The sequence below is a fragment of the Novosphingobium fluoreni genome (assembly GCF_014196615.1).
Lineage (GTDB): Bacteria > Pseudomonadota > Alphaproteobacteria > Sphingomonadales > Sphingomonadaceae > Novosphingobium > Novosphingobium fluoreni.
The window spans coordinates 90,292-147,962 of sequence record NZ_JACIDY010000009.1 but is presented as its reverse complement, the minus strand read 5'-3'; the positions used below and the strand labels follow the sequence as shown (position 1 = coordinate 147,962).

The following is a 57,671-nucleotide window of genomic DNA, read 5'->3' as shown; positions in this document are numbered from 1 at the left end:
GAACCGCTCGGTCATTACCCTGTTCCTGGCGACGCTCGGCCTCAGTTACATCTTCGAAGGCCTGTCTCAGATCGCCTGGGGCACGCAGGTCCACGCCCTGGATCTCGGCATCTCGGACGATCCAGTGTCCGTCGCGGGTCTATCGCTCAGCAGCTTCGACATCGCCGCGACCGCCATCGCCGGTAGCCTGGTCGTGATCCTGGCGCTGGTCACAGGCAAGACGAATCTTGGCCTGTCGCTGCGCGCGGTCGCCGCCGATCCGCTGGCGGCGCTCTCGATCGGCCTCCGGCTCGAGCGCGTGACCGTGATCGCCTGGAGCCTCGCCGGGTTCGTCGCGCTGGTCGCCGGACTGATCTGGGGCGCGCGGTCAGGCGTGCAGTTCTCGCTCTCGCTTATTGTGCTGAAAGCCCTTCCCGTCCTCATCATCGGCGGTTTTACCTCAATCGGCGGCGTGATCGTCGCGGGCGTGTTGGTCGGTGCGGGCGAGAACCTGGCGGCGATCTATCTCGGCCCTACCATCGGCAACGGCGTGGAGGGCTGGTTCGCCTATGGCCTCGCGCTCGTCTTCCTGATGGCGCGCCCGACTGGCCTGTTCGGCCAGCGCACCTGGGCGAGGATTTGAGCCATGGCCAGCCTGCCCGCGCCCATTTCCGTCGCGCCATCCGAGCCCCCACGCGCCGGCGCCATTGTGCTGCCAGTGGCGATCGTCGCGGCCGCAATTGTGCCCTTCGCCATCGGTTCGGACTACCTGTTCGGCGCGGTGCTGGTGCCGATCCTGATCCTGTCGCTCGCCGGGCTCGGACTCAACGTCCTGACAGGCTATGCCGGTCAGCTCTCGCTGGGTTCGGCGGCGTTCATGGCGATCGGCGCCTTCGCCACATACAACATCCACTTGCGGGTGCCTGGCTTCTCACTGCTACCCGCGATCGTGGCCGGAGGGTTCGTTGCCGCCGCGTTTGGCGTCCTGTTCGGACTTCCTAGCCTGCGCGTCAAAGGATTCTACCTGATCGCGTCGACCCTCGCCGCGCAGTTCTTCGTGCCCTGGCTCCTGTCGCAATACGGCTGGTTTACCAACGGCAGCGCATCGGGCGTGATCACCGCGCCCCCGCTGACGCTGGCCGGGTTCGACCTCGACAATCCCGCCGGCCGCTATGCCTATACCCTGGGCATCGTGGCGGTGCTGACGGTGCTCGTGCGCAACCTGATCGACAGCCCAACGGGGCGCGCCTGGATGGCGGTGCGCGACATGGACCTTGCTGCCGCCGCGCTGGGGATCCCGCTCGGCCGCGCCAAACTGCTCGCCTTCGCGGTCAGTTCGTTCCTGCTCGGGATTGCCGGATCGCTATGGGCCTTCACCTATCTTGGCACCGTGGAGCCAGCCGGCTTCGATCTCGACCGCTCGTTTCAGATCTTGTTCGTAATCATCCTGGGCGGCCTGGGCAGTATTCGCGGCAATTTCCTGGGCGCCGCCTTCGTCGTCCTGCTGCCCGTCGCGCTAAGCGTGATCGGCGGCGCGATCGTCGGCTCAACCCTTGACCCCGCGTTACTCGAAAACGCGCAGAAGATCGTCTTCGGCGCACTCATCATTTTCTTCCTCGTCGCAGAGCCCGATGGTCTGACAAAGTTGTTGGGCCACGCACTCCGTACCCGCTCGAGCTGGATCGGCCTGACGAAACCACGCCAGTTGGAGCAGCCGTGAATGTTTAGCAATTCACCCAAGTCATTCCTGAGCCTTTCCGCCGCCGCAACGCTCGTCCTGTTGGCAGGATGCCAAAAGGAAGCCTCATCGGCCCAGCAAGGCGGTGTCACTGCCGCGCCGGGCAAGTCCCAGTACTTCCCGTTGCAGAGCTACCGCGTTGGGCCTTATGCTGCTGGTGGCAGCGGCTTCTTCGGTGGCTTCATCGATTACATGCAGCTGATCAACGCGCAGGGCGGCGTCAACGGCGTGCCCTTGAGCTGGGCAGAGTGTGAGACTGAATACGACGTCGAAAAAGGCGTCGAATGCTACGAACGGCTCAAGAAAAGCGCAGACGGTTCGCCCACGGCAGCCACCAACCCGCTGTCGGTCGGCATAGCCTATGCAACGCTGGACCGATCGACCACCGACAAGATCCCGCTGATCACCATCAACCACGGCCGGACAGATTCGACCGACGGCAGCGTGTTTCCGTATGTATTCCCGCTCCAGCTGAACCCCTACAGCGAAGTTTCGGCAATCTTCAACTGGATCGGCGCGAAAGCCGGCGGCCTGGACAAGTTGCGCGGCAAGCACATCGTCGTGCTTTATCACGGTTCGCCCTACGGCAAGGAGACCAACGGCGTGATCGACACGCTGGCGGCGCGCTATGGCGTCTCAGTCGACAAGATCGAAGTGCCGCATCCGGGTAACGAGCAGCAGTCGCAATGGCTCAAGATCCGGCAGATCAATCCCGAATGGGTGATCCTGCGCGGCTGGGGCGTGATGAACCCGGTGGCGCTAAAAACCGCGCGCAAGGTGGGGTTCCCGGCGGATCACATCATCGGCAACATCTGGAGCAATTCCGAGGAAGACGCCGCGCCCGCCGGTGGCGCGGCCAAGGGCTTCATCTCAATCACCACGCACCCCTCAGGCACCAGCTTCCCCGTGCTGCAGCAGATCAAGGCGCAAGTGATCGACAAGGGCAAGGGCAACCTGACGGACCCCAAGCGCTTCGGCACCGTGTATTACAACCTGGGCGTGGTGAACGGCATCCTCAACGTCGAGGCGGTGCGCGTCGCCCAGGCGAAATTCGGCAAGCGCCCGCTGACCGGCGAGGAAGTGCGCTGAGGGTTCGAGCACCTGGACATCGACGACGCCCGCCTGAAGGCATTGGGCGCGGTCGGGCTGGTGCAGCCGCTCAAGCTTTCGTGTTCGGACCACGAGGGCGGCGGCGCAGTGCGGTTCCAGCAGTGGGACGGCGCCAAATGGACCGTCATCAGTGACTGGATCCAGGCCGATCGCCCACTGCTCCGCCCGATCATCGAGGCCTCGGCACGCCAGTACGCCCGCGAAAAGGGCATCACGCCGCGCGACTGCTCGAAGAGCTGATTGGCAAGGCGAGAGGCGGCACCATGCGCAACATCCTCGAAGTCGACAACGTGGAGATCCGCTACGACCAGGCGATCCTGGCCGTGCGCGACATCACGTTTACGGTGCCGGAAGACGGCTTTGTCTCGCTGATCGGCGCCAACGGATCGGGCAAGACGACGACCTTGCGCGCCATCTCCCGCCTGCTCGAACTGGATCGTGGTCGCCTGACCCGCGGCGCGATCCGCTTTGACGGCAAGGACATCGCGCCGCAAAGCCCCCATGCGCTGGTGGCGGCGGGCATCGGGCAAGTATTGGAAGGGCGGCGCTGCTTCCTGCCGATGACGGTGGAGGAGAACCTGCGCACCGCCGCCGCCTCGCTGCGCCTGTCGCGGGCGGAAACGCGTGCCGCGCTGGAGAAGGCCTTTACCCGCTTTCCCCAGTTGGCCGACCGCCGCCGCACGCCTGCCGCGCTGCTCTCGGGCGGCGAGCAGCAGATGCTGGCGATCGAGCGGGCACTGGTTCGGGAACCCCGACTGTTGCTGCTGGACGAGCCTACGATGGGCTTGGCCCCGCAGATTGCCGAAACGATCCTGGAGACCGTCGCCACGCTCAATCGCCAGCATGGTGTGGCCGTCCTGATTGCTGAACAGAACGTCGCTCTGACATTGCGTTTCGCGCACGATGCCCATGTGCTGGAGAATGGCGCGATCCGTCTTTCGGGCACCGCCGCAGACCTGCTCCATCATCCGGAAATCTGGTCGACTTACCTGGGCCTGCCGACCACGGCACCCGCTATCCTGCAAGCCATCCCGGCCTGACGAAGCGCGAACGGAGCCCGCCATGTCACAGATCAAATCCCTGCTGACCTACCCGCACCCGCGATCGCTGACGAAGTCGGTTCGCGCCTCCGCGCTAGTGTTCGAGGACCCGCTATCGCGCGCGGTGCTTGATCGGATCGAGCGCCTTGCCCCCAGCGAAGCCAACGTCCTGATCGTGGGCGAGACCGGCACTGGCAAAGAGATTGTCGCGCGCCACGTCCATGATCTCAGCCGCCGCAAGGATTGCCAGTTCCTCGCCGTCAATTGCGGCGCCTTCACCGAGACGCTGGTGGAAAGTGAGCTTTTCGGCCACGAGCGCGGCGCATTCACAGGGGCTGTCGCTGCCAAGGAGGGCTGGTTCGAAGCGGCGGACGGCGGCACGCTGTTTCTCGACGAGATCGGCGACCTGCCGCTCAGCATGCAGGTCAAGCTGCTGCGCGTGTTGCAGGAGCGTGAAGTGGTGCGTGTCGGATCGCGCACCTCGCGCCCCATCGACGTCCGGGTCATCGCCGCCACCAACGTAAAGCTTGAAGGTGCCGTCTCGGCGGGGCGCTTCCGCGAGGACCTGTTCTACCGCCTGCGCGTCGCATCACTGACGCTGCCGGCCTTGCGCGATCGGCCGCGCGATATCCTGCCGCTCACGCACTTCTTCCTCAAGCAGCACCGCGACCGGCTCGGCTACGCCCACGCCGAACTCTCGCCGGAAGCCGAGCGTGCGCTGGTGCGGCACAATTGGCTGGGCAACATCCGCGAGCTGGAGAACGCCATCCACCATGCGCTGCTGGTGTGCGATGATGGCGTGATCCGCCCGGCGGACTTGCAGCTGACGTCCGGTCCGCAAGTCGCCGCGCCGTCCTCTCATCATGGAAGCGGCCACCAGCCGGCGGTCGATCTGGAAGGCGCCTTGTTCGATATCTTCGAGCAGGGCGGCGACGAACTCTTCGAGCAGATCGAGAACCGCGTGTTCCTGGCAGCCTTCGAATATTGCCAGCGCAACCAGGTTCAGACCGCGAAACTGCTGGGCATCAGCCGCAACATCGTGCGCGCCCGCCTGATCCGCATCGGCGCGATCGGCGGCACCCCCATCGAACCCCAAGCGGGGACGCTCTCCCCCCCTTCCAACACCCAGATCCATTGACAGGAGACTGTATGACCACGCTTCTCAAGGATGCCCCCGCCGCAGCGGACGCCGTGCCAGGTCAGTCTGGCGTACCCGCCGTGGCCCGTCCCGATGCCCCCGCCCATATAATCCGCGACGATGCCGAGGCGATAGCGGTGGCCGAAAAGCTTGCGGCGCAATTCGCCAAGGGTGCGCTGCATCGCGACCGCGAGCGGGTCTGGCCGCTAGCCGAACTCGATGCATTTTCGCAGAGCGGCCTGTGGTCGCTCAACGTGCCCAAGCGCTTCGGCGGGCCGGACTTGTCGTACCGCACCATCGTCAAGGTGATCGACATCATCTCCGCCTCCGATCCGTCGCTGGGCCAGATTCCGCAGAACCACATCGGCGTCGTCGCCGCGATCCGCACCACGTCTGACGAAACGCAGCAGGCGCTGCTGTTCAAGCAGGTCTTGGAGGGTACCCGCTTCGGCAATGCCTTCTCCGAATTCGGATCGAAGCGCGCCGCTGATTTCGAGACCACCTTCGTGGACGACGGCGACCATGTCATCGTATCGGGCCGCAAGTTCTACGCCACCGGTGCGCTGCTCGCCCATCTGGTCCCGGTCGTGGCGCTGGATGACGAGGGTCGCGCCTTTTACGCCATCGCCGACCGTGCCGCGCCGGGGCTGACGGTGATCGACGACTGGTCTGCCTTCGGCCAGCGCACGACGCTAAGCGGCACCGTGCTGCTGGACAAGGTCCGCGTGCCAAAGACGCATGTGGTTCCGGGCTACAAGGGATATGCCGAGCCCACAGCCGACGGCGCGATTTTCCAGATCATCCAGGTCGCGGTGGACACCGGCATCGCCGCGGCGGCCATCGCCGACACGATCAGCTTCGTGCGTGAGAAGTCGCGCGCCTGGGTCGACAGCGGCCTCGATCATGCATGGCAGGACCCTTACGTGATCCAGGCCGTCGGTGCGCTGAAACTGCGCCTCAACGCCACTCGCGCCCTGCTCGACCGGGCCGCGATCGCCGTGGACGAGGCGGTCGCCAACCCGAACGGAGAGACCGTCGCCACCGCACAGATCACCACCGCCGAGGCCAAGATCCTCAGCACCGAAATCGCAATCGAGGCGACCAACAAGCTGTTTGAGCTGGCCGGAACCCGCTCGACGCTCGCCGAGCACGGCCTCGACCGGCACTGGCGCAACGCCCGCACGCACACCCTTCACGACCCCGTTCGGTGGAAATACGCGATCGTCGGTAATTACTACCTCAATGGCGAAAACCCGCCGCTGCACGCCTGGAGCTGAACCAATGAGCATCAGCGCACCCGACAAGATTAATGTGCTGTGGTTTCTGCCCACGCACGGGGACAGCCGCTATCTGGGCACGCAGGAGGGCGGCCGCGCGGTCGACCTGCCCTATCTGCGGCAGATCGCGCAGGCCGCCGACACGCTTGGCTACTACGGCGTACTGCTGCCAACCGGACGCAGCTGCGAAGATAGCTGGGTGGTGGCTTCCGCGCTCGTCCCCGCGACCGAGCGGCTGCGGTTCCTCGTCGCGGTGCGGCCCGGACTGCAGTCGCCCACGCTCGCCGCGCGGATGACCGCGACGCTCGACCGCATTTCCAACGGACGGCTGCTGATCAACGTGGTCACCGGCGGCGATCCGGTGGAGAATGGCGGGGACGGCATCTTCCTCGACCATGCTGAACGCTACGAAGTGACCGAGGAGTTCCTGGGCATCTATACCGCGCTGCTGCGCGGCGAAGTGGTGGAACACGAAGGCAGGCACTTTCGCATCAGCGACGGCAGGCTGCTGTTCCCGGCGGTGCAGACACCCTATCCGCCGCTCTACTTTGGCGGTTCGTCCGAAGCGGGCAACCGGGTCGCGGCCAGGACCATCGACAAGTACCTGACCTGGGGCGAGCCGCCCGCCGCCGTCGCCGCCAAGGTGGCGACGATCCGCGCTCTGGCCGCCGAACAGGGTCGCGAAGTCTCATTCGGGATCAGGCTGCATGTGATCGTGCGCGAAATCCGCGAACAGGCCTGGGCCGCCGCCGACGCGCTCATCAGCCGGCTCGATGATGAGACCATCGCCAGAGCGCAGAGCGTTTTTGCACGGATGGATTCAGTCGGCCAGGCGCGGATGAGCAAGCTGCACGGCGGCCGCCGCGACCGGCTGGAAGTCAGCCCGGACTTGTGGGCCGGCGTCGGCCTGGTGCGCGGGGGCGCCGGCACGGCGCTGGTCGGCGATCCCGAGACGGTCGCCGCGCGGATTGACGAATATCGGCGGATCGGCATCGACAGCTTCATCCTGTCGGGATACCCGCACCTGGAAGAAGCCTATCGCTTCGGCGAACTGGTGCTGCCCCGCCTTCCGCTCGCGCACGGCCACCGCACGACTGCGGCGGCCAGCAACATGGGGCCGTTCGGCGAAACCATCGCGGGCGATCACCGCCCGGCGGTCCGCGCCTCGCAATCCTGAGTGTCCATGCCTCAAGCCTCATCTACCGTACCGACGGTGGCGATCATCGGCGGCGGCTTCACCGGAGCCGCCGTCGCCTATCATCTGGCGCGTCTTGCGGACGGTCCGTTGCGGATCGTCGTATTCGAGCCGCGAGCCGAGATTGGGCAGGGTGTCGCATACTCGACGCAGGATCCGATACATCGCATCAATGTGCCCGCCGCACGGATGACGCTGTTACCGGATGACCAGGAACACTTCGCCCGCTGGCTCGTCGCCCAAGGCGAGTTGGACGGCGACCCGGACGCGACCCTGGCGAACGGCCAATCCTTTCCCGCCCGCCGTTTGTTCGGCCGCTATGTCGCGGAGCATCTGCAGCCTTTACTGGCAAGCGGCCAAGTCGAACACCACCAAGGCCGGATCAAATCTGTTGCGAGCGAAGACAGCGGCTGGATGCTCGTCACCGACTCCGGCGAAAGTTTCGCCGCCGACGTCATCGTCATCGCCACCAGCCACCCACCGCCGAGTCCGCCTTCCGTCCTTGCCCGGGCGTTCGGCGGGGAACCCAAGTTCATCGCCGATCCTTGGGCGGCCGGGGCGCTTGCGCCGATCGGGCGAGAAGACAGCGTTCTGGTCGTGGGCACCGGTCTGACCATGGCCGATACCATCGCGACGCTCGATGCGCAGGGCCATCGCGGCCAGATCACCGCGATCTCTCGCCGCGGCCAGCGATCGCACAGCCATGCGGACACCCATGTCGAGCCCTTTGGCGACTTCGCCACCCGGCCGCCGCGCACAGCTCTCGACCTCCTTCGCCGGGTCCGCGTGGCGGCGCGGGCGGGTCGGCCCTGGCAAGGGCTGTTTGACCGCTTGCGTGTGCAAGGCCCGGACATCTGGAAAGCCCTGCCGCTGGTCGAACGGCGCCGGCTGATCCGGCATCTGCGGCCCTTCTGGGACACCCACCGCTTCCGCATCGCGCCACAGATCGGCGCAGTCTTAGATCGCCGCATCGCGGAGGGGACCCTGATGGTCGAGGCCGCGTCCATCCAGCAAGCCGAGATGCAATCAGGCCGGTTCGCCGTGACCCTGCAAGGCCGCGCTGGGCAAAACCGGTCAAGTGCGCTTCGGAGGCAAAGTTTCAATGCGGTCATCGCGACGACAGGCCCTGGTCACGGCAGCATCTTGACCTCGCTACCCGTCCTATCTGGACTTCTCGCATCCGGTTCGCTGGTACCGGACCCCACCGGCCTTGGGATCGCAGTGGACGAAAGCAGCCACCTGATCGGTACCCAAGGCCCCAACCCGCGAGCCTTCGTCGCTGGCCCGCTGGCGCGCGGTACCTTCGGCGAGTTGATGGGGCTTCCTGAAGTGACGAACCATGCTGTCTTTGTCGCCAAGAATATCACGGTGTTCTTGGCAGACTGTGGTGCAGTCGCTAAACGCGCCTGCCCCGAGCCGCTGTAGAGCCGGCGCAGGACTTAAAGTTCGTCGATGCTAGCTCGCGATGTCCGCTATTGGGTCATTTGGAGGACAATCGGAGTGTCTGCAATATCAGAGGTGGCAACCCCGGTCACGATAGCAACTGCAAACGACAGTTTTTCATGTAAGCGGACATACAAATACACACCTCTGAACGACCTGCATTGGTCGCGAGCAGACGTACACAGTTGCTCGAGAATCTGCACGACGTTCGTTCCCCACTCGCGACATGCGTTAGTTATTGAAGATGAAGCAATTATCGCGTTCCACATCGGCGATTTGGTGGAGCAGGCTGGCGCGAAGACGGTGGCATACGCTCAGACAGAGTTGGAAGCGGTCAGCGCCGCGATGGAGCAGAAGCCCGATATCATCGTGTCGGATGTAAGGCTCCTTACCGGCACGGGGCCTGCCGCCGTGACCAGCATCCGCCTGCGAGTTGGGCGTGTCCCAGCTATCTTCATCACCGGAAACCCCGAGGCGCTCGACGGCTATGACCACGATGGCTTGATGGAGAAGCCCTTCGAAGCCGATCGGCTCAAGGAAACGGTCGCTCGCTTTGCAGTGGATTGCTGATCAGCAGTCTAGCATACTCGCGTTCTGCGAATCCGTAAGTCTCTCCAGCCAAGGCCTCCAGCTGTCCGCGGTCGCAAATCATCAGACGCCCGCGATAGCCGCGCAGGACGCCGCTCCCTTCAAGCTGGTGCAGCGCGTCGGTGATGGTCGATCGCCTCACACCCAACATAAGGCCGAGTTCCTCATGCGTGATCGCGATCTCGTCACCGTCGATCCGGTCGTGGTAGAGCAGGAGCCAGCGTGCAGTGCGACGATCCACCGGATGGATCAGGTTGGACACGATCGTGCGCGTCATCTGCGTCATCAGGGTCATGGCATAACGCAGCAGGACTGTCCGGATGAGCGGATGCGTGTCGAGGATCGCGAGTAGATCGACAGCCCTGATCTTGAGCGCGGTTCCTTGCTTCGCCCGAACCACCGCCTCGTGCGGCCAGCGATCACTTCCCAGCACCAGCGGCCAGCCCACGAACCCCTCCCGCCCGGACAGGGCGATGGCGAGGCGCTGCTCGCTTTCCAGCACGTCGATCAGGCCGATCACCGCGGCTTCGGGGAAGCAGATCTCGTCGATCCGCTCACCGGCCCGCGCCAGAGTGCTGCCAAGTTCGAGCGGTACGCGCTGCAGAAAGGGCGAGAGCGCGGCGAAATCTTCCGGCCTCAGGACGCGCAGCAACCCATTACCAACCGAGCCTTGCTCGATCCCGCAGCCTTCGTTCTGTCGTTGGGACATGCGGACAGTTGGTAGCGGGTCGCTCATCCGTGCTCCATCTTCACGTGTCGTGTGGCTCCGCGAACGAAGCCGGGCTTTGCGTCGGCTAGCGTACGAAACCCACAAGTCTCCTGACAGTTCGACCGATGAACACATCCGTTCGCGAGATCCGCCATGAACACGCCTGTCCGCTTCAGCGATGCCGTCGAGAAGCCGATCGAGAATGAGGAACAGGTTCATCGCGAGTTGATCGACACGATGCGTTCGATCACCGAAACGACATCCGCGGACTACGGCCGCGCCGTACGCAGCGTGCACGCCAAGGCTCACGGTATCTTTGCCGGGAGGCTGACAATCGCCGAAACCCTGCCTCCCGAGTTGGCCCAAGGACTGTTCTCGACGCCCGGGGTCCATCAAGTGGTGATGCGCATCTCGACCAATCCAGGCGACATCCTTGACGATGCAGTGTCAGCACCTCGCGGCCTCGCGCTCAAGATCCTCGACGTGGAGGGCGAGCGCCTTCCAGAATCACAGGGCGAGACAACGCAGAACATCATTATGGTGAACGCGCCCGCCTTTGCGGCGCCGGACGCCAAGGCGTTCCTGAGCAGCCTCAAGCAGCTCGCCGCTACCACTGACAAGGCCGAGTGGGCAAAGAAGCTACTTTCGGCGACCCTTCGCGGAGTCGAAAGCGCACTTGAAGCGGTTGGCGGCAAGAGCGCGATGATCTCGACCATGGGCGGTGCTCCGCTCACCCATCCGCTAGGCGACAGCTACTACAGTCAGACGCCGTTCCGCTTTGGCGAGCACATCGCCAAATTCGCGCTTGTGCCTGTGTCGCCCAACCTGACTGACTTGACTGGTGACAAGGTCAACACCAGCGATCGCCCAGATGCCCTACGCGAGGTCATCCGCGAGACGATCATCGATGGTGGCGGCACCTGGGAGCTACGCGTGCAGCTCAACACCGATCTCGACGTGATGCCGATCGAGGACGCTTCGGTCGAGTGGGACGAGGAAGCGAGCCCTTATCGCACGGTGGGCCGCATCACCGTCGAGCCGCAGCTTTCATTCGGCACGGAACTCGCAGGCCAAATCGATGACGAGACCTTCTTCAGCCCTTGGCATGGCTTGGCCGCGCACCGTCCGCTCGGCTCGGTCAACCGCGCGCGCCGACATGCGTATGAGATGTCGGCCGAGTTCCGGGGGAAGTTCAACGGGTGTCCGATGCACGATTTGGCCGGTCCGCTGGCAAGGTCTTGAAAGCGGGCAGAGAACCGTTTGGCGCTGCGGATTGTTGTACTTGCGAATGCGCGGCGATCCGGGCTGTCGGCCGAATACGACTGCATGAGATGAGAGGATGATCATGAGCAAACGTACTCTGCTGGTGAGCTTTGCGACCCTTGCTGCTTTCACAGCCAGCGGAGCGAGCGCGCAGCGCAACGCCGCGTCGCTGAGCCAGGTTGTGCGCTTCAATCATCAGGCGACCGGTGTGGCCGTCACGGCAGACGGGCGCCGCTTCGTCAACTTTCCGCGCTGGACGGACGATGCGCCGATCTCGGTCGCCGAGGTGATGAAGGATGGGTCGCTGCGGCCCTATCCCGACGCCAACTGGAATGCCTGGCGCAATGACAAGGCGAACGAACTGCCAGTGGAGAACCACTTCGTCTGCATCCAGTCGATCGTGCCAGACGGCAAGGGCAACTTGTGGGTCGTCGATCCCGGTGCGCCCGGCAACGAGAAGATCCTGCCTGGCGCGCCCAAACTGGTGAAGATCGACCTCAAGACCAACCGGGTCAAAGTCATCCCAGTGCCCGAGAATGTCGCACTCCAAGGCACCTACCTCAACGACATCCGCTTTTCGTCGGATGGACGAATGGGTTACATCACCGACAGCGGCACGCGTGGCGCGATCATCGTGGTCGATCTCGATAGCGGCGCAAGCTGGCGTGCACTCGACGGACATGCCTCCACCCAGGTCGACAAGACTGTCACCGTCACCATGAATGGCCAGCCGCTGCGCCGTCCTGACGGGCGCCAGCCGATGTTCGCATCGGACGGGATCGCGATTAGCAACGACGGCCGGACGCTGTACTACCAGGCGCTTACCGGCAAGACGCTCTACTCGATTGAGACGCGGCTGCTGGCTCGCGGCGTCGAGGATGCTCAGCGCCAATCCGCGGTGAAGACCGTGGCGCAAAGCCAGGTTGCCGATGGTCTGTGGATGAGCAAGGCAGGCGTGCTCTACGTCACCTCACCCACCGACTTTTCGATTAAGCGACTGAAAGGCGCCTCCTTGGAGACTGTGCTGACCGACCCACGATTGCGCTGGCCTGACACCTTTGCCGAAGGGCCTGACGGTCGCATCTACGTCACCGCCAGTCACATCCAGGACACCCAGTGGTTCAAGCCGGGAGCGCCGCCGTCGATCCGCACGGAACTGTTCGCCTTTAAGCCGTCGCGTTGATCCTTGCGCCTACGATCCCTAGGCGCGGTTGACGGGCTTGATTAGCGGCAAGTCCGAGATTTAGTGATCCATTCCGATGAGCAGGCGATAACAGGACCCGCGATTTTAGTGGGCGCAGAACTCGATTAGCATGCTCGTGACGGCGGACTCATGATCCACATCATCAGGCGTGTATAGGCCAGTCTGGGCGAAAGCTGCGGTGGCAAACGCATAAAACCCATCAACGACGCGACGCGCAGCTGTCCGACCTCCGCATGAGCCGGTTGCAGCATGAACCGGGAGCAGTGATGGCTGAAGTGACCGCAGCGGTTCATCAACGAACGCGGGAGTGCGTAAGATAGATTACGACCAAAATTACGGCAAAAGGGGCGTGATGCTATAATTTACTTTGAAATCAGTCTTCTTTGTATACCTCCCGCTCCGCCATTTCTTGTTCAAATAATTGGATTTTTTCCAAAAAATGAGGTTGCAATCCTGTTTGCAACCCTGTTTGGCGACCGGATTTATGCGGTCTGCTGTAGCCTAATCCGGACGAACCGCCACGCTGTGTACTACCTGGGGTAGATAGAGACATGTCTGATTTGTAGCAGGTGTGTGTGCGAGCACGTGTCGATCGGACGAGGTCGGCTTCCGACCAAACCCGGTCTTTCGTGACCGAAGCGCCAAGGTCGGCTTTTGGCAAGTTGGACAACGCTTGTATAAATCCATAAATCCGCTAACGTGGATATATGGAAAAAAACGCAGTTATCTCGGCCCTTGGCGCGCTCGCGCAGGACACCCGCCTCGACGCATTCCGCCTGCTGGTCCACCACGAGCCTGAAGGCCTGGCCGCCGGCGAGGTCGCCAAGGCGCTCGACGTGCCGCAGAACACAATGTCGGTGCATCTCGCAACGCTGGCGCGCGCCGGGCTGATCCGGTCGGAGCGGCGCAGCCGCATCATCAATTACCGCGCCGATCTCGACCAGTTGAAGGTGCTGACGCTGTTCCTCGTGAAGGACTGCTGCGGCGGCAAGGCGGAGCTTTGCGAACCGCTGATCGCCGAGCTTAACCCCTGCTGCTGAAGGCTGCCATGACCGTCGATATTATCATCTATCACAACCCCGAGTGCGGGACGTCGCGCAACACGCTGGCGATGATCCAGAACGCCGGCATCGAGCCGCACGTCATCGAGTATCTGAAGACTCCGCCCAGCCGCTCGCGTCTCGTCTCGCTGATCGGGCGCATGGACATCACGCCCCGCGCGCTGCTGCGCGAGAAGGGCACGCCCTATGCTGAGCTTGGCCTTGGCGACCCGGCACTCTCCAATGACCAGGTGATCGAGGCAATGATCGCGCATCCGATCCTCATCAATCGGCCGATCGTCGTCTCGCCGCTTGGGGTGAAGCTATGCCGCCCATCGGAAGAGGTGCTCGACCTGCTGCCCGCGCGGCAGCGCGACGCCTTCACCAAGGAAGATGGCGAGAAGGTCATCGACGATGCGGGCAACAGGATCGGCGGATGACCACCGCCGTTCCGGCAAGGCAAGCGATCAGCACGTTCGAGCGCTATCTCAGCGTCTGGGTGGCGCTGTGCATCGTGGTCGGGATCGCGCTCGGCTATGCTTTGCCGGGCCTTTTCGCTGCCATTGCCTCGGCCGAGATGGCGCGCGTCAACCTTGTGGTCGCGATACTCATCTGGCTGATGATCATCCCCATGCTGCTCAAGATAGACCTGCGCGCGCTCGGCTCGGTACGCCAGCACTGGAAGGGAGTTGGCGTCACCCTGTTCATCAACTGGGCGGTGAAGCCCTTCTCGATGGCGCTGCTGGGCACTCTGTTCCTCGGCTGGCTGTTTCGGCCGCTGCTGCCGGCGGGCGAGGTCAGCTCCTATATCGCCGGTCTGATCCTGCTGGCTGCCGCGCCCTGCACGGCGATGGTATTTGTATGGTCCAACCTCTGTGAGGGTGAGCCGACCTATACGCTGAGCCAGGTCGCGCTGAACGACGTGATCATGGTCTTCGCCTTCGCGCCCCTTGTCGGCCTACTGCTCGGCGTCGCGTCGATCACGGTGCCGTGGGACACGCTGCTGATCTCGGTCATGCTCTACATCGTCGTGCCGGTGATCGTCGCGCAGGTCGTTCGAACTTCAGTGATCGGAGCCGGCGGACAGCCCGCACTGGATCGGCTGCTGGCCCGGCTTGGACCGGTATCGCTGCTGGCGTTGCTGAGCACGCTGGTCCTGCTGTTCGGGTTTCAGGGTGAGGCGATCATCGACCATCCGCTCGTCATCGCGCTGATCGCGGTTCCGATCCTCATCCAGGTCTATTTCAACGCGGGGCTTGCCTATTGGCTGAGCCGCCGGTTCGGAGTCGCGTGGTGCGTGGCAGCCCCCGCCGCGCTGATCGGCGCCTCCAACTTCTTCGAACTGGCGGTGGCCGCCGCAATCAGCCTGTTCGGGCTCAACTCGGGGGCAGCGCTGGCGACCGTGGTCGGTGTGCTGGTCGAGGTGCCGGTGATGCTGTCGGTCGTCTCGATCGTGAAGAGGACCCGGCATTGGTATGAAGCGAGAGCCAGGGCATGACTGAGGTTCACTTCTCGGAAGCCCGCCACGCCGATGATGTCCTGCGCCTCACGCTCGGCGCCGCGCCGCTCCCGACCGACGATCTCGGCGGTCCGACCAGATGTTTTTCAGCTTGTCCGACGATGAACGGCTGATCGGGCTCATCGGTCTGGAAGGCAACGGCGCTGACTGGCTGCTCCGCTCGCTGGTCGTGCCCCCAACCCGGCGCGGCAAAGGATATGGCCGGATGCTGGTCAAACGCCTTGAAGGCGTCGCCGATGGCGCGGTCGAACGGCTGCACCTCCTGACCAGCGGCACCGGGGAGTTGTTCCGCAGGCTCGGCTACGCCGATGCCGATCGCGCTGCCGCGCCGGCCTTCATCGCCAAACCGCGCAGTTCACGTCGCTGTGCGGTCCGCGCGCGACCTATCTCGTCAAGGATCTTGGATGACTCGCCTTCGTGACCTGACCGACACCGACCATCTGCCCGCGCTCGATCGCAGCATCACGATCCCTCGGCCCGGCGCCGGCATGGGCGACGATCAGCCGCCGCCACGCATCCTGCTGCTCTACGGGTCGCTGCGCGAACGCTCGTTCAGCCGGCTCGCGACCGAGGAAGCGGCGCGACTGCTGATCCTGTTCGGCGCGGAGGTGCGGATATTTGATCCGAGCGACCTGCCGCTCCCCGATCAGGTGAAGGGCGACGATCATCCCGCCGTCCATGAGTTGCGCCAGCATGCGCTATGGTCCGAAGGCATGGTCTGGTGCAGCCCCGAACGGCACGGCCAGATCACCGGCATCATGAAGGCGCAGATCGACCATCTGCCGTTAGAGTTCGGCGGCATGCGGCCGACCCAGGGTCGCACGCTCGCGGTCATGCAGGTGTCGGGTGGTTCGCAGTCGTTCAATGCGGTGAACACGCTGCGCCTGCTCGGCCGCTGGATGCGGATGATCACCATCCCCAACCAGTCGAGCGTGGCGATGGCCTTCAAGGAGTTTGACGAAGCGGGCCGTATGCGCCCGTCGAGCTACTATGACCGGATTGTCGATGTGATGGAGGAACTGGTCCGGTTCACGATCCTAACCCGGCCGCACGCCGACCAGCTCGTTGACCGCTACTCCGAACGGAAGGCCGCACTGGCAAAGCGTGACGCTACCGCCGATCTTGCCTCGCGCGCTCTCGGCTGATGAGCCGGAGGTTGCCTGCCACCTAGACTTAGAATGACCGCTTATTCTGAAGAATGCCATTCGGCTTAAGCCGTCGGAACGGCGGCAAGTCTCACGAATCCGCATTCCGCATCCGGCAGCAGCCGACCAGCGTCGGCCGTTCATGCTCACTACGGCGAACGTCGGGTTCCGACAATAACTGCCAGTTACCCTGATGTGCCACTTCACCCATGGCAACGCGCTAGGCGCTGATTCGCAAGGCTCGCCTGAAACGCTTTTCGGATCCGCGAGTTATGTGTTGGCTCGTAGGCCGTGACGCGGCGGGGCGTCAGGGGCTGGCGTCTTTTCGGGCATGACGAACGGGGCGGGGCATTTCAATGAGCATGGGGCGATCGGGCGTTTGGCGAGGCGGCCGGTATTTGGGTGGTGTCGCCATCGGGTGTGTCTTGTTCGCTTTGCCGTGCATTGCGTCGGGGCAAGGGATATCACCCGCTGACCAGGAGCAGGCGCGGATACGTGCGGAGCGACAGGCTGCCGAGCGCGCGGCGCAGGAGAGAGCGCCAATCGTGTCGCTGCAGCAGGATGATGCTGCCGTGGTAGGGCCGTTCCCGGTCGAGGCGGAATGCTTTCCGGTTCGCGAGATTTTGGTCGAGAATGCCGAGCAGGCTAAGCTGCGCTGGGTGCCGGGCTTCTTCGCACAATTTCATGGCCGCTGCATGGGAACGCAAGGCCTCAACTACGTCGTGCGCGCGCTGCAGGGGCAGTTCATCGAGCATGGCTTAGTGACAACGCGCGCGGGTCTGCCCGAACAGGATCTCGCGAGCGGCACCCTGCGCATCGTAGTGGTTCCCGGTACGGTCTCGGATATTCGGGTCAACAAGACCGACCGCACCAAGGTCTGGTCGCGTGCCGCGCCACTCGGGCGTGGCGACCTGCTCGACCTGCGCGTGCTAGAGCAGGGGCTGGAACAGTTGCGCAGCGTTCCCGGACGCACTGCGACCGTGGACATTGCGCCCGGCGACACGCCCGGCGCCTCGATCCTTGACGTGACGCTGGCGCAGCCCCGCCCAATCTCGGGCTCGGTCAGCATCAATAACTTCGCCAGCGAGCGGGTCGGACGGTATCAGGGCTCGGTGCAACTAGCAGAGCTTGGCCAGCTGGGCTTCTCCGAAGTCATCAGCGTCTATTACAACCGCCGTACCGATAGTCCGGGTATTCCCGCCGATAGCCGCGGCTACGGTGCCACGGCATCGGTGCCGCTGGGCTGGTGGACGATCAGCGCCAATGCTTCCTCCAATCGGTATGAACAAACGGTCGTCGGCGATGTCAGCACGTTCGGCACACGCGGAAAGCTCGAGCGGGTGGCGATCGCCGCCGAACGCGTGGTTCACCGCGACCAGACCTCGCGCACATCGATCAGCGTCGGCCTAGCCAAGCGCTGGGCCAAGAACTTCATCGACAATGTAGAAATCGGCATCCAGCGGCAGAACCTGACCGACCTCGAACTGCGCCTGATCGACCGGCGAAGCATCGGCCGAGCGCGGCTTGATGGGTCGGTCGGCCTGCGTCTGGGCCTTGGCATCCTGGGCGCACAGGATGAGCCCAGCGACCGCCCCGATGCCTTGCCCAGCGCGCGCTATCGCATCTTCAGCGCCAACTTTTCCCTGCAGGTGCCGTTCGAGCGCGGTTTCATCAATGATTATCGTGCCGAGTTCTTCGGCCAAGTCAGCAGTAAGAACCTCTACGGCTCGGACCTCGTGCAGGTGGGCGGATCGTACACGGTGCGCGGGCTGGACAGCGATACCGCGTTGCTGGGCCGCGAAGGCTTCTATGTGCGCCAGGAACTGGGTGCGCGCATCGCCGATGGCTTTAGACCTTACGCCCTGTTCGACTTTGGCGGCGTGCGCGATGGCCCGGGCCTGCGCGGAGGCGCGGGCATCGGCCTTCGCATGCAGCGTGGTCCGATCTTTGTCGACGCGTTTGGCGCCCGCCCGGTGTTCGGCCGCGGCATCAATAATCGAGACCGCATCCGCTTCGGCCTTGCCGCCGGCATAGGATTCTGACCATGACTCAGCTGCCCTTCATCGCCACGCGCCGCCGCATTCGCGCAGCGACAGCCCTGTCGCCGGTGAGCAAGGGAGCCGGCTTGGCCGCGCTTCTGCTGATCGCTCCGCTGACGGTATGGGCGCAAGAAGCGCCAGCCCCCGCTCCCAACCCGGTGGTACCGGTGCAAGGCGGCGGCACCCGGCTGGACTACGGCGCGAACGGCGTGCCGGTTGTCAAGATCGCGGCGCCCGACGCTCGGGGCACCAGCTACAATCGCTACGACGCCTTCAACGTCGATGGACGCGGCGTGGTGCTGAACAACAGCGACAAGATCGTGCAGAGTCGCCTCGCTGGCTTCATCGACGGCAATTCCGCGTTGAAGGCCAGTGGCGGGGCGAACCTCATCATCAATGAGGTGGTGTCTGCCAATCCGTCGCGCATGGCGGGCTATCTCGAGGTGGCCGGGCGGCCGGCCGACCTGATTCTCGCCAATCCCTACGGCATCACCTGCGATGGGTGCGGCTTCGTCAATGCACCGCGGATCACGCTGGCGGTGGGCGCGCCGCAGCTCACGGATGGCGCGGTCAGCGGATTTCGCACTTCGACCGGCGCGCTCAACGTCATCGGGCGCGGGCTGGACGCCACCAACGCGCGGCTGGAGCTGTTTGCGCGTGCGGTGACGATCAACGCGGGCATCTATGCCGATAGCGTGACCGCCAGCTTCGGCACCGGCGATGTCACCCGCGACGGCGAACTGGTGGTGACTGACAAGCGCAATCCCGCGGCGGCGGATCAGCCAGTGTTCGGTCTCGACGTAGCGGCGCTGGGCGGGATGTACGCCAAGTCCATCCGCCTGATCGGCACCGAGGCCGGCCTTGGCGTCAACGTGTCGGGTGAGCTGGCGGGCCTCGAGCAAGGCATCAGCCTTTCTACCGACGGGCGGGTCTCGATCGGCGGCATCGTCACCGCCAAGACCGACGCGGTGATCGAGACCACCGGTCCGCTCGACGTGGCCGGTCAGCTCTATGCCGAGGGCAAGACGACGCTGAAGGCCGGTACGCTGACCAGCGGCGGCCTGATCGGCAGCGGCGGCGATCTTACGGTGTCTGCGGGCGCGATCACCAGCAGCGGGACCCTCGCCGCCGGTCTCAACCGCGCGGGCGGCATCGCGCAGGCCGGCAGCGCGGCGCTGACCTCCGGCGGCACCGCCAACCTGTCCGGCCGCGTGCTCGCACGCGATGGTCTGGCGGTGGACGCGGCAAGCATCCGCAACGCCGGACTGTTGAGCGGTGGCAGCGTCACGTCGCGTTCGGACGCGCTCGACAACAGCGGCGGCGTGATCGACGGAAAGACCGCCCTCGATGTTCGGACCGGAGCAATTACTAACGTGGGCGGCGCGATCCAGTCCGGCGGCGCGCTGACGCTCACCGGCTCTGCCCTCGCGAACGAGCGCGGCGCGGTGCTGGGTCTTGGCGATGGCAAGGTCACCGTGGACGTGCGCGGCGTGGTCGCGGGCGTCGACGGGCAGATCGGTGGCAACGGCGACGTGTCGCTGACCGCCGCGAGCCTGTCGGTCTCGGGCGCGAAGGGCAGCGTCACGGCGGGCAAGGCGCTCACGGTTTTGAGCAGCGGCGGCATCGACGTCACCGCCAATGCGCTGATCGCCAGCGGCGGGGCGGCCGATATTGCGGCGGGTACCACCACCAACATCACGGCCGGCGCGATCCAGAGCGGCGGGGCGCTGGCGCTGCGCAGCAATGCGTTGACGGTTGGCAGCGCCGGGCAGGTCAGCGGCGGCAGCGGCTCCATCGTCACCCGTGGCGGCCTCACCAACGCCGGCCTGATCGCCAGCACCGGACGCATCGATGTAAACGCCGGGGCTCTGAGCAACACCGGCACCATCGCCGCCGATGCGGGACTGGGCCTCATCGTTTCGGGCGATCTCTCTACCAGCGGCCTCATCGCGTCAGATGCAGGCATCGCTATGCGGGCCGGCTCTCTCACCGCTTCGGGTGGCACGGTCCAGGCGGGCGGACCGCTGACGATCACGACCAACCTCGCCACGCTCGACAAGGCCACCGTGCTGGCGCTTGGCAGCGGCGGGCTCTCGCTCGCGAGCACCGGCGCGTTCAGCGCGACCGGCAGCCGCTTGGGCGGCAATGGCGACGTGGCGTTTTCCGGCACTACCATCGACCTCATCGGCACCCGCGTCACCGCGCTCGGGGGTCTGACGCTTGATGCGACCGCAGGTGACCTCGCGCTGACTGACGCGGCGGCACTGGAAAACGCCGGCGACCTGACGCTGCGCGCCTCTGGAACGCTCAGCCATACCAGCGACATCGTCGGGCGGGGTAGCAATCTGACGCTATCCGCTGCGCGTATCGACAATCGCGCAGGCTCCATCCTCCATCTCGGCAATGGCGCCCTGACAGTGATCGGGGCGAGCGCGGTCGACAACACTTCGGGTACGATCGGCACCAACGGCACGCTGGCGCTGAGCGCCGGCACTCTGGCGAACGGAAGTGGAAGGATCACCGCGGCGGGCTCGGCGGCGCTCAACCTGAATGGTGCAATCGAGAACGGCAGCGGGCTAGTCTCGTCGGGAGCGGGCCTGACGGTGCGTGCTGGCGCGGTGACCAATACCGGCGGATCGATCGAGACCAGCGGTGTCCTGGATGCCAGCGCAACCTCGCTTGACGGCGGCACGCTGGTCGCGGCGGGCGCGGCCGGGAAGCTGACGCTGGACGTCACCGGCGCGATCAATGGCGGCGTGCTGATCGGCGCGGCCACAGATGCTGCCATCGCCGCCGGATCGGTCAACCTTGCGACCGGCGCGCGGCTGACTGCGGGCGGCGGCATCACCGCCACCATGCGCAGCGGCGATCTGTCCCTCAACGGCGGTACCATCGACGCGGCGAACGTGTCGCTGACTTCTGCCGGCTCCATCGCCACGGGCAATGGCGGTGCGGTACAGTCCACCGGCACGCTGACGCTCGACGCAGGCGAGGGCATCGTCACCACCGGCGGCCGGATGGTCGCGGGCGGCGCGCTGACCGCCAAGGCGGCGACCATCGACAACCGCACAGGACTGCTGGTCTCAGGTCCGGGCGGCGCGACCTTTATCGCGACCACGGTGCAGAACACAGGCGGCACGCTGGGCGGAGACGGAGCGGTCTCTCTGACAGCCACTACGCTCGACAACGGGGCCGGCGTGCTTGCGGCGGGCACCGATTTGACGCTGATTACCATCAACTTAGCCAACGCCACCGGTGGCCAGCTGTGGGCCGATCAGGATGGCCGTATCTCGGTATCTGGCACGGTGACCAATCGCGGCAGCATCGCCGCCAGTCGCGATCTGGTGCTCAACACCGGCACCCTGGACGGCGGCACCGGGTCTGGCGCGGGCACGCTGGCGGGCGGGCGCCTGCTCGAGGTTAATTCGGGCGGGGGCACCACCGGCAAGCTGGTCGCTCCTAATGCGCTGACGCTGGGCATCACTGGCGACCTTTCCAACGCGGCGGACGACACGATCTCAACGCCGGGTGCGCTGACCCTCAACATCGGCGGCAGCTTCGCCAATGCAGGCCGCGTCGAGGGCGGCAGCGTGGGCGTGACCACCGGCGGGTCGATTGCCAACCAGGCCAGCGGCAGCATCGTCGCCGGCACGATCAATCTCGCCGCCGGCACCTCGCTGGACAACGCCGGCCTCATCAACGGCGGCGACGTGACGCTTCGCGGCGCCAGCATCGCCAATAGCGGCGCGATCTTCGCCGATCGGGCGGCGCTATTCGGCGCAGGCGGCATCACCAATGCCGGCAGCAATGCAGTGATCGCGACACGCGGCGGCCTGCTCCAGCTTTCGAGCGGAGGCGACATCGTCAATTACGATGGCGCACTGCTCTACAGCTTGGGCAACATCGCCGTAACCGGGGCGGATGGAACGGGGCGCGCAGCCTCTCTCACCAACCTGTCCGCCAACATTCAGGCGCAGGGCGATATCGCTATCGGCGCAACACGCGTGGTCAATGACCGTGCCAGTTTCACGACCGAAGAGGCACTGCTGTCCAGCCAGTATGTCGAAAATGCGGATCGTCGCGACCGCGAACACCGCACCCTCACCAAGTACACCGAAACCGTTACCGACACCCAAATCACTGCCGACAGCGGCGAGGCGCGGATCATTGGTGGCAACATCGCGATCGACGCCGACAGGCTGACCAACAACATTTCCACGATCAGCGCCAGCGGCAACCTGAGCGTGGGCGCGGCAACGGTCAGCAACACCGCCTTCACCGGATACAACACGACCACGCAAACCGGCACGATCGAGGACCAGAAGCGCAACTGCTTCCTGTTCTTCTGCGGTGGCTGGGACACTCAATCGACCACGCCGCTCAACACCGTGAACCCGGTGGCGACCTTCACCATCGCGTCCACCCTCACTGCAGGCGGCACCCTGGCGATTGATGCGAAGACAATCGACAACGTCGTGTTGACGCCCGGCGGCGGCAGCGCGGATATCTTCGCGACAAGTGCGACGCCGGGCACGGTCTCCGCCGGCGCCGCGCTGGCGGCGGGCGGCCTGGCGGCTGTGACCGCCCCCGGCACCGCGCCCGGCACGATCGCCGGCACCACGATCGACCCTTCGTTCGGCTTCGCGGTGCTCCCACTGAACGACCGCGCTGGCGGCGGCGCAGGCGCCGCGACGCTCGACCTTGGTGGCCTGTTCAAATACGCCGACAGTACCTCGCTGTTCCTCGTCGAGGCCGATCCACGCTTCTCCAATTACCAAAACTTCGTGTCGAGCGACTATTTCCTTGATAGGCTAGGCTACGATCCCACCCGCGTGCAGCGACGCCTGGGTGACGGCCTCTACGAGCAACAGCTGATTTCCAACCAGCTCGTCGCGCTGGTGGGCGCTCAGCGGCTGACCGGCTATGGCGATAATCAGGCGCAATACCGCGCACTGCTCGATGCCGGCGCCACGTATGCGCAGCAGTACCAGCTGGCGCTCGGCGTCGGTCTTTCGCCCGCGCAGATGGCGACGTTGACCAGCGACATCGTACTGTTGGTGGAAACCACGGTGCAGACGCCGTCCGGCCCGCAGACGGTGCTCGCCCCGCGCGTCTACCTGACCAAGGCGGCGACCGGCGATCTCACCAGCGGCGGCGCGATCGTCGCCGGCCGCGACCTGCAACTGCGCGCGTCGGACTCTTTCGCCAACGCCGGCGTCGTGCGCGCGACGGCGAGCAGCACCATCGTCGGCGGCACCGTCACCAACACCGGCCGGCTCGACCTCGGCAAACGTGCCGTCGTCGCGGCCTCGGGTGACCTGACCGACCGCGGCGGTGCAATCACCGCCGGCGATCTCACGCTGTCGGCCGGCCGCGACCTGACGCTGGCGCCGGTGGACACCGCCCGCACCGTCGCCACCCGCTACTATGCGGGCCGCTCAGACCAGCAGGTCTCGCTGGCGACCACCACCATCAATCGCGGCACCGATCTATCGGCCAGCGGCAACGTCAACCTCCTCGCCGGCCGCAGCGTATCCGTGACCGGAGCGAACGTCGCGGCAGGCGGCGATCTTGCGATTCAGGGTGGGCAGGACGTGGCGATCCGTTCGGCGACCGACACCGGCTCGTCCTTCGCCATCGGTCGCCAGGGCAAGACCCAATTCAAGCAGACGCAGACCGAACAGGCCAACGTGCTCAGTACGCTGAACGCGGGCGGCAACGTCAGCATCGCCACGCCCGGCGCGCTGACGGTTTCGGGCGCGGAAGTGACGGCCGGCAAGGCACTCACCGCCGACGCCGGCAGCATCGCCGTTACCGGCGTGGTCGACAGCACCCGCCTGCAGCGCGATACGCTGAAGAAGTCGGGCGGGCTGCTCTCGTCGACCAAGACGACCACCACGTACGACGGCACCGACCAGAGGGTCGTCGCCTCAACGCTGGCGGGCGACACGGTGGCGCTACGCAGCCAGGGCGACACCCGCATCGCCAGCTCGAACGTGGTGGCGAACAACGGCGTCGGCATCCAATCAGGCGGCGCGATCGACGTCGGCACGCTGACCGCGACGGACACCGAGGCGCAGTCCACCCGCGTCAAGAAGAGCGGCTTGTCGATCGGCGGCGGCGGCCTGTTCCTGGGCGTCGCCAAGAACCGCAACGACGTGAACACCTCCAGCACGACGAACACCGGATCGCTCATCGGTTCGACCGCGGGCGACGTGACGCTCGATGCGACCCGCGACCTTACCGTGACCGGCAGCCAAGTAGTCGGCAACGGCACGACCCGCCTGACGGGCGAGCGCGTGACCGTGCAGAACGAAACTGATACCGTGCAGACCGACACGCTCAGCAAATCGTCCAGCATCGGGCTGTCCGTCGGCGTCCAGAACCCGGTGCTTAGCGGACTTTCCGGCGTGCGCGACAGCGCCCGGGTGCTGGGCAGTGGCAAGACCAATGCCCGCACCACCGCCGTCGCAGGCCTGGCCGGCGGTCTTGCCGCCTATAATGCCGCCGATGCATTGAGCGTCGGCGGGGCCAACGTGGCGGACACCGCGCGCAATCTGACGTCAGTGGGCGTCAGTTTCGGCGTATCTTCCAGCAAGTCGACCTCCAGCACTACCGACCAGACCAACCTGGCGAGCCGCGTCGCTGGGCAAGATGTCGTGATCGCCGCGCGTGGGGCGGGGCCAGCCTCGACCATCACAGTGCAGGGCAGCGAAGTGGTCGCCCAGCGCGACCTGACGCTGCTGGCACCGGGCGCGATCACGCTGCGCTCGGGCACGGAGATCGACACGCTGGCGCAAGCGAACAAGTCGTCAGGCGTCTCGGTCGGCGTGCAGATCGGCCTGAACGGCGGCATCACCCCCTCGGCCTCGCTCAACCTCGGCAAGGGCAGCGCCAGCGGCACCGACGTGCGTCAGACCGAAAGCCTGCTTAGCGCCGGCAATCAGGTGCGGATCGCCACGCCGGACGCGCTCACGCTGCAAGGCGCGCAAGTCAGCGGCAACCGCGTCTCGGTCGATGCCGGCAGCCTCGCCATCATCAGCGAGAAGGATCGCGCCGCTTATGCTGAGCGCCAGCGCAACCTCGGGCTGTCGCTCAGCACCGCAGGTGGCGGGTCGATCGGCGGGAACCTTAACAACAGCCGTCAGAACGGTGAATACGCCAGTGTGCGCGAACAATCGGGCATCTTCGCAGGATCGGGCGGATACGACATCAACGTCGCGGGCAACACCAACCTCGTCGGCGGAGTGATAGCCAGCGAAGCGGGGGCTGAGCGCAACCGCCTGAGCACCGGTACGCTGACCGCATCGGATATCGCCAATACCGAAAGCTACCGCGCCAACAGCACCACGCTGGGCGGCGGCATCGGCGGCATCGGCAAGAACAACGATGGTCTCGCCACTGCCGGCACCGATCGCACGCCGGGCAGCCAGCTGCCGGGCCTTCGCACCGGGATCGGCACTATCAGCGCGACGCCGCCTCTGGCGCTCAATGCCAAGGGTAGCCAATCCGGCACCACGTCCTCGGCGATCGCGCCCGGAACGATTGCCATCACCTCGGGCGATGCGGCCAGTCGCGATCTTGCCGCCACGATCAGCCGCGATACCGCCGGCGCGAATGCCGGCGCGCTCATCCAGCAGTACGACGCCGAAAAGCGCGAGGAGATCGCGCTGGGCTTCGCTGCCGCGACGCAGCTTGCCAACCAGACCGGAACCTTTTTCGCCAACCGCGCGACCGAGGAGCAGATTCTGCGCGATCAGGCACGGCGAACCGACGATCCGGCCGAAGCCGCCCGCCTGACCCAGCGTGCCGACGCATTGCGCGATACCTACGGCGCTGGCAGCTCTGCCCGGTTGATCGCGACCGCTCTCAATGGCGCGGCGGGCAGCGGCGTCACCGGCTCACTCGGCGGATTAGTGCAGGCCAGCGCGGTCAACGTGCTGCAGGGCCTGGCGGCAACAGCAGTGAAGGACCAAGTCGACCTCATCGCTAATCCGCGCGACCGCGAGGTGACTCGCGCCGCGTTGCAGGCGGTGGTCGGGTGTGCGGGCAGCGTGGCGGGTGGTTCCGGAGGTTGCGGCAGCGCCGCGACCGGTGCGGCGGCCAGCGTCGTGCTCAACAACCTGCTGCAGAGCGGCGCCAGCGCCACGGTCGGGCCTGACGGCAAGCCGCTGACGATCGATCAGCAGGAGGCCCGCAGCGCGCTCGTGGCGACCATCGTCACCGGTCTTGGCGAGGCACTGGGCGCTGCCTCTCCCGCCGCGACTCTGGCGGCGCAGATCGAGACCGAGAATAACTCGGCGAACGGGCGCAATTACGTGAAGGGCGGCGTGACGCCGTTCACGCCCGCCCAGCTGGCGAGCGTCAACGGCTTCTTCCGCGGCAAATACGAAGCGCTCGGAAGCACCGACCAGGCCCGTGCCGAGCGGCTCCAAAAGATCATCGATTGCGCGGCCAGTTCCAGCTGCAAGGTCTCCGATCCGGTCGAACTCGCCGCGTTCAACGCCTGGGTCGATGTCGCCAATAACAAGGTGCGCACAGCGTCTAACAACCGGGCGTTAAACGATCGCCTGGTCGAAGCGCTGAGCCAGAACGATCCGGTCATGGCGGAAAAGCTGGCCGGCCAGTCGCAGGCAGTGCTGACGCAAGTGCGCGCCGACCTCGCCTCCGGGCGCGGCGACAACGTGGTCGGCCGGATCTCCGGCGGCATCCTGTCAACCTTCCTCAGCGACGATCAGATTGCGGACTTGTACCTCGCCAACGTGTCCGACCGGGTTGGCGAACGCAAGGGCAGCTTCGACGAGGCGTTGGTGCGCGGGATGACGAATGCCGCGCAGACAGCAACAAGCGCGCGGCAGGCGGCCGATGCGCAAGCCGCCGATATGCGCCGTAACGGCGTGCCTGAAGCGCTGGTGCAGACCTATTTGTTCAAGGAATACTACAATGCCGCGGCGACCGAGCGCACCGCGGTTGGTCTACTCGGACAGGTGCAGCTCATTGGTGACTATCTCACCGACCCGGCCCGCGTAAGTGGAAACGCCGCTCAAGGGGCAGTGCAAGGCATCGACAATGTGCTGCTCGACGATACAAGCGCCGCTGAATATCTGCGCCGGGCCGGTGGTGCGGTGGATCGCTTCGCGGCCTCGAGCGTCACTAGCAAGGCCACGACACTCGGAAACACGACGGGCGACGTCGCCGTCGCTGCCGTTGATGCGGCTGTTGCGAAAGGAACGAGTGCAGCCGCGACCCGAGTTGCCGCTTCGCTCGATGCAGCCTCTGCGCTACGTGCAGCGCGTGCCATCGCGCCGGACGTCGCCACTCCGTACGGCCCGGCCGTCCAGAGCCTGCAGGCTGATGCGATAGCCATGCGAGCCCGAGTTGAAGGGGGCGCTACACTCTACCGCATTGGCAAGATGGGGAGGAGCGAGGGTGCCGACGCCCAGTTCTGGTCTCTGGAGTATCCCCTGTCGCCGGGATATGCCGACAAATACGGCATTCCCGCCGCCAACATCGCGGGTGCCGACTTCATCGAAACCGCGACGTTGAAGCCAGGGCAGCCATTTATCACACGCCCTGCTCCGCCCGTTGGCGCAAACAGAGGAGGTGGAATCGAGGTGGTGGTTCCTTCAAATGGCGTCACTATGAAATATTTCGGCGGAAAATAGGTGAATTTATGAGCTACGACTTCTACGATGAAGCAGAGAATATCGCATGTGAACTCGAGAACCAATCACAAGAGCCGTTAGCTTCGCTTCTTCGAAAGGACGTAAGCGAAGGCTCTACGTCAACTGAAATACTTATGTCGTTGCGTTACCACATTGCGCCCGCAGCTACTGATGCAAGTGTCGCACTTTCGACGAGGAAGCGCATAAAAAATCTGATTAAACAAATAGATATCGCACTTTCTCCGTGACTTCGGGGCAGAACAATCATAAAGTCAGATGGGTGTCTGGATTTGAATATCTTACGCGCCGTCGCTTAGAGCAAGTCGAGAAGATGCTCACGAATGCGCGACGGCTCGCTCACGCCGTTATCGCAGTTCCAGGTGAATGGCGGCAAGTATCTAGCCCGAGATAGCTTCGGAACACCGATCCCGCTGGATCCCAGCAAAGCCCTGCCGCGTGTAGGAGGAGAGTGACAGTCGTGTCTTTGCACCCCTCCCTTAACGCATACGAGATTGCCGCGCGTCTGGCGCTCGAAGACGGCAGTCAATTGGTGGTCTTTGTCTCGTTTCCAAGCGCAGGTGTGACCTACGACGAAATCCTCGGGCGTGAGGTTTTTTTGTTCGATCAAGCCGGCATCGCTGCGTGGCAGATTGATCCGGAGCGAGGTACGACCGAGGGAAGGACGCACGAGTTCGACCCGACCATACCAACGACCGAGCCGTTCGTGAACGTATGGCAGGCGAATGGATTGGCGTATGCGAGCAGGATGAATGGTGACACCTTTCGCATCGACATGGAAACCGGAGTTGGCACTTTCAGCGGTTGGGCAAGAACATAGATATAGGCCTCCTGGGGTGGAAGCTATGACATTGCATGCAAGCTCGTGGAGTGCATGGTGCTGCGCGCGGCGGCCGGAAATGACTTCTATCCGAAGACGATCGCTGAGCCACATCAATGATGCTCGCACTCGGACCCTATGAGCTGTGTGTCACCTCTGCCGATCATGCCGGCAAGGTCGGGACGAAGCTGCGCTTACGCCTCCAAATCGGGATAGCCCCGCTTGTGAATGTCAGCTCTCGTGAGAAGCCGACCTTTGGCGATGGGCGCGCGAACGGCAGGAAAGTCCCACGATCCGGCGTTCCGCTTCCGGCAGCAGGCGACCAACATCCGCCGTTCGCCCATCGAGCTGCAAATGACAGCTTCCGCCTCAAACCCGGTCATTGGCGCGACTGAAGAGCATCCCTGTTAGCTGCCGTTCCCAGTAACCAACAAACACCTGCTTTCCGTGCGGAAATCCCCCTGTTTTACGGTGCTGCGAGATGGGCGACTTTCATGCTAGACAGTTAAGAGACGTTGCTCCGTCAACGAACCAGTCCGCACCACTGACGAAGCTGGCGACCGGACTCGATATAAACGCGACGACCTTCCCGATCTCTTCCCCGGTGCCCAAGCGGCCGAACGGGTTATTTTTTACCGCTGCCTGATAGATTTCTGAATGACTTTTTCTCCAGTTAGACCAAGTGCCCCCCTCGATCTCAATATAGCCAGGGGAAACCAAGTTGACCCGAGTACCTTGTGAGGCAAGCTCCCGGCTGAGCGATTTCATGTAATGAACCATTCCAGCTTTAGCGAGGCCGTAAGCCTTGTTTGTGGGCATGGCAAATTGAGTTCCCAGAGAGCCGATATACGTAATTGCTCCATGAGATGATTGGCGTAAGTAAGGTATTATTTTCTCAGTCCACAGAATTGTCGTCTCAATATCGGTAGAGAGAGTTTCTTCAATATCAGCGCTAATTGCACTAACAGTCGGTATAAATATGTCGACAGACCCTAATTCAGCAAGCCAGTTGTCGATTGCATTGCCATCAAGCACATTTAACGCTCGCCCAATCACGGTTACAGGATATTTTAATAAAGATTCCCTTCTACGCGCGACGCTTTCTTCTGAGCGCGAACAAAATGCGACGTTGCAGCCTTCCTCGGCTAGAGCTTCGACAATTGCACCACCGATACCTCCGGCGCCACCAGTTACCAATGCGGTCTGTCCGCTCGGTTTGAGGTCCATTTGTTCGATCCTTCGACTGTGCCTCTTATCTGCTTACTTAAACCACCGCACCTTCCTTCGCCGCACATAATCATGTGTCCGACGAAGATACGCATGAATGAACATCAGTGCCTGACGCAGACCACATGATTGTCGTGCGTTGATTAGAATCCCTTCCCGAAAACTTCGCTCGGTTTCGACCGTAGGCGACAAACCCTGTCGCTCTGGCAAAGCCTACGAGAATGCCTGTTGTAGGGTTGTCGATAGGCCTTCACCAGCGCCACTGAACGGCAGCAATCCGTACTGCCTCGCCCGAAAGCGGTCGGGCCGGAATCCACCAAGTCGTGACATTCAGCGGTCGACTATGCGGAAACCCTGGTCGTAATCACGACCGTGCGACAGACAGGTAATTTGCGACACCTAAGCGGGCCTGCCGGCGCTTACCGTATATCTGGGTCCGTTCAATGTACCGACCCCAACATCGGGACAAAATCTACATTGCCAAAGCGAACGAGGTTTCCCCTGCCGATGTCGTCATCCCAGCTGACAGGAAGCTGAGCCAAGCTTTCAAGCCGAGAGCCCGCCTTCTTCAGCTGCTCGGCGATCAGCTTATCGGATCATCCAAACTGGCTGTCTTCGAGCTTGTGAAGATCGCCTATGATGCCGATGCAAGCAAGGTTGAGGTCAAATTGGGCGACCTTGGCACGGCCTCTCCATGGATAAGGGTCGAAGACAACGGGCAAGGCATGTCGTTGGAAACCATACGCGATGTATGGCTGGTACCAGGTGACGACCATCGCGAGAAGGACAGGCATCAGGATCGCCGGTCGCCGAAGTACGCCCGCCTACCACTGGGGGAGAAACCCTCCACGCTCTCGCCAACGGCCACCCGGCCAACCGCTTGGCCGAGCTCATGCCGTGGATCGCCGGGGCGTAAGAATACCGCTTACCATCAGGCCAGGGTCAAGGTCAGTGCTGCAGCCGCGCAGCGCAGGTCCGAGGGAGGGCTGCTGGATGGGTAACGCCACTCTCCTCGTGCCAATGTTGATCCCGACTTCAATTAATTGCCCATAGTTTCTTATCTTAGTCGTTAAGGCAACAGCTTGTATTGCCGGGTCAGAGGGGATCGACCGGGGCCAGCCAGGCCATGACTCCAAGTTAAATCCACGGCGAACAACGTGTTGCACGGTTGGCCTGCGGATATCAGCGATCGGCTGGTGTCCGTCCCAATGGATCGTGGCATGCCTGAACTGCTATCGATCGACGACAATGATCTTGCGGGGGCGTGGCATTACCTCAGCAACTCTCGATTGCCCTCGCCTAGCATGGGAGAGGGGCGCTCGTCCTGGATATGGCTTTTCGAAAACCGTATTGGGTTTCTTACGCTGCGGATCGTACCGCGCGGGTGCTCGATGGTGCGCAGGACGTCCCGGTGGATCACGTGGGGATCGGAAAAGGTCTGGTCCAGCGTGTAGATGGGAGAACACACGAGGCCCTTGCGCGTCAGTTGTTCATAGAGCGAGCGCACCTCGCGCCCGGCCAATGCGTCTTCGATCTCGGGCAGGAACTCGGCGCGGTTCTTCCACCGCTCCAGCCGCCTGGCATACCGGGGGTCGTCCGCCAGATCCTCGCGCCCGATCACTTCGCAAAGCCGCTTGAAGTTGCGGTCGTCCCCTGCCTGGATATTGATCCAGCCATCCGCCGCCCTAAACACCTGCGCCGGCGTAGAACCCACAGTGGCGGTGCCACTGGCACGCGGGACGTCGCCGGTGAGGAGGTAGTCCTGCGCCCTATGCGACATGGCCGCGATCGCCACGTCCAGCAGGGCCAAGTCGATCGATTGCCCACCCGCCCCTCCCATTTCCCGCGCCCGGAGCGCCGCCAGGACGGCGATCGCTCCATAGAGCCCGGTGATCAGGTCGACGATGGTGACGCCGATCTTGGTGGGCGGCGCGCCCGGCTCCCCCGTCACCGACATCAGCCCGCCCATCGCCTGGAACACGCTGTCCAGCCCGGGCCGATCGCTGTACGGGCCGCTCTGGCCGAAGCCGGAGATGGACAGATAGATGATCTGTGGGGCGACGGCGCGGATGGCCTCTTCGTGCAGCCCGAAGCGCCGCAAGTGACCAGCCTTGAAGTTTTCTAGCAGGGCATCGGCCCCTCGCGCCAAGGCCTTGACCTGTTCCTGGCCTTCTGCAGTCGCAAGGTCGATTTCCACCGAGCGTTTGCCCCGGTTGCAGCAGGCGAAATACGAGGAGGTCAAACCCTCGGCGGGATAGGGCTCGCCGACGAACGGGGGGCCGTACTGTCGGATCTGATCGCCCTGTCCGGGCTGCTCTACCTTGATCACCTCCGCGCCCAGATCGGCTAGCATCTGCCCGCACCAAGGCGCCGCAACGAAGCGTCCAAGTTCAACCACGCGAATGCCTGCGAGTGGTCCTGCCATATAATCTTCCCCATGCATGATCAGTGTGCCTCGCGAAGAGCCGCACGCACGCGCGGCATCGCGAAGGCTAGAAAGGCGATCGCCAGCAGCATCGCTACGCTCGTGACGATCCCCAGCGACGTGCCAAGCTTGCTCTTGTCCGCAAAGACCCGGTCCGTCATCGCGCCGACCACGACAGGTCCCGCCATCGCGAACAGGTTGCACACCAGAAGGTAGAGCCCGGAGACACGGCCACGCAGCACCACCGGCGAGAACAGCTGCACGAACGCCGATCCGTAACCCACGCTGGAGTAAGGGCCGATGAAGTAGAACGCGATAAGCGCCACCGCGATCATCGGCGTGGGCGCAATCGTTGCGCCCACCAGGAACGGCAGGGCAAGGGCGGCCGTCACCACTGCGTAACGGAAATGGGCATCGCTCCGGCCATGGCGGAAGAGCCAGTCGACTGAGATTCCGGCGATCAGCTTGCCCAGCGATGCCACCACAAGCGTGGTCATCGCCAAGGTGGCGCCGGCCTGGCTCGCAGTCCATCCGTAGGTCCGGATCAGGTGGGTCGGGAACCAGCCCACGATCGCGCCGCTCACCACTTGGAGCAATCCGAAGCCGACCAGCAGCGCGACGATGATTGCCCGGTTCTTGCGGATGAAGCGCCACAAGCCGTGCACATCTGGATGATCGGAGCCTAGCGCGGCGTGTCTTTCCTCCCGTGCGACGGTGAGTATGAGGAATGCCAGCAGGAAGCCGGGCGCACCACTTAGTACGAAAGCGGCACGCCAAGGCGGCAGCTGGCCCAGCACGGGGAAAGCGATCCGGTCACCGACTTGCAATAGCCACGCGCCCAGGCCCATGGCGACGCTTAGCCCGCCGACCGCCCCAAGGGTGAGGATCGACAGGGGCAGGGCAAGGCGGTTGCGCTCGAACCGTCCGGCGATCAGGACGTAGGATGTAGGCAGCAGCGCCGCTTCTCCGATGCCTACAATGATGCGAGCGGCGAAAAGCTCATGGAAATCGCGCGCCAAACCGCTGGTGCAGGCGGCGCTTGCCCAGACCAGCACGCAGCAGAAGATGAGCAACCGGCGCGACATGCGATCGGCGAGCCAAGCGAGCGGGAACGTGGCCAAGGCATAGCACAAGCCGAATGCCGGCCCGATCAGGAGTCCGATCTCGAAGTCGCCCACTCGGAACTCGGCCTGGATCGGCTCGACCAGCAGATTGATGATTTGCCGGTCGACCGATGACAGGAGATAGAGCACGACACAGACGAAGACGGTGTACCAGCCCCGCCAGTTGAAGCCGGCCCGGGCAGTGCCTGCGTTGCGCAAGCTCAGAACTCCTGCGCGACGGACACGCCATAGCTACGTGGCCGCTGGTAGGAGGCATAGTCGCCGAGGGTAGAGGTGACCACGTTCGACTGCACCGCCTTGTTGGTAAGGTTGGTGCCGTAGATCCCGATCCGCAGCTGGCCAGGTGTGGTCCACGATATCTCACCGTTGGCGATGGCATAGTGCGGCTGCTTCAGGCGGTTCAGGTAGTCCCAGAAGAACTTGTCCGAGTAGAACACGCTGGCCGTCAGCCCCAAGGTTCCCGGCCCGAGATCACGCTGATACGTGCCGCTGACGTTCAGGGTGAACTTGGGTGCGCGGATGGAATCCTTGCCGGCGGCGTCAATCGCGATCTGGTTGTTGCCGCCGTTGGGAAGCGGGACCGTCACCACCGCATTGTCGAACTTGCGGAACTTGGCGTCCAGGTAGGAGGCCGCCGCGCGCAACGACAAGTCCCGCGTGGCCTGCGCGGTCACTTCCAACTCGCCGCCCTTCATCCGGGCGACACCGGCGTTCTGCAGGATCGAGACGCCGTTGGGATCGCGCTGCGAAAGCTGGATGTCCTTGTAGTCGTAGAAGAAGACTGAGAGATTGGTTCGCAGCCAGCTGAGCGGATCAGCCTTTATGCCGCCTTCGTAGGCGGTGATCTTTTCCGGCTCCACGGGCAGCGGCGATCGCCCGCCCGTGTTGAAGACCCCGCTTTTGAAGCCGCGGCTGTAGCTCGCGTAGATGTTGGCGCGGGGTGCGATGTCGTATTTCACGATTGCGCGAGGCGTGAACTGCTTGAAGCTCGTTCGCGGATCAATCGACACGGTATTGACGGTGTTGGTGTTGGTCGCCGTGAAGCGCCGATGCTCGTAGCTGTAGCGTCCGCCGACCGTCAGCGAGAGAGCATCGGTCACGGCGTAAGTGCCCTCCGCGAAGGCGGCCAGGCTCTTGGTGATGTTGCGGGCATCCTGGATGTTGATTGGCCTGGTGCCGCGCACGGTCTGGATCGGGTAGTAATAGGCCTTGTTGAGGAAGCCGTAGCCGCCCGCGATCCAGGTGAACGGTCCCCCTCCATTCGAGGAGAGCCGGATCTCCTGCGACAGAGTGCGCGAGCGCTGGTGCGTGTCGGTGAACTGCACCGGCGCATTCGAGGCGTCGCTGTCCGTCAGCGAGCGAAGCCTGTCTGCCTGATAGGCCGTGGCCAGATCCAGATCCACCCCGCCCAGCTCGACATGGTTCAGCCAAGCCGCCGAGAACTGCCGGATACGCCCGATTGGGTTCAGGGAGAGCGAAGACTGCCAGGGCTTGGCGGGCAGGTTCGTCGCGCCCTGCGAACGGCCGATAGTCTGGTTGTCGACCGGCTGGACGGCCAGCGCTGACTGATCGTTGCCGTTCATGTAACTGAGGGAGAGGACGCTGCGGGACGTGTCGGTCGGCTCGAACAGCAGCTTGCCGCGCGTGGCGAAGCTGCGGCGCCGCCCGGTACGGCCGCCATCGTTGAGGTCGCGAACGTATCCGTGGTCGCGATAGTAGTAGGCCCCGACGTCGAAAGCGATTTTTTGTGAAATCGGGCCAGTGACATACCCTTGGATCGATCGCTCCCCGAACCGTCCGGCTCGCACCTGTGCGTTGCCGGAAAAGTCGAACTTGGGGTTTGCGGTGATCACGTTGATCAGACCGCCCGTGGCGTTGCGTCCGAACAGCGTGCCTTGCGGGCCGCGAAGGACTTCCACCCGATCGACCTGCAGCAGATCGAATACGCCGGTGTAGCTGGTAGGCTGGTATATGCCATCGATGTAGATGGCGACATTGGACTCATCGCCCGCCGTGGACGCACGCGATCCGACGCCACGGATCGAAGGTTGCAGGATCGTCGTATTGCGCGCCAGGACAAGGCCGGGGACGACTTGCGGCAACTGGATCGTCTGGGTCACGCCTTGCGCCACGAGAGACTCGCCCGACAAGGCCGTGACCGCGATCGGAACGTCCTGCAACCGCCGCTCGCGCCGGTCGGCGGTGACGACGATGTCATCCACGACGCCGGCGCCCGTCACGGCCGAGGGCGCTGGCGCCGGCGGCGCCTGGGGTGAGGGAGTGGGCTGCGTCATGCGCGCGGGGGGCTGGCGGCGAGCCGGCTGCGCCTTTCCAATCAGGATCGTTCGCCCCTCCTGCGACAAAAGGCGCAACCCGCTGCCTGCTATCAGCCGTTGGGCCGCAACCTGCGGTGACATCGTCCCATGCACTTCGTTGGTGCGGACGCCGCGCAGCGTGTTTGCCGGGGCGAGGATTTGTACACCCGCCTGTTCAGCGAACTTGGGAATAGTTGCTTGCGCTTCGCCTGCATCAATATTGAACTGTTCGGCCAGTGCCGGGCTACTGATAGCGCTAGTGGATAGCAAGAGCGCAAGCCGCCACGCAGCATTGTTAGTCGGTCCCATCACATCTCCCATCGTATTTCGGACTTATCTTGCCCGTATTCTATCGATGATCGTCGCAGCCGTTTCCGCCACCGGACGCAGATTTTATTTTCAGGGGTGGCTCGCCAATTCGATTCGGTCGCCCACTTGCCGCATCGTTGCGCCGTAGAGTTGCACGGCGGCGCGTGCGAAACCATGCGGATCGTTTACCGAAAAGCGTCCGATCACGGGCTCTTCGCCTAGGCTCCCAGGCTCTACATGGATCCGCACGCGATTATAGCGGTTCATCATCGCCGCTGCTTGGGCGACCGTCTCCCCCGAAAAGACGATACTGCCAGTGCGCCACGCCAGCCTGCTCTCGATATCGCTTGGCGAAATCTTGCGGATTTGCGGCGGTTCATCTGTTTGCAAAAAAATCGAGTGTCCGCCTTGTATCGTGGTGCTCGATCGCGCAGCGCCCATGCGCAGATTCACATGGCCTTGCGCGACCAGCAACTGCCCCGTGCGTCCGGCGACCTCGACCGAAAAGGCCGCGCCGCCGCCTTGCACACTCGCCCACCCCAGGTTCACCGTCATCGCCCCGATCGCATGGACTAGATCGAAGAAGGCCTCGCCGGCGGTTACGCTCACTACCGGCAGGTTCCGGTCATCGCTGATCTCGATCGTGCTTGCAGTGTTCATCAGCACCGATGCGCCTTCGGTCAGGGCAATCCGCCGCATCTCCCCGACATTCGTCTGGATGCGCCGGCTGGACTGTCGCTGGAACGGGATTGAGCGGCCGGCAAGCAGGATCGCCCCAAGCCCGGCAGCCGCCAGCAGTCCGCGACGGCCGGTGGCCGGATAACGGACAGGGCGATCGGCTTGTAGACCTGCCTCACCGGTGCTTTCGACGGCTTCAGAAGCGAGTGCGTACCAGATCGCCTGTGCGCGAATATATGCGCCCTCGTGGCGGGGGGATTGCGAAAGCCAGGCCGCGAGGGCGGCATGATCATCCGCCGTCGCACCGGCGGATTCGATCCGCACCAACCATTCCGACGCCTGCGCGTCGAGATTAGCGGCGGGTATGGCGTTTGACGGTATGCTTGCGCCGTTCACTGGGGAGATATCCGTGCACATCGGCCATTTTAGCGAGACCTTCGACGATGCACCGTAGCGCCAAGGCCGTCTGCTTCTCTACGATATTCTCGGTCACGCCGAGCCGTTCCGCCGCCTCGCGTTGCGAAAGCCCATCCACGCGGCGCAGCCACATGATCGTGCGGCAGCGTTCGGGAAGTGCGTTCATCAGTTCCATGACGATGGAAAGCTCCTCCTTTCGCTCGATCTGTTCGTCCACCGGTACGGCATCGTCTAGGATGAACAAGGATTCGATTTCCGCCATCGCTTCGAACCTGACGATCCGCTCACGGCGCAAACGCTCGGTCAGGAGATTTTTCACCGTCGAAAAGAAATAGGCCCGACCGTGACGTATTCGCCCGAGATCGCCTCCCCGCGCGATCCGGAAATATGCCTCCTGAATCAAGTCATCCTCGTCCATAGATGCGAGGGACGATCGTCGAATCCAGCGGCGGACATCCGGTTCGTACGGGAGGATGTTGCGCCCGAACCACTTGAGGTCGTTCCTCGTCATTTCCCCCTCGGAAGGGCGCTTGCAAGGCATGACGGGGAGATATTCTCTTGCCGGGCAGGCGGTCCAAGTCTGACTGTGCACTGCCAAGCGGCACGGCGCGCACGTCCAATCGATTCATGCGAGAAGATTCGCAAAGCCCCCCCCTTTATTACACCCCATCATTGTAGATAGAGGTACGGCGTATCCGCCTTATCAAGTTGGTTAGGGTAGAGGCACTATCCGTTTCGCACAATAGAGAACGCCGCCTCGTCCGCTATCCCTGGAAGGCAAGTGCGGGGCCGATACGGCAGAACTTGTTATGGGCAGGTCTGCGAACACGGCCATGAAAGATTTGAGCAGCCCCTACATTTCTGGACACCTTTGCTCCTAATTTTGAGGACAGGAGGCGACGATGGGGGAAGCCCAGTTTCAGCGATGAGTTCAAGCGTGATGCGGTGGCCCAGATCACCGAGCGTGGGTATCCAGTACCTGAGGTCTGGCAGCAGCTCGGGGTCAGCCAGCATTCGCTATATACCTGGAAGCGGCAGCTGGCGAAGGTGGTATCTGGCGATGCCGGCAAGGATGCCGAGATCCGCCAGCTGAAGCGCGAGCTGGCCCGGGTCACCGAGGAGCGCGACATGTTAAAAAAAGCCACCGCGTATTTCGCCAGGGATGCAAAGTGAGATACGCGTTTGTTGCCGAGCATCGTGACCAGTTCCGGGTTCGCTCGATGTGCCGGTGCCTGCGTATCCAACCCAGCGGTTTCTATGCGTGACACAAGAGTCCGCTGAGCCAACGAGCTCGGGAAGATGCTCGCCAGACTGAGTTGATCCGGCGGGCCTGGAACGACAGCGGCAAGGTCTATGGCTACCGCAAGTTGCACGACGATTGCTGGATCAAGGCGAGACCAGTTGCCCGAACCGCGTTGCGCGGTTGACCAGGCTGGCAGGCATCCGGGCACAGATCGGCTACAAGCGCCGTCCAGGCAGCTATGGTGGCAAGCCGTCTCTGGCGATTGACAACACTCTGGGTCGCCAGTTTGACACGGCTGCGCCAGACCAGGCTTGGGTGACAGATATCATCTATATCCGCACCTTGGAGGGCTTCGCCTATCTGGCTGTCGTGATCGACCTCTATTCGCGCCGCGTGGTAGGATGGTCCATGTATGGCGGCGCAAACCGAAGCAGCGGGTGCTGATCCACTCGGATCAAGGCTCGCAGTTCACCAGCATGGACTGGGCCGCGTTCATCCGAGCTCATAATCTTGAGCACTCGATGAGCCGACGCGGTGACTGCCATGACAACGCCGTCGCTGAGAGCTTCTTCTCGTCGCTCAAGCGCGAGCGTATCCGGCGTCGGACATACAAAACGCGCGAGGAAGCCCGGCAGGACGTGTTCGATTACATCGAGATGTTCTACAACCCGGTGCGCAAGCATGTCAGAAAGGGGATGTTGTCGCCCATCAAGTTCGAGCGGCAGCAGATTTTGAAAGCGGAAGGCGTCTAGAAAACTAGGGGCTACTCATTCACAGCATGTATTAGTGACTAAGCGACTGGTCGTTGCATCCTCTACGCTTCGCCTTCATGCTGAGATGGTAGATGGGCTGGGGGAGTGTTACCGATGCGTGCGATAGTGACGGGAGTGATGGTCCTGTTAGCGCCCGGCTTTGCCGCTCAGGCACAGGATCTGCCGGGCGGAGGCAACGCGCAAGGCGATGTCTCGGTCACTATCTACAACAACGACGTGGCCCTGGTGCAGGATGTGCGTACCCTCGCGCTTGGCAGCGGCCGCGTGAGCCAGAGCTTTCCCGACGTTAGCTCGCGCATCAGGCCCGAGACGGTCTCGCTTGCAGTTGCCGATGCCAAGATTGTCGAGCAAAACTTCGACTTCGACTTGCTCACACCCTCCAGCATGATGGAGAAGGCAGTCGGTCAGAGCGTCACGCTGCTGCGCACCAACCCCGCGACCGGCGCCGAGACGCGTGAGAGCGCCAAGGTCCTGGCGGTGAACGGCGGCGTCGTGCTCGACGTGAACGGTCACATCGAGGTGCTCCGCGACGACGGCCTACCAGTGCGCGTGGTGTTCGACCGCGTGCCCGAGACTTTGCGCGCGCGGCCCACGCTCTCGGTCACGCTCGCCAGCACCCGCGCCGGATCGCGACCCGCAGCGCTGTCGTATCTCACGAACGGGCTGGGCTGGAGTGCGGATTATGTCGCCCTGTTCGACGAGAAGAGTGGCAAGATTGACGTGCAAGGCTGGATCACCTTGCGCAACACGAGCGGCACCACCTTCACCCAAGCCAAGACGCTGTTGGTTGCAGGCGACGTCGGCAGCGTGGACCACGACGATGACGGCGGCGGCTACCGCCCGCAGCCCCGCCGTGCCACCCGCTACCGCGGCGGCACCGAAAGCGCAGCGCGCGAGCAATTGGGCGACTTTTACCTCTACCCATTGGCCGAGCGGACCACGATCGCCGACAAACAGACCAAGCAGGTAAGCTTCCTAGACGCCAAGGGCGCGAGCGCGAACTCCGGGTACCGCTTCGAAAACGCCTGGATGAACAACGCCACCGAGCTGCGTAGCGCACAAAGCGTGCTGCGCTTCGCCAACTCGGGCGCAGGCGGTCTAGGCGATGCGTTGCCGGCGGGCACGGTGCGCGTCTACATGCGCGACGCGCGCGGGCAGCCACAGTTCACCGGCGAAAACCGCATCGACCATACCCCGCAAGGCTCGCAGATCGCGCTGCCCACCGGCGATGCTTTTGATGTGAAGGTGCAGTCGACCGTGGTTGCACGCACGTCGCTCCCCGGCGACCGCTGGCGCACGCAGATGCGCTATAGACTGACCAACGCCCGCTCGAAGCCCGTCACCGTGGAACTGGTGCAGAGCGGCCTCGACTGGGCAGATACGAGGGTGACTGAGGAAAGCCGCAAGAGCGAACGCGCGAACGCGAGCTCGGCAGTGTGGCAAGTTCCGATCCTGGCCAACGCGGAGGCGGTGGTCACCGCGACGTTCGACACGCACTACTGATGCGTGCGTGGTTCGCCCCATGTGTCCTGCTGGCGGCGCTGACCGGTGTGCCTACGCTCGGGCAAGAGCGGCAGTTCACCACCTCGCCTGCACCCGACCGGATCGCGCTGACGGTTTACCGCGCGCCGTTCGATAACGGGCAACAGATCGTGATGTCCTATGTCCAGGGGTTCGCGATGATCACAGAGACGCGCACGGTGCGCCTGCCGCGTGGCCGTGCCGAGTTGCGGTTCGAAGGTGTCGCCGAGGGCATCGTCCCGGTCAGCGCGGTGATCACCGGCTTGCCTGGCGGTACGGTCGAGAAGAACCGGGATGCGCGCCTGCTCTCCCCCGCAGCGCTGGTCGACGGCACTTTGGGCCGGCAAGTCACCCTGACCCGCACCGACAAGGTGACCGGCCGCCAGGTAAGCGAAGACGCCACGGTGGTCGCGGGGCCGGTCGGCGGCGTCGTTCTGCGCACCCAGGCCGGGGTGGTGGCGCTGCGCTGTTCCGGCGTGCCCGAAAAGCTGAGCTATACGGGGGTGCCTGCCGGACTTTCGAGCAAGCCCGTTCTAAGCGTGATCACCGACAGCCCGTCGGCCGCGAGCGTCAAGGTGCAACTCACCTACCTTGCCTCTGGCTTCGATTGGCGCGCGAGCTATGTCGCCAGACAAGCGCAGAATGGCTCGCTGGATTTGTTCGCCTGGCTGACACTGGCCAACACCAACGCGCAAGGATTTGTCGACGCCGAGGTCAGCGCTGTCGCCGGACGGCTGAACCGGGTCTACACGCCCGCCATGGAAACGGCGATCGGAGCGCTGCGGCTGGTCTGCTATCCTTCAGGCAGCACCACCTCGGATCTGCGGATGCCCCGCGATGAGGGCGACATCATCGTCACGGCGCGGCGAACGGTTGAGTTTGCGCCACCCATGGCTGCCCCCGCACCACCTCCACCTCCACCTCCACCTCCACCCCCGCCACCCGAGGATCTGGGCGACCTAAAGCTCTATCGCGTCCCCCAGCGGGTGACGGTCAACGCCGCGGGACAGAAGCAAGTCGCGCTGCTTGCGCGCAGCGGTGTGCGTTTTGAGAAGCGCTATCGGCTGAAAATCTACCCCGGACAGTGGCTTGAGGCCGCGCCTACATCTGCCGTGCTGGTCCTGACCAACACGCCCGCCACCGGACTCGGCCTCGCGCTCCCCGCCGGCAGCACAGCTCTCTATGTTACGCGTCGCGACGGCTCGCTGCAACTGCTCGGCCTGGGCGCCACGAAGGACCGAGCGACAGGCGAGGTGTTCCGCCTTGCCGCCGGTCGCAGCTCGCAAGTGCTGGTCAGCAACGACCGCATCAATTCAAGCGAAGCCCGGCTGCGGGTGACCAATGCCAACTTGATCCCCGTCACCGTGGACGTCCCCATCGCTAGCTCCGGACTTGTTATCAAGGCTGATGGCGTGTCGCTGCCGCTGGTCGACGGCCTGCCCACCTGGACGCAGACCGTGCCATCAGGCGGAACCGCCGAACTGCGCTACTCGGTCAAATAGGTGAGCGTAGCTGGTAAGGGCAGGCGCCCTTATATCAGCTGAACGAATGACTGAAGCTGAGCAGCCAGCTGGGCGTTCTGGATGACCGCTGTTGGGTCTTCAAGGATCAAGCAGCTACCTGAACGAACGGCAGGTTCACGCGATTTCGTTCCTGGATCCGGACAATTTCGAACGTCCGACAACCCGGCCGTTCACGCCTCCGATTTCGCACTTGATGAACCAACGTCCGCTTCCGCCAAGCTGCGCTCGCAAGGAGGCGTTCCGGATCGTCCAACGGCCCGGACCTTGGAGAGACGGCCTAGGATGATCCACGAATGGCCGGTGTTGGCGTAACCGGACGTTCCCAGTCGCGGCACCGAACGACCGGAAAGTCCCAATGGCGGTCGAAGCGGGTGCAAAAGCGCACGGCACTTTAATGGGTAGAAGCGGTGTTGGATGTCGAAGGCAAAGGCAAAGGTGGTGAGGCTTTTCGAGCGCCTTAGGAAAGACGCCGTCGATCCCCGCGCTCGTGCCTAGATCGCATCGAACGTCATGTTGTTCGTCTTGTGGCTCGGGTTTGTCGTCGACCCCGCGATGCAACCGACCTTTGTAAAATAGCTAGTCATCTGGGCATGTAACCGGAGTCATCACAGAGGTATCCAAAGGCACCAGCCGGTGGCTGACGGGATTGCGCAAGTTCTGAGACCTTAGGGCCAGCCCCAAACGACATCCGGTCGATGCGGGCGGAGGCCCGCATGACCGCGACCAAGCTGCTAATCGGACAAATTCTTATCGTGCTCGCGATCGTCATCGCGGGCATCTGGATCGCGACACAATGGGCAGCCGCGCAGCTTGCCTATCAACCTGAACTCGGTCCTCCGTGGTTCATCGCATTCGGCCTGCCGATCTATCGCCCATGGTCGATCTTCCCGTGGTGGTTCTCGTTCGACGCCTATGCGCCGATGATCTTCGACGAAGCAGGAGCGATCGCCGCGCTGGGCGGCTTCGTCGGCCCGGCAGCAGCGGCTTGCCGATCTCAAGGCCGCGAGGGAATCCGGCCTGATAGCGCAGACCGCGACCGCCCGTGGTGCGGTGGCCCCTATCGCGTTCGATGGCGCCGCTACGTTGGCCGACACGCCGGCCGCGAACTCGCCGCCGACGGGCACCCGGAAGGAACAGTTTGCCTCTGCTCGCGACACGGGCGGAGACATCAACTCAGGTGGACTGGTCGCACCCATGTCGCCCAGCAGCTTGCTTGCCGGGAGCGTGATCGCGGCGAGCCTCATCACCGGGCTCAATTCAGATCTGCCAGGCATGGTCACGGCGCAGGTGACGCAGAACGTGTTCGACACGGTGACGGGCAATATCCTGCTAGTGCCGCAGGGCGCCCGGCTGATCGGCAAATATAATTCCGTGGTCGCTTTCGGGCAGCGTCGGGCGCTGGTCATCTGGCAGCGGCTAATCCTGCCCGATGGTAGCGCGGTGCGGCTCGATAACATGCCGGCGACCGACGCCGGCGGCTATGCCGGTCTCGCTGACAAGGTGGATTTCCATACCTGGACGCTGCTCAAGGGTGTCGCGATCGCAACCTTGCTCGGAGTTGGTTCGGAGCTGTCGATCTCCGGCGAAAGCGATCTCGTGCAGGCGATCCGCGAGTCCGCCCAATCGAACACGTCACGCGCCGGCGACCAGATCACGCAAAGCAATCTGGACATTCAACCGACGATCACGATCCGGCCCGGCGTTCCGGTTAGAGTGCTCGTGACCCGGGATCTCATCCTCGCGCCGTGGCGCGGAAGGGCAAGCTGACATGGCGGACCTCAAACTTGGCAAGCTGCCTGATCGCACCCCGGTGAAGTTGACGATCACGATCACTCCCGACCTCCAGTCATCGTTGCAGGCTTACGCTTCCGTCTATGAGGCCGCCTACGGCGTCGAGGAGCCGGTGATCGATCTGATCCCCGCGATGTTGACGGCCTTCCTGGAAAGCGATCGGGCGTTCAATCAGTCGCGCGCAGCAGCCGCGAGGGCGGTGAAATGAGCGAACCCCCAGCGAGCGACCGCCGTTTGGTGCCAATAACCGTGCGTGTGGCAACGGCGGCGCGTATTACCAGCCTCAGCCGCTCACGCATCTATGAGCTAATTCAGTCAGGCGACATCGAAACCGTAAAAGTCGGTCGTGCCATGCTCGTCAAATATCGCAGCGTGCTGGCGCTCCTAGGAGAAGACACTCCACCGGCGGACCCTTATCTGCCGCCCACCCATCGCTGAAGCGCTATGCGCAGGGATCCGCGGGGCGCGATCGATGGTCGCGCCCCGCTGACTTGTCGGCCTATCCTGCGCTGCGACCGGCACCGAAGTCAGGACGCAGGATCTTGCCCGCGTTGCGGAGCTCATCGAGATGATCTGACCAATGTTGCATCATCCGGACGCGCTCGTCCCAATATTCTCCGCGGGTATACGCGCGTCGCACCGCGCTGGCGTCCAGGTGGGCGAGTTGCTTCTCGATCGCGTCCGGGTTCCAGATGCCCATTTCATTGAGCAGCGTTGCCGCCATGGCGCGGAAGCCATGCGCGGTCATTTCCTGCTGGCTGTAACCAAGGCGGCGCAGCGCCTGATTGATCGCATTTTCGGACATCGGCCGCTTCGGATTGCCCATGCATGGAAACAGGTAATCGCGGTGGCCAGTATGGTCCCGCAACTCCTCGATCAGTTCCAGCACCTGACGTGACAACGGGACGCGATGCGGTCGCCGCATCTTCATCCGCTCGGCTGACAGATACCACACGGCCTTGTCGCAATCGAACTCGCTCCACTGCGCTTGCCTCAGTTCGCCCGGCCGGACGAACAGGTGCGGTGAAAGCTTGAGCGCCATCAGCGTCACCATCTGACCCTCATAGCCATCGATGGCCCGGAGGAGCTTGCCGACCTGGACCGGGTTGGTGATGGCTGCCAGGTGCTTCACGCGGGGGGTGGCGATGGCGCCGCGAAGATCGGCGGCAACGTCCTTTTGGCATCGCACGGTAGCGACGCCGTACCGGAACACGCGGCTGAGTACGCTCCGCATGCGGCGGGCGCTTTCATAGCGCCCATCGGATTCGACCTTGCGAAGCACGGCCAACACCTCCTGTGGCGTGATATTTGCGATCGGGAGACTGCCGATTATCGGATAGGCCATGCCGAGGAGCCAACGGATCTTGCTTAGTGTGATCTCCGCGCGCCCCTCTCGCTCGCACTTCTGGACCCATTCATTGGCAACATCCTTGAAGGTGTTCGCAGCCGCCACCTTGGCGGCGACTCGCGCCCGCTTTTTCTCAACCGCCGGGTCGAGACCTGCGGCGATCCGGCGCCGCGCTTCGTCGCGTCGCTCTCTCGCATCGGCCAGTCCGACGTCCGGCCAAAGACCGAGGTGCAGCGTTTTCTGCTTGCCCAGATGTCGGAAGCTCAGTTTCCAGAGTTTGGAGCCGTTGGGCTGGACCGTGAGGAACAGCCCCTGGCCATCGGAGAGGTTGAATGGCTTCGCCGCGGGCTTGGCGGCGGTGATTCTAAGGTGAGACAGCATATCGATTTCCCAGCTAGGCCGGGTCGATCCACCACCAACAATAACACCAACAAATGTTGGTGTTGTCGCTGTATTCCGGTGGCTGTCGCCGGACGATTAGTCGGCGAATTTCCATCGAATTTTGCTGTAAAACCAGCCGCTTGCTGGACGCTCCCGGACTGTACCGGGAGCGTTTCTGGTGCCCAGAAGAGGAATCACACCTCTAGCGTATGATTTTGAAAGAAAAATCTAATACCTATTGAGACTACTTAATGACCACAACGGTGGCCCGCGAATACGCTTTCTGAAGCGGTTCGAGTCTCACAAGAGGTAGAACTGCTATTAACTTTCTCATAACAGATCATTGATTCCGGCTCAACCTGCCGCCGCTTCATTCATCCGACCGCAACCCTGGCCGGTGCGGCGGGATTGTCGCCCGGCGCGCATACCTGGCCAAAGTCGGCGCTCGACCCTAGTCAGTCATTCAGCCGCCAACTTCTGCTCGCCAGATGCAGACCTTCCGCTTTTCTGGCACCTCTGGTCTTCGCCATGGCTTCGACTTCAAGGTACTGCAAAGCAGGACGGATGACTGGCGCCGGACCGGAATTGCCGGTCCGGCGCGTGACGATTTGTTCTCGGTCGCAAGGCGTAACTACTAAAATAAGGGAGGATTTTTCCACTATTACAGGCAGATGGTCAGTGACATCTCTGAACGGATCATCCAACTCGCGATGGTTGAGGCGTCGATAGGGGGACAGGTTGTCGCTAAGCCGAAGTGAGATCGGGCTGATAAAGGGTCTATTGAGCCTTGGTTGTAGCCAGCAGGAAGTCATCGCGGCATTTTCGCATCCGTCGCGCACCATCCATCACAACCTGATCTCCGACATCGCCCGTGGTGTGCGATATGGTGACGAGGCCAAGTATCCTGTGACCAAGGTACCAGAGTTGCTTGAATTCATGTTCTGTGGTGGTTGGGAAAAGCGCCTGGATTGGATCGACAAATCCATCTGGTCCTGGCTTGATGATCCCTACCTACGCTTCCGCTATTCCTACCATCCGGTTGGGCAGGGCATCTTCTGTTCAGGGTTCATCACGCGCAAGGGGAAGGATCCATACCGCTGGGTCTTCGACTGCGGTACCGAACGCGGCAAGTCGAGTACGAAAAACGGGGACAGGGTACGCCGTGAAATCATGGCCCTGGCATCAGAGCAAGCCAGTCCCGGGTCCTCTGGAACCCGACCACGTCTGGATCTTGTTGCGCTTTCCCACTTCGACGAGGATCATCTCAGCGGGATGGTCGACTTGTTGAGAACATTTTCCGTCGACACATTCCTGCTTCCCTATCTGTCCCGCTGGGACAGCATCGTCGTCGCGCTGGAAGAGGGCGCGGGCGCGGGGAGTGATCTGCTCGGGTTCCTGCTTGATCCTTCTGGTTTCCTCAGGGGCATTGAGGGCGTGGAGATCGAGCGGATACTCATGGTTCCACCCACAGGAGAGGGGCCTGCAGCGGAACCGCTCCCACCTCCCGAAGACACTGATCCGGACGGCTCGTCATCTGGTTTCTCAGAGGTCGTGTGGAAAGCCGACCCGCTCAAAGAATACGAAGATCCCAATGCGATCGATGATAGTCTGGCAGGAGAGTTGCAGCCATCCTACGGTAATGTCGAGGTTCTGCGCCCTGGCCAGGTGATCACGGTTGATCGTGCCTGGGAGTTTGTGCCCTATAACGATGCCAGCCTTGCAGGTCTCGCTACGATCAAATTCAAGTCCGACGCGCAGGACCTGGCGGGGCAGCTTCTCGCTGCAAAAACCGATGCCGGCCGCAAGGCGGCGCTGGATGGGCTGACGACAATCTACGATGCCCAATTCAAGACGCCAAGATCGAAGAAGATCTCCGCTGAACGGCGCAACAAGATATCGCTTTTCCTTTACAGCGGGCCGATTGGCGACGTCGAACTGGAATGGGCGGCGCAGTATACCCTGCGTCACCGGCTCGATCCCGTGCGCAGCTCCGTTCCTGCAGAATGGCTCACGTCAGATCGGTTCGGGCAGATCTTCACCGGCGACGGCTACCTCAAGACAGCTAAACAGTGGCAAGGCTTCGAGGGCTTTTACAGACCTCATGGCCGTCTGCAGCGCGCCGGGTTTTTCCAGGTGATGCATCATGGATCGCGTGCCAACTGGCATAGCGGCATCGCGGCCAAGCTTTTGCCGTGGGCGAGCATTTTCTGTTCCGATCCAGCGGGCAAACTTGGGCATCCTGATGAGCCTGTGCTGATGGATTTTGCCCCTCACAATCCCAAACAGGTCGATGCCTTCCATGGCTGGTCGATCCGCGGCGCCTATAGGTTTCGTTCAAATGCATAGGCCAGAAGAGCTCGCAGCGTCGGCCGCGGCGCTGATTGGCTTTCTCGAAGTCAATCGTTCGACGCGGCGGATCCGGTTTCCGTTTGCATACTCCTACCCGCACAACTGCTGCGAAGGAGCCTCTCGGATGTTCAGTTACCTCATAGCTGAGAAGTACGGCCTTACTGCGGAGGTCATCAAGGGCACGAAGCCGCGCAAGAATGAGCATCACTTCTGGGTTAGATGCGACGGCCTTCTTTATGATCTGACCGCACATCAATTCTCTGGTCGCCGGCCGATCCTCGGTGTGGAACAGCACTCATTCTTCGAAACGTTTCCGGAGCAGGTTGTTTTGGAAAACCCGAGATTTATCGATCAGCGGCGGGTGCTCGAATTGTACCGCTCAGGTGCGATTGTCTTTTAAGGGGTTTTGTCGCAAATTCCGGCGATGCCCACTATGTCATCGAAAGGAATCCTCGCAGCGAGAACGCTCCGAGTTCAATGAGCAAGGCCCCGGGCCCAAAATCTAGCCGCGAAACTCCAACACATCGGACACAGCTGACGTCACACCTATAGCGCGCGCTCCGTGTTGAGATGATTGGCGTAAGTCATCCAAGCGGCGCAAATCGGTAGCTCGCCGTGAACGACCCTTTGCCGCCGTTCAGCACCCAATTTTACGCTCCCAGGTGCGGTCCGTCTCCTTTCCCATTCTGCACGCCCAAGACGGGCCGTTAGGCGAATGTCCGGTTCAGGTCCAGATTACGGGGATAGCTGCCACTGACCAAGGATGAGGCCCAAGGATAGGGCCCGCCGACCCTATTCGGAGGCGGGTTGACATTGTGCGTTGCGTTTCGAGCGTTTCCTTCATGTCCACACGATCAATCTGCTCAAGGCTGCGATGACCATGGCAGCGGTACCCAGGAATAGCCTTTCGTTTCCCGGGTGACGTGGCCGAGGCCCGGAAATGCGATATGCGCGCCGCCGACCAGGATGCCATTGGCAGCAGTTTCGGCAAGGATTGCCTCGCGCGTTGCCGCCGCCGCCTTGGGATCGACATCGTAGTGGATCGTCACGGCCGGATCGCGAAACTGCACTTCGGCCGAGTGGATGACATCGCCCGACAGCAGCAGCCGTTGGCCCTGGCTCTCGATTACATAGCCGCTCTGGCCGGGCGTATGGCCACGCAGCGGGATGGCGCGAACGCCTGGGAACAGCGTGGCGGGTGCGGTAAATGTCTTCAGGCGGCCCGCGACGACATAAGGCCCTACGGTCTTCTGCGATTGCCCGAATGTAGCCCGTCGCGCGACCGGCGCGGCGGCTTCCTGCGCCTTGCTCAGCCACAGGGCCGGATCGGCCGCATCGACATAGGCAGTAGCGTTTGGGAACAGGCGCTGCCCGGCGATCGACAGGCCGCCGGAATGGTCGCCATGGATGTGCGTCAGCAGGACCGTGTCAATGTCTTCAGGCGCATAACCAGCGCTGCGCAGATTGGCGACGAGGTGCCCCGCAACGCCGTTGCCGAACAGTTCGCCAGCGCCGGTATCGACCAAGATGCGATGCTCGCCGGTGTCGATCAGATAGCAATTGATCGATAGGCGCGCTGGCAATGCCTGATGCTGCGCCTGATAGCGCGCGCGGACCGTATCCGGATCGCTCATGATCGCGGGCAGATCGCGGTCGACCGCGCCGTCGGACAGCACCGTCACCCGGAAATCGCCAAGCTGCATGCGGTAATAGCCCGGCGCCTGCGGCCATGCCGGTGCATCCTGCGCGGATGCTGCCGTGGCGGCGAGCACCGCTGCTGCGATCAATGTCTTGCCGATGCTCATGTTCGTCTCCTTGCCAGCAGACAGATAGACGTAAATTCGGCGCGCGATTAGCGGGCTAATATGGTATTCAATGGACCGTTATCGGTCTAATAAGGTGCCTTATGTCTGCTGACGATACGCTAGCCTTTCTGGCGGTGGCGCAATTCGGGGGCTTCACCGCCGCCGCGACGCGCCTGCGGCAACCCAAAACCAACCTCGTCCGGCGCGTCCGCACGCTTGAGGAGAGGCTTGGCGTGCGGCTGTTCGATCGGACGACGCGCGCGCTGGCGCTGTCGGAGGCAGGTGCGGAATATCGCCGCCATCTGGGCGACTGGGGGCATATACTGGTGAGGGCAGAACAGGCCGTTCGGGATCTGCAGGGCGAGGCTGCGGGCTGGATCAGGATCAGCCTGCCCCATTCGCTGGCGACAGGCGTGATCGCGCCATTGCTGACCGCGTTCGGGGAACGTCATCCGCAGATCCGCTTCGACCTGATGCTGGATCATCGCTCGGCCGATCTGGTGGCGGACGATGTCGATATTGCCCTCAGGATGGGGCCGCTTCCCGACAGCACATTGATGGCGCGGAGACTCACCCGTTTTCCCAACCGCATCTATGCGGCGCCCGGATATGTCGAACGGCACGGCACCCCTCAAAGTCCGGCGGATCTGATGGGCCATGCCACGCTTGCCAACCGACTGGCGCAGCGCAAAGACGGCCATGCCTGGGGCCTGAGCGACGGCGGCGCGATCCGCGACTATCCGATCGCGCCGATCATGGTCGCCGATGACCCGTCCGCGCTATTGGAGGCGCTGGTGGCCGGCCGAGGGCTCATGCTGGCGACCGACGCGCTGGTCGCGCCGATCGCCAATGAAGGCCGCGCTATCCCTGTGCTGGATGGGTGGGCCGGGCGCACGCCGGAACTGCACGCCGTCTTCCCGACAGGTCGCGCGAAATTCCTGAAGATCCGACTGTTCGTCGATTTCCTTGTCGCGCATTTCGCCAGGTCGAGCGTATCCTCCACATCAGGATGAACGGTTGGCAGGTCCCGGGGTCTCGCCTCGTCAGGCAGAAAGACTGGAATGGGCGCGTAGACGCCTTTGCCGGCCTCGACCCATCTAAGCCGTTCAAAGAACAAATTTCGCTCCCCAGCAGCCGACCGTCTGCTAATCTGCCTGTGCGGATCGAAGACTCTGATTGTGAGGCTAACCGGGTGGTCCCCGTTACGCCTGCTATTGGCGCGCCCGAGAATCTGATAGCTTGGCGCGGCAATGATGACGCCGGACCAATTCCGCTGGGCCGAAGCCCTCGCGCTCGAGAATCTGTACGGCGATGCCGCGCTCCGCTTCGTCGCCGAGCGGATCCGCGCCTTGGCGCTCTCGGGTGATACGGCCGGGGTCGAGCGGCGGCGCCGGATTGCCGACCGGCTCGAGGCGCTCATGTACCGAACGAGTGCCCCAGCATGAACGCGAGCGAAGCGTCGATTGCTGTCTATGATGCGCAGGCAGCGGAGCTTGCCCAGCGCTACGATGATCCCGAACTAGTCCGCGTCCATGACCCGGTGCGTGGGCTTTTGCCCGAGACCGGGGATGGCAAGCTCGCGCTGGACATCGGCGCCGGATCCGGCCGCGACGCCGCTTGGCTGGCCGGCCTCGGCTATGAAGTGGTTGCGGTGGAACCAGCGAGTGCCATGCGCGCCGAAGCCATACGCCGGCACCCCGAGCTAAGCATACGCTGGCTCGACGATCGCCTGCCGGGTCTGGGCAAGGTCCATGGCCTCGGGCTCGCTTATGATCTAATCTTGGTGTCGGCGGTATGGCAGCATATCGCGCCAGTCGATCGCGCCCGCGCATTCCGCAAGCTCACCACGCTCATGAAGCCCGGCGGGCTTTTGCTCCTGTCGCTTCGCGAGGGAGAGGCGCCGCCGGACCGGCCCATGTTCGAGGTCAGCCTGGGCGAAGTCGAAGCGCTGGCGCGCTTCAACGGCGTGGAGGTGCTGCGCGCGACCCCCAGCGGCGATCGGATCGGTCGGGGTGACGTCAGCTGGACCCATGTCGCACTGCGGATGCCCGACGACGGCAGCGGCGCGCTGCCGCTGATCCGCGGCATCATCCTCGGCGACGACAAATCCTCGACCTACAAGCTGGCATTGCTCCGCGCGATCGCAAGGATCGCCGACATGGCGCCAGCCGCCGCCCGGCCGTCGGACACTGACGCCGATGCGGTGGAGGTGCCGCTGGGGCTCGTCGCGCTCAACTGGATCCGCATGTATGTGCCACTTGTGCGCGCGCAGCTACCGCAGGCACCGAAGAACAGCGGACCTGATGGGCTCGGCTTCGCCAAATTGGGGTTCCGTGCCCTGCTCGCCGATCAGGTCGCAGCGCTCGATCTCCGTCCCGGCGCGAGTTTCGTCAGTCCGCGCGGCGCAGCGGTCGCCGCCGCAATTGGCGAGGCGGCCACGACGATCAGCAATATGCCCGCCAACTTCATCCGCTATCCGGGCAGCGAGCAGCACATCTTCCGCGCGACCCGGACGCGGCCTCCACGCACCACCGACACCCTCACGCTGGACATCCAGACGCTTCGCTTATGGGGCAGTCTCACTGTTCCTGGCCATATCTGGCGCGCGCTCACCCGGCTCGGCGCGTGGATCGAGCCAGTGCTCGTAACCGAATGGGCGCGGTTGATGCGCGGCTATGGCGATCGCATGAAGCTGGCCATCCCGCACGGGCAGGCCGAGGCGGCGCTGGTGTGGGAAGAACCCTCACGCGATACAGCGCTCGGCCGCGCGGCGGCAGATCGCCTGCAACTGCAGGGCACGCCAATCGCCTGTGTCTGGTCCGGCGCGACGCTCAATCGCAGTCGGCTCGATATCGACCATTGCCTTCCGTGGTCGGCCTGGCCGTGCGGCGATCTCTGGAATCTTATGCCGAGCGATCGGCGGGTGAACCAGCATGAGAAGCGCGATCGTCTGCCCTCGCTCGCGACCATGGCTGATGCGCGAGGCGACATCCTCGCCTGGTGGCAGACCGCTTGGCTCGACGATGCCAGTCTCGGGCCGCGGTTCTTGCGCGAAGCTGCGACGGCGTTGCCGGTCGAGATTGATCCCAGCCTGGAGGACATCTACACTGCGCTCGAATGGCGGCGCCTGCGCCTACGGCAGGATCAGCAAGTTCCCGAATGGACTCGATTGCGCAGCCAAACACCTGCGCTCGCCGACACCGCCGGAGCCTCCCTGCCATGATACCGCGCAATTTCGAGGATATCGCCAAGAGCGATATTGAGGCGCTGATCGCGAACGGTGTCGCCGAGCGCCGTACACTCGAATTCAAGCGCCAACTGCCCAGCAATAGCGAGAAAGATCGCAAGGAATTCCTCGCCGACATAACCTCTTTCGCCAATGCGCAGGGCGGTGACATTCTGTTCGGCATCGATGCCCCCAAGGGTATTGCGACCACCATCGCCGGTCTCAGCAGCGAGGATCCCGACAAGGAAGTCCTGCGCTGGGAAGAGGTGCTCCTCGCCGGCGTCGAACCTCGCCTGCCCGGCATTCGGCTGCGCTGGATCGATTGCGGCGAAGCGGGCGGCGTGATGCTGGTCCGTGTGCCGGCCAGCACGATCGCCCCGCATCGAGTCATCCTCGCGCGCAGCAATCGCTTCTATGGTCGCAAAAGCAACGGCAAATATGAGATGGACACTCAGGAGCTGCGCGATGCCTTCACCGCCAGCGAAGCTCTGCCGACACGGCTCCGCGCGTTCCATCTCGAAGCCGTCGATGCAGCGCTGCGCGGCGATTTGCCGATCTTTCTCGGCAACGATCCGACCGCCATCGTATCGCTCATCCCGACTACCATCTTTCGCGAGACACGCGATCTCGATGTCACGCCTGAACATGCCCTCGCCCCGCACAAGCCGTCTGGTCATATGGAAGCAGTCCGGATGATCGAAGGGGTGCTGCTGCACACCAATCTCGGCGAACAGGGCGCGGTCAGGTCCTATGCGGTTACCCACCGAACTGGCCGCACCGACATGGTTTGGACGATCGGCCGTGTGGTCGACGAACTCAAGAAGACAGAGACGAAGCGGGTCTGGCCGAAGCGGTTCGAGGACGGGCTGCTCGACGCCGCGATCTCGGGCGCCTCCTGGCTCAACCACTACGGGATCGATGGCCCCTGGCTGGTGATGGCGACGATCACCGGCATCAAGGATTATCACCTCGTCGTCTCAAGCGAATATTGGTCGGATCCAGCCTGGCGAAATCAGGCGACGCTGCCGCCGCTGATGATCGCCCGGATGAACCGCGCCGCCCTGCTTCCGTTGCTCCGCAGCTTTTGGCTCGCTTTCGGACTTGAGCGGCCAGCTAGTCCTTTTGGCAGCGATAGCTAGGGGCGCAACGCTTCTCGACCATTCCCGCCCTTCAGAGCCCAAATTTTGTGACCCCAGTGCAGACGTTCCGCTTTTGTGATTGAGGATCGAAAATTTCGGGCCGACGGAGCGAGCACCATAGGGGATGCTTCGCGCAATCGCTTCATCGCTGCTCTAACTTTGGCTCGACCGTGCCTGCCACCGGCATCACCACCGCCCAAGGAAACTTCTTCGGATCCGCCTGCTCGAACTGGTTGACGGTCAGACGAGGAAGGTTGCGCTTATCGTACACGGTCCCCAAGCGCAGTGACAAACTGGCTGGCGAGGCCAGGAAGAGCGAGATGTCGGTGACGCCTTGGCGCGCGAGATCCATCACGGCGTCGAGGAACTGTTGCGCGAGCCTCTGCTGCTTCGTTTCCGACCAATGCGACGCTGTGGAGCGTCCCTCAAGGTCGAGCCGAACGACGGGTGCGGTTGGTTCGACGAGACGAACATCGGCATCCAGCACGTCGTAGGATGCCGAAACGCAGAGCGCCACGCGGGAAGATCCGACGGGGATACCGTCCATCCCGGTGAGGTTGAAGCTCAGGCTATCGTCATCATCATCCAAGGGCCGCCACGTCTTCTGCGTGCGGTCCCAGTCCATGAACAGCGTGTGGTGCTCATCATCGACGATTACGCCGAGAAGGAACAGCAGCGGTACGGGGGCAAGGCCGCCGAGGACGAAGGAGATGTCGGCCCGGTCAAGGCCGCCGACCCTACGGGCAATGTCATCGGGCAGACTGGTAAGATGCCGGAGTGCGCGATCGGGACTGACGATCTGACCGTCGATCAGACCCTGTCGGACATCTACGAGCACCAGATCACGTCGTCCTTTGAGGGAGATCGGCACCGCCTTGTCCAACGGCTCGCCGTTCCAGTCTCGCAAACCACGAGCCTCGATCACGATGACCTTATCCCGATTTTCACGACGGACATCGCGGATAATGAGGAATAGTCCGGTTGCCACGATACTCGCTGCCACGATGAACACGGCCCAGCTGAGTGCTGCGTCTCCCCCCGACGTATCCCAACTGAAAACAAATGGGCCATTCGCCGTCGGAACCGTGATGCCAACCGAAAGGCTGGCGAGGACGGCGACGAGGAGCGGGACGCCGACCTTGATGAGCGATGCCCCCGCAGATCGCCGCCGAAACACATACTCGATGAGCGATCGGAAGAAGAGGTTCAGCAGGTTCATCATTCCAGTATCTCGACGGCAGATGGCCCAAAGCCACGGCGGAAAAGGGTGCAAGAACAGACAAGGGAGTGGATGGATCCCAGTCTGACGATCAGCAATACGGCGAAATCGATGCCGCGCTCACCGTGGACGAGTTCCATCATCGCCCCGGCGTCTTGACGGCTCGGCGTGACGTCGAACGTGGGATGGGAATGCCACTCGCCCAGATAGTTGAAGCGGTCATATGCGTTCCCAGTCCGCTGGAAGAACGCATCGAGCGCCTCTGCATGCGCGGCGGGACTACGGACGAAATGGGCACTTCCGCCGGTCTCAGCGTCAATGGATGTCTCAACGATCCGGAAATGCCCGGGTTCGATTTGCTCGCCCATGAGGACACCGCCAATCTCACGCGGGCCAGCCAACTGGAGCGCGCTACGCAGCGTTGCCACGACATCTTCGGCAATCTCAACCCGCATCGGCCGCTGCGGGATCAAGGTCGGCGAGGAATTCTTCGAGCGCCTGGGCGGCGTCGGCATCCTTCACCGTCCCCCAGGCATCAGCTTCGCCCAGGTCTATCGGGCGCACATCGAATGGTGCTGAGAAGAGCCATTTCTCGCGAAGGCCGATCAGATAGGCGGGGTACGGAAAGATGGTTGCATCTGGCCGGGCAAGCAGGTCGATAGCAAAGCGCGTCAGATGTGACGCGATCACGGTGACGTCGGCGTCGTCCGCAATCAGCGGTGCGCCGGGACCGCTGGCGTCGGTATAGGGCTGTGACGAGCCATCGTCCGGCCACTCGACATTCTGCTCGCGATACCACCCTTCGATCCGCTGCCGTGCGGTAAGGGGAGTCGGGTCAATGTCGGGTTGAAGCCGCACGACGATTCCGCCAGCACCTCCGCCGAAGGCCTGCGCCCAGCACATGGGAATGCTGGCACGCCGCGCGATGGAGGCGCAAAGATTGAATGCCTTCGGATCGGCGGTGGCATCGACGATCAGGTCGCATTCTTCGATCGCGCTCAGGGTGGCAGCCGCCACTGCACCGCTCTCCTGGCCCCCTATCGAGATGGCCCACGGGCTGACCGTGCAGGCGGGATTTATCTCTTCGATGCGAAGGCTGAGTGCCACGGTTTTGTGGAACCCGACCGATCGCCAATCCAGCTCGTTGCGGACGAGGTTGCCGGACGCGAGGACATCACTATCGACAAGGACGAAGTCCGTGACCCCAGACCGGGCGAGCTGCACGGCGACCTTCGACCCGATCGAACCGCATCCGATGATGGCGACCTTGGCAGTCTTGAGCCGTTCGTACTCGGGGTCGAGCCGTTTGAAGTCCTTCTCCACGAAGATAGCGTCATAGGTGGCGATCGCACGCCCTTCGTCTTGTCCAGACACCAGCAGCGGGTAGATGCGCTTGCCATCGAATATGACCACGAAGGTCGGTTCCGAACTGCTTGCCAGGTCCATCGCTAACTCGGGAAGCGCACTCGACCACAATAGCGCTCGCAGATCGCTGAACGAGGTGCACACGCGGCCCTCGCCTTCCGGGATCCGTGCGACGATCGCATTGACGTTCCGGCATTCTCCGCCCCGTTTCTGCGTCTCGGACCAGACAGGTTCATCGGGAGGGCCGATGCGAGCGAGTTGGGCAGCTATCGTGACTACCGACTCCTGCTCCAGCACTTCGCCTTTCTCAACCTGCCCCTCCGCAAGGCCGGACAAGCCCGAAATAGTGTCAGGGGAGAAGAGCAGACGCCTGAATGATTGGCGTATCTGCTGGGCTCGAGAGGTTCGGTGCTCGGATGGGGCGGCTTCGCCGGTCTGATCCTCGGATGAGAGCAGCCGATGCGCGCTTTCGACCATCATCGCACCGGTGATGTCTGGCATCCAGTTGTCGGGACGATACTCGAGGCAGAGCTCGCCTTGCGATCCGTACTGATGGCCGGAAA

General features: G+C 63.3%; 45 protein-coding genes and 2 pseudogenes (2 of these 47 only partly in view). 35 read left to right on the top strand and 12 right to left on the bottom strand.

The window, feature by feature from the left end:
• The 10 genes in view from GGR39_RS15745 to GGR39_RS15705 are tightly spaced (at most 60 nt apart) and all read left to right on the top strand, a layout consistent with a single transcriptional unit that may run on beyond the window.
• Positions 1-622 carry the 3' portion of a branched-chain amino acid ABC transporter permease gene (locus GGR39_RS15745; RefSeq protein ID WP_183618417.1) on the top strand. 260 nt of this gene lie to the left of the window's left edge, so the window shows 622 of its 882 coding nt (coding positions 261-882); the start codon falls outside the window, past its left edge; the stop codon is at positions 620-622.
• A 3-nt stretch (positions 623-625) separates the two neighbouring features.
• Positions 626-1,699: a branched-chain amino acid ABC transporter permease gene (locus GGR39_RS15740; RefSeq protein WP_183618415.1), complete on the top strand. Its 1,074-nt coding sequence runs from the start codon at positions 626-628 to the stop codon at positions 1,697-1,699.
• Positions 1,700-2,806, top strand: coding sequence for an ABC transporter substrate-binding protein (locus GGR39_RS15735; RefSeq protein ID WP_221226180.1), 1,107 nt, complete (start codon positions 1,700-1,702; stop codon positions 2,804-2,806). It abuts the gene before it with no gap.
• A gap of 60 nt (positions 2,807-2,866) precedes the next feature.
• A complete protein-coding gene (locus tag GGR39_RS17110; RefSeq protein ID WP_221226179.1) occupies positions 2,867-3,067 on the top strand; it encodes a hypothetical protein in 201 nt (66 codons plus the stop codon).
• Between the two features lie 23 nt (positions 3,068-3,090).
• Positions 3,091-3,867 carry an ABC transporter ATP-binding protein gene (locus tag GGR39_RS15730; protein WP_183618413.1) on the top strand — a complete coding sequence of 259 codons (777 nt, stop codon included), beginning with the start codon at positions 3,091-3,093 and terminating at the stop codon, positions 3,865-3,867.
• 22 nt (positions 3,868-3,889) lie between these two features.
• Positions 3,890-5,005: a sigma-54 interaction domain-containing protein gene (locus GGR39_RS15725; RefSeq protein WP_183618411.1), complete on the top strand. Its 1,116-nt coding sequence runs from the start codon at positions 3,890-3,892 to the stop codon at positions 5,003-5,005.
• Positions 5,006-5,016: 11 nt separating this feature from the next.
• Positions 5,017-6,282 (top strand): SfnB family sulfur acquisition oxidoreductase, encoded by a 1,266-nt coding sequence (locus tag GGR39_RS15720; protein WP_183618409.1) that lies wholly within the window; start codon positions 5,017-5,019, stop codon positions 6,280-6,282.
• 4 nt (positions 6,283-6,286) lie between these two features.
• The gene (ssuD, locus tag GGR39_RS15715; RefSeq protein WP_183618407.1) at positions 6,287-7,459 is read left to right on the top strand and encodes an FMNH2-dependent alkanesulfonate monooxygenase; all 1,173 of its coding nucleotides are present in this window, start codon (positions 6,287-6,289) and stop codon (positions 7,457-7,459) included.
• Between the two features lie 36 nt (positions 7,460-7,495).
• Positions 7,496-8,902, top strand: coding sequence for an FAD-dependent oxidoreductase (locus GGR39_RS15710; RefSeq protein ID WP_221226178.1), 1,407 nt, complete (start codon positions 7,496-7,498; stop codon positions 8,900-8,902).
• 27 nt (positions 8,903-8,929) lie between these two features.
• Positions 8,930-9,490: a response regulator gene (locus GGR39_RS15705; protein WP_246388820.1), complete on the top strand. Its 561-nt coding sequence runs from the start codon at positions 8,930-8,932 to the stop codon at positions 9,488-9,490.
• On the opposite strand, the gene GGR39_RS15700 is transcribed toward GGR39_RS15705, so the two are convergent.
• A complete protein-coding gene (locus GGR39_RS15700) occupies positions 9,453-10,244 on the bottom strand; it encodes a Crp/Fnr family transcriptional regulator (protein ID WP_221226177.1) in 792 nt (263 codons plus the stop codon). The two genes, GGR39_RS15705 and GGR39_RS15700, sit on opposite strands and share 38 nt — an antisense overlap.
• A gap of 126 nt (positions 10,245-10,370) precedes the next feature.
• On the opposite strand from GGR39_RS15700, the gene GGR39_RS15695 reads away from it, so the two are divergent.
• The 12 genes from GGR39_RS15695 to GGR39_RS15645 all read left to right on the top strand — a co-directional run bounded on the left by GGR39_RS15695 (position 10,371) and on the right by GGR39_RS15645 (position 28,930).
• On the top strand, positions 10,371-11,459 hold the full coding sequence (locus GGR39_RS15695) for a catalase family protein (protein WP_183618399.1): 1,089 nt from the start codon (positions 10,371-10,373) through the stop codon (positions 11,457-11,459).
• Positions 11,460-11,562: 103 nt separating this feature from the next.
• A complete protein-coding gene (locus GGR39_RS15690; protein WP_246388817.1) occupies positions 11,563-12,663 on the top strand; it encodes an L-dopachrome tautomerase-related protein in 1,101 nt (366 codons plus the stop codon).
• 728 nt (positions 12,664-13,391) lie between these two features.
• Complete coding sequence (locus GGR39_RS15685; RefSeq protein WP_183618395.1) at positions 13,392-13,724, top strand: ArsR/SmtB family transcription factor; 333 nt, start codon at positions 13,392-13,394, stop codon at positions 13,722-13,724.
• An 8-nt stretch (positions 13,725-13,732) separates the two neighbouring features.
• Entirely contained in the window at positions 13,733-14,164 is a 432-nt protein-coding gene (arsC, locus tag GGR39_RS15680; RefSeq protein WP_183618393.1) for an arsenate reductase (glutaredoxin), read from the top strand.
• The gene (gene arsB, locus GGR39_RS15675; RefSeq protein ID WP_183618391.1) at positions 14,161-15,222 is read left to right on the top strand and encodes an ACR3 family arsenite efflux transporter; all 1,062 of its coding nucleotides are present in this window, start codon (positions 14,161-14,163) and stop codon (positions 15,220-15,222) included. Before arsC ends, arsB begins: the two co-directional genes overlap by 4 nt.
• Entirely contained in the window at positions 15,219-15,356 is a 138-nt protein-coding gene (locus tag GGR39_RS17330) for a hypothetical protein (RefSeq protein WP_246388814.1), read from the top strand. Before arsB ends, GGR39_RS17330 begins: the two co-directional genes overlap by 4 nt.
• Positions 15,335-15,664: a GNAT family N-acetyltransferase gene (locus GGR39_RS15670; protein WP_246388811.1), complete on the top strand. Its 330-nt coding sequence runs from the start codon at positions 15,335-15,337 to the stop codon at positions 15,662-15,664. Before GGR39_RS17330 ends, GGR39_RS15670 begins: the two co-directional genes overlap by 22 nt.
• Positions 15,648-16,388 carry an arsenical resistance protein ArsH gene (arsH, locus tag GGR39_RS15665; RefSeq protein ID WP_183618389.1) on the top strand — a complete coding sequence of 247 codons (741 nt, stop codon included), beginning with the start codon at positions 15,648-15,650 and terminating at the stop codon, positions 16,386-16,388. Before GGR39_RS15670 ends, arsH begins: the two co-directional genes overlap by 17 nt.
• A 545-nt stretch (positions 16,389-16,933) precedes the next feature.
• Positions 16,934-18,430, top strand: coding sequence for a ShlB/FhaC/HecB family hemolysin secretion/activation protein (locus GGR39_RS15660; RefSeq protein WP_183618382.1), 1,497 nt, complete (start codon positions 16,934-16,936; stop codon positions 18,428-18,430).
• 2 nt (positions 18,431-18,432) lie between these two features.
• Positions 18,433-28,092, top strand: coding sequence for a two-partner secretion domain-containing protein (locus GGR39_RS15655; RefSeq protein ID WP_183618380.1), 9,660 nt, complete (start codon positions 18,433-18,435; stop codon positions 28,090-28,092).
• 8 nt (positions 28,093-28,100) lie between these two features.
• Positions 28,101-28,340 (top strand): hypothetical protein, encoded by a 240-nt coding sequence (locus GGR39_RS15650; protein ID WP_183618378.1) that lies wholly within the window; start codon positions 28,101-28,103, stop codon positions 28,338-28,340.
• 230 nt (positions 28,341-28,570) lie between these two features.
• Positions 28,571-28,930, top strand: a complete 360-nt coding sequence (locus tag GGR39_RS15645) for a hypothetical protein (protein WP_183618376.1) — start codon at positions 28,571-28,573, stop codon at positions 28,928-28,930.
• Positions 28,931-29,422: 492 nt separating this feature from the next.
• Here the strand turns inward: GGR39_RS15645 and GGR39_RS15640 are convergent, their stop codons facing one another.
• Complete coding sequence (locus GGR39_RS15640) at positions 29,423-30,157, bottom strand: SDR family NAD(P)-dependent oxidoreductase (RefSeq protein ID WP_183618374.1); 735 nt, start codon at positions 30,155-30,157, stop codon at positions 29,423-29,425.
• Between the two features lie 443 nt (positions 30,158-30,600).
• Between GGR39_RS15640 and GGR39_RS15635 the strand changes: the two genes are divergently transcribed.
• Positions 30,601-31,158 carry an ATP-binding protein gene (locus GGR39_RS15635; protein WP_183618372.1) on the top strand — a complete coding sequence of 186 codons (558 nt, stop codon included), beginning with the start codon at positions 30,601-30,603 and terminating at the stop codon, positions 31,156-31,158.
• Positions 31,159-31,427: 269 nt separating this feature from the next.
• Here GGR39_RS15635 and GGR39_RS15630 read toward each other — a convergent pair whose 3' ends face one another.
• The 5 genes from GGR39_RS15630 to GGR39_RS15610 all read right to left on the bottom strand — a co-directional run bounded on the left by GGR39_RS15630 (position 31,428) and on the right by GGR39_RS15610 (position 37,936).
• Complete coding sequence (locus tag GGR39_RS15630; RefSeq protein ID WP_183618370.1) at positions 31,428-32,582, bottom strand: CaiB/BaiF CoA transferase family protein; 1,155 nt, start codon at positions 32,580-32,582, stop codon at positions 31,428-31,430.
• Positions 32,583-32,602: 20 nt separating this feature from the next.
• Positions 32,603-33,904 (bottom strand): MFS transporter, encoded by a 1,302-nt coding sequence (locus GGR39_RS15625; protein WP_183618368.1) that lies wholly within the window; start codon positions 33,902-33,904, stop codon positions 32,603-32,605.
• Between the two features lie 2 nt (positions 33,905-33,906).
• Complete coding sequence (locus GGR39_RS15620; RefSeq protein WP_183618366.1) at positions 33,907-36,330, bottom strand: TonB-dependent receptor; 2,424 nt, start codon at positions 36,328-36,330, stop codon at positions 33,907-33,909.
• A 90-nt stretch (positions 36,331-36,420) separates the two neighbouring features.
• Positions 36,421-37,425, bottom strand: coding sequence for a FecR family protein (locus GGR39_RS15615; protein ID WP_246388809.1), 1,005 nt, complete (start codon positions 37,423-37,425; stop codon positions 36,421-36,423).
• On the bottom strand, positions 37,361-37,936 hold the full coding sequence (locus tag GGR39_RS15610; protein WP_183618362.1) for an RNA polymerase sigma factor: 576 nt from the start codon (positions 37,934-37,936) through the stop codon (positions 37,361-37,363). Before GGR39_RS15610 ends, GGR39_RS15615 begins: the two co-directional genes overlap by 65 nt.
• Positions 37,937-38,286: 350 nt before the next feature.
• On the opposite strand from GGR39_RS15610, the pseudogene GGR39_RS15605 reads away from it, so the two are divergent.
• From GGR39_RS15605 to GGR39_RS15580, 6 genes and pseudogenes are all read left to right on the top strand, one after another.
• Positions 38,287-39,420, top strand: a pseudogene (locus GGR39_RS15605) (IS3 family transposase).
• 114 nt (positions 39,421-39,534) lie between these two features.
• Complete coding sequence (locus tag GGR39_RS15600; protein WP_183618360.1) at positions 39,535-40,944, top strand: DUF4139 domain-containing protein; 1,410 nt, start codon at positions 39,535-39,537, stop codon at positions 40,942-40,944.
• Complete coding sequence (locus tag GGR39_RS15595) at positions 40,944-42,464, top strand: DUF4139 domain-containing protein (RefSeq protein WP_183618358.1); 1,521 nt, start codon at positions 40,944-40,946, stop codon at positions 42,462-42,464. The genes GGR39_RS15600 and GGR39_RS15595 overlap by 1 nt, the downstream gene beginning before the upstream one ends.
• Before the next feature lie 978 nt (positions 42,465-43,442).
• Positions 43,443-44,252 (top strand): annotated as a pseudogene (locus GGR39_RS15590) (TraB/TrbI/VirB10 family type IV secretion system protein); the annotation flags it as partial.
• 1 nt (position 44,253) lies between these two features.
• Positions 44,254-44,484: a DUF2274 domain-containing protein gene (locus GGR39_RS15585; protein ID WP_183618356.1), complete on the top strand. Its 231-nt coding sequence runs from the start codon at positions 44,254-44,256 to the stop codon at positions 44,482-44,484.
• Positions 44,481-44,714 (top strand): helix-turn-helix domain-containing protein, encoded by a 234-nt coding sequence (locus GGR39_RS15580; RefSeq protein ID WP_183618354.1) that lies wholly within the window; start codon positions 44,481-44,483, stop codon positions 44,712-44,714. Before GGR39_RS15585 ends, GGR39_RS15580 begins: the two co-directional genes overlap by 4 nt.
• Positions 44,715-44,775: 61 nt before the next feature.
• Here the strand turns inward: GGR39_RS15580 and GGR39_RS15575 are convergent, their stop codons facing one another.
• Entirely contained in the window at positions 44,776-46,005 is a 1,230-nt protein-coding gene (locus tag GGR39_RS15575; RefSeq protein ID WP_183618352.1) for a tyrosine-type recombinase/integrase, read from the bottom strand.
• Between the two features lie 780 nt (positions 46,006-46,785).
• Between GGR39_RS15575 and GGR39_RS15570 the strand changes: the two genes are divergently transcribed.
• Together GGR39_RS15570 and GGR39_RS15565 are read left to right on the top strand one after the other, a co-directional pair.
• The gene (locus tag GGR39_RS15570) at positions 46,786-48,351 is read left to right on the top strand and encodes a ComEC/Rec2 family competence protein (protein ID WP_221226175.1); all 1,566 of its coding nucleotides are present in this window, start codon (positions 46,786-46,788) and stop codon (positions 48,349-48,351) included.
• Between the two features lie 127 nt (positions 48,352-48,478).
• Positions 48,479-48,754 (top strand): hypothetical protein, encoded by a 276-nt coding sequence (locus GGR39_RS15565; protein WP_183618348.1) that lies wholly within the window; start codon positions 48,479-48,481, stop codon positions 48,752-48,754.
• A 463-nt stretch (positions 48,755-49,217) separates the two neighbouring features.
• Here GGR39_RS15565 and GGR39_RS15560 read toward each other — a convergent pair whose 3' ends face one another.
• A complete protein-coding gene (locus tag GGR39_RS15560; RefSeq protein WP_183618346.1) occupies positions 49,218-50,159 on the bottom strand; it encodes an MBL fold metallo-hydrolase in 942 nt (313 codons plus the stop codon).
• 101 nt (positions 50,160-50,260) lie between these two features.
• Between GGR39_RS15560 and GGR39_RS15555 the strand changes: the two genes are divergently transcribed.
• From GGR39_RS15555 to GGR39_RS15540, 4 genes are all read left to right on the top strand, one after another.
• Entirely contained in the window at positions 50,261-51,172 is a 912-nt protein-coding gene (locus GGR39_RS15555; RefSeq protein ID WP_183618344.1) for a LysR family transcriptional regulator, read from the top strand.
• A gap of 237 nt (positions 51,173-51,409) precedes the next feature.
• Positions 51,410-51,604: a DUF6961 family protein gene (locus tag GGR39_RS15550; protein ID WP_183618342.1), complete on the top strand. Its 195-nt coding sequence runs from the start codon at positions 51,410-51,412 to the stop codon at positions 51,602-51,604.
• Positions 51,601-53,382 carry a class I SAM-dependent methyltransferase gene (locus GGR39_RS15545; protein WP_221226174.1) on the top strand — a complete coding sequence of 594 codons (1,782 nt, stop codon included), beginning with the start codon at positions 51,601-51,603 and terminating at the stop codon, positions 53,380-53,382. The genes GGR39_RS15550 and GGR39_RS15545 overlap by 4 nt, the downstream gene beginning before the upstream one ends.
• Positions 53,379-54,524, top strand: coding sequence for an AlbA family DNA-binding domain-containing protein (locus GGR39_RS15540; RefSeq protein ID WP_183618338.1), 1,146 nt, complete (start codon positions 53,379-53,381; stop codon positions 54,522-54,524). The genes GGR39_RS15545 and GGR39_RS15540 overlap by 4 nt, the downstream gene beginning before the upstream one ends.
• A 142-nt stretch (positions 54,525-54,666) precedes the next feature.
• Here the strand turns inward: GGR39_RS15540 and GGR39_RS15535 are convergent, their stop codons facing one another.
• The 3 genes in view from GGR39_RS15535 to GGR39_RS15525 are tightly spaced (each overlapping or abutting the next) and all read right to left on the bottom strand, a layout consistent with a single transcriptional unit that may run on beyond the window.
• On the bottom strand, positions 54,667-55,746 hold the full coding sequence (locus GGR39_RS15535; RefSeq protein WP_221226173.1) for an SAVED domain-containing protein: 1,080 nt from the start codon (positions 55,744-55,746) through the stop codon (positions 54,667-54,669).
• Positions 55,743-56,198: a Mov34/MPN/PAD-1 family protein gene (locus GGR39_RS15530; protein WP_183618334.1), complete on the bottom strand. Its 456-nt coding sequence runs from the start codon at positions 56,196-56,198 to the stop codon at positions 55,743-55,745. The genes GGR39_RS15535 and GGR39_RS15530 overlap by 4 nt, the downstream gene beginning before the upstream one ends.
• Positions 56,188-57,671, bottom strand: partial view of a ThiF family adenylyltransferase gene (locus GGR39_RS15525; RefSeq protein WP_183618332.1) — the 3' portion only. Its footprint extends 235 nt past the window's final position; only the last 1,484 of its 1,719 coding nucleotides appear in the window; the start codon falls outside the window, past its right edge; it ends in the stop codon at positions 56,188-56,190. The genes GGR39_RS15530 and GGR39_RS15525 overlap by 11 nt, the downstream gene beginning before the upstream one ends.

What these genes read in the sequence shown, in the direction of transcription:
- GGR39_RS15740 (WP_183618415.1), top strand. Translation starts at nt 626, where the DNA reads ATGGCCAGCCTGCCCGCGCCCATTTCCGTCGCGCCATCCGAGCCCCCA.
- GGR39_RS15735 (WP_221226180.1), top strand. Translation starts at nt 1,700, where the DNA reads ATGTTTAGCAATTCACCCAAGTCATTCCTGAGCCTTTCCGCCGCCGCA.
- GGR39_RS15730 (WP_183618413.1), top strand. Translation starts at nt 3,091, where the DNA reads ATGCGCAACATCCTCGAAGTCGACAACGTGGAGATCCGCTACGACCAG.
- GGR39_RS15725 (WP_183618411.1), top strand. Translation starts at nt 3,890, where the DNA reads ATGTCACAGATCAAATCCCTGCTGACCTACCCGCACCCGCGATCGCTG.
- GGR39_RS15720 (WP_183618409.1), top strand. Translation starts at nt 5,017, where the DNA reads ATGACCACGCTTCTCAAGGATGCCCCCGCCGCAGCGGACGCCGTGCCA.
- ssuD (WP_183618407.1), top strand. Translation starts at nt 6,287, where the DNA reads ATGAGCATCAGCGCACCCGACAAGATTAATGTGCTGTGGTTTCTGCCC.
- GGR39_RS15705 (WP_246388820.1), top strand. Translation starts at nt 8,930, where the DNA reads ATGCTAGCTCGCGATGTCCGCTATTGGGTCATTTGGAGGACAATCGGA.
- GGR39_RS15700 (WP_221226177.1), bottom strand. Translation starts at nt 10,244, where the DNA reads ATGAGCGACCCGCTACCAACTGTCCGCATGTCCCAACGACAGAACGAA.
- GGR39_RS15695 (WP_183618399.1), top strand. Translation starts at nt 10,371, where the DNA reads ATGAACACGCCTGTCCGCTTCAGCGATGCCGTCGAGAAGCCGATCGAG.
- GGR39_RS15690 (WP_246388817.1), top strand. Translation starts at nt 11,563, where the DNA reads ATGAGCAAACGTACTCTGCTGGTGAGCTTTGCGACCCTTGCTGCTTTC.
- GGR39_RS15685 (WP_183618395.1), top strand. Translation starts at nt 13,392, where the DNA reads ATGGAAAAAAACGCAGTTATCTCGGCCCTTGGCGCGCTCGCGCAGGAC.
- arsC (WP_183618393.1), top strand. Translation starts at nt 13,733, where the DNA reads ATGACCGTCGATATTATCATCTATCACAACCCCGAGTGCGGGACGTCG.
- arsB (WP_183618391.1), top strand. Translation starts at nt 14,161, where the DNA reads ATGACCACCGCCGTTCCGGCAAGGCAAGCGATCAGCACGTTCGAGCGC.
- GGR39_RS17330 (WP_246388814.1), top strand. Translation starts at nt 15,219, where the DNA reads ATGACTGAGGTTCACTTCTCGGAAGCCCGCCACGCCGATGATGTCCTG.
- arsH (WP_183618389.1), top strand. Translation starts at nt 15,648, where the DNA reads ATGACTCGCCTTCGTGACCTGACCGACACCGACCATCTGCCCGCGCTC.
- GGR39_RS15655 (WP_183618380.1), top strand. Translation starts at nt 18,433, where the DNA reads ATGACTCAGCTGCCCTTCATCGCCACGCGCCGCCGCATTCGCGCAGCG.
- GGR39_RS15650 (WP_183618378.1), top strand. Translation starts at nt 28,101, where the DNA reads ATGAGCTACGACTTCTACGATGAAGCAGAGAATATCGCATGTGAACTC.
- GGR39_RS15640 (WP_183618374.1), bottom strand. Translation starts at nt 30,157, where the DNA reads ATGGACCTCAAACCGAGCGGACAGACCGCATTGGTAACTGGTGGCGCC.
- GGR39_RS15635 (WP_183618372.1), top strand. Translation starts at nt 30,601, where the DNA reads ATGTACCGACCCCAACATCGGGACAAAATCTACATTGCCAAAGCGAAC.
- GGR39_RS15630 (WP_183618370.1), bottom strand. Translation starts at nt 32,582, where the DNA reads ATGGCAGGACCACTCGCAGGCATTCGCGTGGTTGAACTTGGACGCTTC.
- GGR39_RS15620 (WP_183618366.1), bottom strand. Translation starts at nt 36,330, where the DNA reads ATGGGACCGACTAACAATGCTGCGTGGCGGCTTGCGCTCTTGCTATCC.
- GGR39_RS15615 (WP_246388809.1), bottom strand. Translation starts at nt 37,425, where the DNA reads ATGTGCACGGATATCTCCCCAGTGAACGGCGCAAGCATACCGTCAAAC.
- GGR39_RS15610 (WP_183618362.1), bottom strand. Translation starts at nt 37,936, where the DNA reads ATGACGAGGAACGACCTCAAGTGGTTCGGGCGCAACATCCTCCCGTAC.
- GGR39_RS15600 (WP_183618360.1), top strand. Translation starts at nt 39,535, where the DNA reads ATGCGTGCGATAGTGACGGGAGTGATGGTCCTGTTAGCGCCCGGCTTT.
- GGR39_RS15595 (WP_183618358.1), top strand. Translation starts at nt 40,944, where the DNA reads ATGCGTGCGTGGTTCGCCCCATGTGTCCTGCTGGCGGCGCTGACCGGT.
- GGR39_RS15585 (WP_183618356.1), top strand. Translation starts at nt 44,254, where the DNA reads ATGGCGGACCTCAAACTTGGCAAGCTGCCTGATCGCACCCCGGTGAAG.
- GGR39_RS15580 (WP_183618354.1), top strand. Translation starts at nt 44,481, where the DNA reads ATGAGCGAACCCCCAGCGAGCGACCGCCGTTTGGTGCCAATAACCGTG.
- GGR39_RS15575 (WP_183618352.1), bottom strand. Translation starts at nt 46,005, where the DNA reads ATGCTGTCTCACCTTAGAATCACCGCCGCCAAGCCCGCGGCGAAGCCA.
- GGR39_RS15565 (WP_183618348.1), top strand. Translation starts at nt 48,479, where the DNA reads ATGTTCAGTTACCTCATAGCTGAGAAGTACGGCCTTACTGCGGAGGTC.
- GGR39_RS15560 (WP_183618346.1), bottom strand. Translation starts at nt 50,159, where the DNA reads ATGAGCATCGGCAAGACATTGATCGCAGCAGCGGTGCTCGCCGCCACG.
- GGR39_RS15555 (WP_183618344.1), top strand. Translation starts at nt 50,261, where the DNA reads ATGTCTGCTGACGATACGCTAGCCTTTCTGGCGGTGGCGCAATTCGGG.
- GGR39_RS15550 (WP_183618342.1), top strand. Translation starts at nt 51,410, where the DNA reads ATGATGACGCCGGACCAATTCCGCTGGGCCGAAGCCCTCGCGCTCGAG.
- GGR39_RS15545 (WP_221226174.1), top strand. Translation starts at nt 51,601, where the DNA reads ATGAACGCGAGCGAAGCGTCGATTGCTGTCTATGATGCGCAGGCAGCG.
- GGR39_RS15540 (WP_183618338.1), top strand. Translation starts at nt 53,379, where the DNA reads ATGATACCGCGCAATTTCGAGGATATCGCCAAGAGCGATATTGAGGCG.
- GGR39_RS15535 (WP_221226173.1), bottom strand. Translation starts at nt 55,746, where the DNA reads ATGATGAACCTGCTGAACCTCTTCTTCCGATCGCTCATCGAGTATGTG.
- GGR39_RS15530 (WP_183618334.1), bottom strand. Translation starts at nt 56,198, where the DNA reads ATGCGGGTTGAGATTGCCGAAGATGTCGTGGCAACGCTGCGTAGCGCG.